Raw genomic sequence first — 56,872 nt, 5'->3', positions numbered from 1 at the left:
CGGGCAGGCCCCTGACCCACCGGGTACGTCCACCGTTTCCACCGGGCCCGGGCCGGTGCTCTCCCGTGCGGGAGGGCACCGGCCCGGCCCGGTGCCGTACGCCCGTTGGTGACTTCTTCTCAGCTTCGGCCGTTTGCTCTGCTAATCGAGGTTGGCGGGACAAGCTGTGTCCGGTTTGCGAGGCTTAGCCGGTGCGGAGGGATGATCCCGCGCCCCATCCGACGGCCGGGGGGCGGCGGCTGGTGGCCCGTGACCCCGGGGCCGTCGGCGATGTGAGCTGGGTCGAACTCTTCGTCGATCTGCTCTTCGTGTTCGCGTTCCTGGCCGTCACCACGCTGATGGGCGAGCATTTCAGCCCCCTCGGGCTGGTGCAGGGCGTGCTCGTGATCCTACTCATCTGGCACTGCTGGACGCCGTGTGTCTGGCTCGGCAACGTGGTGCACCTCGACCGGGGGGTCATGCCCCCGATCATGCTCGGCATCGCCGCCGCCCTGCTGGTGATCGGGGTCGCGATACCCGAGGCGTTCACCGACCGGCAGGGCGGGCTGCCCGGCCCGCTGGTACTGATCTGTGGGTATCTGCTGATCCGGGCGACCGCCATGGTCATCCTCACGTTCGTCCGTCATCGGGGCGAGGGTGGTCGGCGGTCGGCGGTCGCCGCATGGTTGATCTTCATCGCCGGCGGGCTGGTGCTGCTCGCCTCCGCCCTGGTGCCGCCCCTGCTGCCGGCGACCGTCGACGCCGCACTGGTGCAGGTGGCGCTGTTCGCGGTCGCTCTCCTGATCGACTCTCTCATCCTCGTGGTGGCCAGCAAGGGCGGCTGGCAGGTCGTCTCGCCGTGGCACCTGGCCGAGCGGCACGCCCTGATCGTGCTCATCGCGCTCGGCGAGACGATCATCTCGATCGGCGCCAGCGAAGGGCTCGGGGTGGACCGCCCGGTGACGCCCCAGTTGGCCGTCGGGGCCATGCTGGGCATCACCGTGGTCTTCACGCTGTGGTGGAGCTACTTCGACCTGGCCAAGGTGATCATCGAACGTGCGCTGAACGCCAGCGCCGGGACAGACCGCACCAGGGTCGGGCGCGACGTCTACAGCGGGCTGCACCTGCCCATGATCGGCGGGTTGATCTTCTTCGCGCTGGGGCTCAAGCACCTCAACACGCACGCCACCCAGGAGATCGCGCACCCGTGGCCCTCGGCCGGCACCACCATCCTGTACGGCGGCGTGCTGCTCTATCTGGGAGCGCTCGTCGCGGTGGAGTGGCGGGCGGTCCGGCTGCTGGGCCGGGGTCCGCTGACGGCGGTGGCGCTGCTGCTGGCGCTGCTGACGGTGGTCGGTCGGATCTCCGAGGTGCAGGCGCTGGTGGTGCTGGTCGTCGCCACCTGCACGATGGTGGCGCTGGACAACACCGTCTTCCGGCAGCGGCACCGCCAACTCCACGAGTCGGTCGAGGGAGAGGGCACCGACGTCGGGGCGGTCGACCCCCGGGGGCTCTTTGTCGACCTCGTGTTCGTGTACGCCTTCATCGAGGTCACCGCGCTGATGAACCGCTTCCCGACCCTGCTCGGGCTGGCCCAGGGCATGATCCTGCTGGCCCTGCTCTGGTGGGCCTGGACGTCGTACACCTGGCTCACCAACGCGGTCCGGCAGGACAGCACGGTGGTGCGGCTGAGCACGGCGGGCATCATGACGGCGGTGCTGCTGATCGGGCTGGCGATCCCGCAGGCCTTCGTGCCCCTGCCCGACAGCCTGCCCGGACCACTGCTGGTCATCGGGTGTTACATCTTCATCCAGCTGATGCAGGGATTGATCTTCCGGCAGATCGTCCGCGAGAACTCCGACCTGCGGGTAGCCGGCAGTCGTTTCGCCGGCACGGCGATCACCATCGTGATCCTGATGGTGATCGCCGGTGTCGAGGTGGTCGCCCCCGACAGGGTGGCCCGCCACCCTGCCATGACGCTGCTCTGGGTCGTCGCGCTGCTCGTGCAGTACGTCGCCGGTTACTGGGCCGGCAACCAGCTGTGGCGGATCAGGCTGGTCCGTCACTGGGCGGACCGCCACGCCCTGGTCATGTTGATCGCCTTCGGCGAAGCGGTCCTCTCCGTCGGCGTCGCCATCAACGACGAACCGATCTCAGCGCCCACCCTCGTCGTCGTCGTCGCCTCCGCGGTGACCCTCGGCACCATCTGGTGGAGCTACTTCACCGCCATCGACGCGGCCAGAATTGCGCTGGCGGCCTACGAGGGGGACCGCCGGGTGCGTGCCGCGCGGGACGCCTACACCTATCTGCACCTGCCGATGGTGGCGGGCATCGTCCTGGTCGCCTACGGCCTGCACCAGACCCTTGCCGCGTCCCAGGACCGCGACAGCGCCCTCCTGGGCCACTACACGCTGTTCCTCGGCGTGGCGTTGTACCTGTTCAGCAATCAGATGTTCTGGCTGCGGATCTTCCGGACCACCAGCCGTCACCGGCTCATCGGCGCGGGGGTGGTCACCGTACTGGCGCCGTTGACCGTCGCGCTGCCATCCGTCGTCTCACTGCTGCTCCTGAGCGTCATCGGCGTCGTCTTCGCCGCCGTCGAGGCGGTGCAGCAGGGCGACCCGCGTACCCGGCAGCCCACCCGGACGTGACCCCCGGGTCCGGGCCCGGATGCGGAGGGCGTCTCGACGGTGTGCTCTCACCCGAGGGTGCAGGGGACGCCGTTGAGCACGAAGCTGGTCGGCGGCGCGTTGCTGGCGTCCCATCTCCCCTGGATGCCGAAGCTCGCGGAGCCGTTCGCCGCGAGGACGCGGTTCCAGTCGACGTTGCGGGCCGTCACCGTGGCGCCGTTCTGGCTGGTCGTGGCGTTCCACGCGGAGGTGATCTGCTGGTCGCCCCGGAAGCTGAAGGTGAGCGTCCAGCCGTCGACCGGAGCGGTCGCGGTGTTCTGGACCGTCACGACGGTGACGAACCCGTCCTGCCACTCGGACTGGTTCTGGTAGGTCACCCGACAGGTGGACGGCGGCTGGGTGGTCGGCGGCGGCGTGGTCGGCGGGGTGGGCACCGTCGGCGCGGTGACCGTGTTGGAGGCGATCGACACGTTGCCCGCCGCGTCCCGGGCCCGCACGTAGAACAGGTTGCGCAGCGGCGTCGACGTCGGGAGCGCGATGGTGTACGTCGTCACCGGCACCCTGGCGACCAGGACCGAGGTGTACCAGCCGTCGAAGCGGTAGACGTTGTAGCCGCTCACCCCGACGTCGTCCGTCGACGGTGACCAGGAGAGCGTGGCGGTGGAGTCGGTCACGTCGCCCAGGGTCAGGTCCTGCGGAGCGCTCGGTGGGGTGGTGTCCGGGCCGGTGTCGGCCACCGGGGTCACCACGGTCACCGTGTTCGACGAGGCGGAGCGGTGGCCGACGACGTCCCGGGCGGAGACCCGGAACGAGTACTGCTGGCCCGCGCGGATGTAGTTGCTGATCGTGGTGGTGGTGACGTTGCCGACGCTGGCCGACACGACGACGTCGTCGAAGGCCATGTAGTAGATGATGTCGTAGCCGGCGATGGCGCAGCAGCCGGGCGTCGCGGCCGTCCAGGTGAGGGTGACCGACCCCGCCCGGACCTGGCTGGCGGTGACGTTCGTGGGCGCGCTCGGCGGGAAGGGCGAGGTGTCCGGCGTCGTGGGTGGCGCCGTGGGTGCCGGGGTCGGCGTGGACGGGGGTGTCGTGGCCGACCCCGGGAGGGATCCCGCCGCACCGGCGGGCATGGGGGCGACCTCGGGGTGGCTGCCGGCGACCGGCCCGGCGGGCGTCGCGGTGCCGGCACCGGCGGCCGGTACGGCGATCAGCCCGACGCCGAGCACCGCGATCGACGAGACGACGGCGGCCAGCAGGCCGGGCCGCACGCGGCGGCGCAGGGAGGACGAGCGCATGCCTGCCATGGGTCAACGGTGCGACATGACATCGATGGTTGTCAACGAATTGCACCAACCGGTGGGCGGCTCCACCCTCGCCCGGGACCGGTCCCACCGCGTTGGAGTCGAGCGGTGCGACGCCCCACGGCCGGCGTCAGCTGGCCGCGATGGCGGTCAGCGCGACGCAGCGGCACTGATGAGCGACCTCCCTGTCCGCCGGGACCACCCGCCGGCGCGGGCGAGGGCGACACCGAGCGCGACCCTCAGATAGACAGCCGGTGCTACGTTGGGCCTGTCCACTGGCGACGGTTGGGGGTGCGCATGGCGGAGACTGCCGGACGGGTGCTGCCGGTCTATCTGGTGGCGGACGAGTCCGTCTCCATGACACCGGTGGTGGACGAACTGAACGCGGGGCTGCAGTCGCTGCACGACGCCCTGCTGCGTGAACCCCTCGCCGCGGCCAAGGTCCGCTTTTCGATCATCGGGTTCTCCGAGGACGTGGTCGTTCACTCCGCCCTGTCCGACCTGCGCAACGAGACTGCGCTGCCGCAGCTTTCGGTGCGCTCCGGCACCGCCTACGGCGTCGCGTTCAGCCTGCTGATCGATCGGATTCCGGCCGATGTGCGGGCCCTCAAGCGGGAGGGCTTCGCGGTGCACCGGCCGGCGGTGTTCTTCCTCAGCGACGGGCAACCGACTGATCCCGGCGAGTGGGAGCCGGTCTATGCCGAATTGATCGACCGGGAGCGCACGCCGACCGCGCCGAACATCATCGCGTGTGGCATCGGTGACGCGCGGGCCGAGACGATCCTGCATGTGGCGACCCGGCCGGAGTTCGCGTTCGTGGCGACGCCAGGGGTCGAGGTGGGGTTCGCGATCGCCGAGTTCTGCACCGCCCTGACCCGCAGCGTCATCCGGTCGGGGCAGGCCGTCGGCGGGGACACGGCGGAACTGGTCGTGGAGCGGCCGGACAGCTTCCGGATGGCCGTGGACGTGGTGTGAGCTTCGACTGGGCGCCTCCGTTGATCGGGGCCACGGGCCCGCAGTTGTCGGCCCGCGCCCCACAGACGCAGCCGTACCGGTCGGACACGGTGATCGACGGCTGGGCGGCGGGCGGTTTCGAGGTGCGGGCGGCCTCGGTGCGCGGGCCCGGCCACCGGGCGTCCGGCGTACCCCGGCAGGATGATTTCGCCCTGGCCACGGTGGGCGGTTCGGTGATCGCGGTGGTGGCCGACGGGGTCTCCAACGCCCCCCTGTCCCACCTGGGCGCCACCATGGTGTGCCGGACGGTCGTCGACTACCTGCTGCGCGCCGACGGCACGGTCGACTGGCACGACCTGCTGCGCTGCGCGGGCTGGGCGCTGGTGGAGTACGCCGGGCGGCAGCTGGGTGACAGCGATCCGCAGCAGGCCGAGACCCTGCTGGCCAGCACCGTGGTCGTCGCCCTCGTCCGGCCCGACGGCCCCGGTCGGGCCGTCGCCCAGCTGGTCCGGGTCGGCGACTCGACCGCCTGGCGGTTGCGCGACGGCACCTGGGAGCCGCTGTTCGCCGCCCTGACCGACCCGCAGGACGAGCTGCTCCCGGACGGCGTCGCCGCCCTGCCCCGGGTGCCCGCCGAGGTCGAACCGGTGGAGGTGGCGATCGTGGAGGGCAACGTGTTGGTGCTGGCTACCGACGGCTTCGCCGAGCCGCTCGGCCACGGCACCGGGGACCTCGGGCGGCTGTTCGGCGACGGGCTGGCCACGCCTCCGGCGATGACCCGGCTCGCCTGGATGCTCGACTTCGCCGGCGGGTCGTGGGACGACGACCGCACGGTGCTGGCCGTCTGGCCGGTGTCGCCCGAGCTGTCATGACCGGCCCGCTGCCGCCCGAGGTGAGCCTGTCCGCCCTCGGTCCGCGTACCCGTATCGGGGCCGGCGGTCAGGGCACGGTGTACGCCCTCACCGAGGATCCCCGGTGGGTCTACAAGGAGTACGCGACCCGGTTCGTCGACGACGTCGACGTCACCACGTTGCACCGCTTCGTCCGGCTCGCCGCCGACGCCGGACCGGATGCGGACGCGCTGCTCGGTCTCGCCGCCTGGCCCACCGCGATCGTCCGCAAGGAGGGTGTGGTCCGTGGGTTCCTGATGCCACGGGTACCCGACCGGTTCCGCGTCCGGATCCAACTGCCGCGGGGGGCGGACACCGTCCTGGCACAGGTGCAGTACCTGCTGAACAGCGACGACTACCTGCGCGACCGTGGACTGCACATCGACAACCGGATGCGCCTCGAACTGCTGCGTGACACCGGCGAGGCGCTGACCCTGCTGCACCGGCTCGGCGTCTGCGTCGGCGACCTGTCGCCGAACAACCTGCTGTTCAGCCTCGACGCCCGGCCCCGGTGCTACTTCATCGACTGCGACGCGATGCGCCTCGACGGCGACTCGGTGCTGGCACAGGCCGAGACCCCGGAGTGGCACGTGCCGGATGCGGACGCCGAGGAACTGGCCACGCCGGCCACCGACGCGTTCAAGTTCGGGCTGCTCGCGGTGCGCCTGTTCGCGGGTGACCAGCAGACCCGCGATCCGGACGGGGCCCGGCGGCGGCTCGACCGGCAACTGCTCACCCTCGCCGGCCGGAGTCTCGACCCCGACCCGCAACGCCGGCCTGCTCCGGAGCAGTGGTTGCCCACCCTGGACCGGAGCATCCACCGCACACCTCCGACGCCGGTGGAACCGGTTGCTCCCCCGACGGAACAGGAGCCGCCCCACCGGAACGCCGCACGTCCAGACCCCGTACGCCGGATCATCCCGAAGCCCCGGGTGGTCAGCCCGCAACCGGCCGGCCGGGGGTGGGGTCTGCTCGTGGGGGCGATGGTCGCGATCGCGGTGCTGGCCGGCCTGATCAGCGCCAACAGCGACTCGTCGGGCACGACCTCCCGGACGACCCTGCCGACGGGGTTCCGCTGGACCGCCCCGCCGCCTTCCTACCCCGGATTGCCGATGAGGAATCCGGATCCGCTCCTGCCCGCCGGCAGCTCGGCAGGGGTGCCCCGATACCCCGGCCTGCCTCTGCCGACCCGTTTCGACCTCGAAAAGCTCCTCCCCCTGACCAGGGCCTGCATCCTCAGCGACGTCACGGTGGGACCCGGCCTGAACCGGTCGTCCGCCCGGACGAAAGCCGCAGTCGTCACCGTCGGCAGCTTCCTCTGCGGGCTCAACATCGACGCGCCGCGGCTGGTGGACCGCAGCAAGACCCAGATCGCCCGCGCCGGCACATTGACGGGGAAAGGCCCGTTCCGGGTCGCGACGATCATCGGAATCCGCACTGCGGCCAGCGGCAACCCGCAGGTCAACGTGGTGTTCGCGCCGAGTGGTGCCGGCTCGTCAGCCGGTTGCTGGCGCTCCCGGCTGTCGCTCGTCAAGGACGGTGACGGCTATGACGTCGGCTCGCTCTCCGCACCGGTCCGGGCCTCGTGCCCGTGACCGCTGGCACCCTTGTGCAGCAGATCGTTGACGGCGGCGGCGGTGGACGGCGGCACCGGACGGCCCTCTTCGACCGGGAAACCCAGCTCGGCGACCAGGTTGCGGTGACGCAGGTCGACGGACGCCTCCACGATGTCGGCGAACAGGCCCGCCGCAGACCGGGCCCGCCACCAGGAGACGGCACCGAGGGTCGCGCCGAGCAGCGCCGCCGGCCACCACCACGGGGTCAGCGCGAGGTGGAGCACCGCCCAGCCGGCCGAGGTGACGGCCCGGTCGAGCCGGTCGCGCGCCTGCATCACGTCGGTCCGGCCGTCGGCACCGAGCAGCAGCCACAGCCGCGGCCAGATCAGGCCCAGGCGGAGACCGTACTGCGCGGCCACCCGGTCGTCGGCGAGCCGGATCCGGTCACCGATCCACGTCGGGCGGGCCGGCAGGTAGACCGCCGGCACCACCCGGCGTTGCGCGGCGATCCGACGCACGGCGGCGGCACGCCGACGCGCGGTCACCGCCACCGCGACCCGGCCCGCCGGGCCCGGCCAGGAGCCCAGCCAGACGTGGCGGGCGACCCTGCCGGCCGCCTGGGCGCAGACCGCCGCCGCCGCAGCGGCCGCCACGACGAGCGACCCGACCACCACGGCCAGGCTGACCCGGTCCTTCAGATGATCGAGCGCGTCGGCCGCGGCGAGCGCCGCGCCGTGGACGTCGAAGACGGCCTTGCGACCCGGCAGTACGGCGAAGGCGGCCACCGCGCACCACAACAGTCCGGGGCCGAGCGCACGGGTCAGCCAGCGGTCGTTGATGCGCCGTCCGACCTCGCCCAGCAACACCTCGATCATGGCTCGGCCCGGTATGTCATCGGCGTCCCGGCGAGCGCGCAGTGCGGCACCCGACCCCGGTCGTCGCGGTGGGCCCGACGCGAGCAGCGGTGGCGCGGGCAGCGGTAGTCGCCGTTCAGCACCACCGGCGCGAGACCCTCCAGTTGGGCGCCCTCGGCATAGTCGGTGAACGACGGGCCGGTGCCGCTGCGCTCGGTCTCGGTCTCGGTCTCGACCCGCCAGCCGAGTTGCTGACAGACCTCCACCACGGGTCTACCGGCGGCCAGGTCGTCGAGGAGTTCGTCGAGCAGGTCGCTCCACAGCCCGGCCTCGGCACGTTCGCGCAGGGTCGGCACGGCGGCGCACAACGATGCCAGCAGACGACGCTGCTCCATACACGACACTCCCGTCGGTTGACGCCTCAGCTGCTGTCGAATCTACTGAACCGGTGCCATCCGCAGAGGGGTCCATCGACTCGGTGGACCCGCTGATCGTCGCGTACAACGACAGCGGTGACGAATCTCTGCTGGTCCGGGCCGAGGGCCTGGCACGGGGTCTCCTCGCCGCCGATCCGTCCCGGGTGGATGTGCTCGCCGCGCTGTCCACCGTCCTGATGTTGCGGGGCCGGACTTCGGACCCGAAGTACCTCGACGCCGCGGTGGCCACCGCCGAGAAGGCAGTGACGCTGACCGCGGCCGATGATCCGTGGTGGCCGTACGTCAATGCCCAACTCGCCCTGGTCGTCGGCTTTCGGTTCGAACAGCGGCGCGCGGTGTCGGACCTGTCCATGGCGAAACGGCACGCGGACGTCGCCGTGGCCGCCGCCGGCGAGAGCGACCCCACCCGGACGGATGTGCTGGTCCGCTGTGTGAACGTGTACCGGCTCAGTTTCGAGAGGTTCGGTCAGCTGGCGGACATCGACACCGCCGTCCGCCTCAGCCGGGAGGTCCAACGGTCCACCGACCCGGACCACGCGCTCACCGCCCGTCAACTGCTGGCGCTCTGCCTGGTCATGCGTTTCGTCCGCACCGGCGGCCAGGGTGACATCGACGAGGCGATCGCGCACTGTCGCGACGGCCTGGCCGCCATGTCCGGGCGGCACGTCGACCGGGCCCCCCTCAACGGCGTGCTGGTGATCGCGCTGGTGCAGCGCTGGGTGAGTCTCGACGGTGCCGACGACGCCGACCTGCGCGAGGCGGTCCAGGTCAGCCGGCAGGTCGTCGCCGACCTGCCGAACATCGACACGGTCCGCGCGCAACTGCTGTCCACCCACGGGGTCCTGCTGGTCATACACGGCCTCAGCAGCAACTCGTCGCTGCACCTGGACGAGGCGATCCGTAGCGCCCGGGAGGCCGTCGAATCGCCGACGGCCGGCACGCAACGGGCCGGCCACCTGGTCAGCCTGGCCCACTCGCTGCTCATCCGGGCCCGGATGAGCAGCGACCCGAAAGGGGTCAGCGACGCCGTCGAGACCGGCATGGCCGCCCTGGCCGGGTTCTCCCCCGGCCACCCGGACCGGGCGCGGGCCCTCAACGTGCTCGGCACGGCGTTGCGGATTCGCTACCTGATCGATCACGACCCGGCCGACCTCGACGCCGCAGTCGGCATGTGGCGGTCGTCGTCGGCTTCCCGGGCGGGTGCGATCGAGATCCGGATGACCGCGGCCCGCACCTGGGCGCAGACCGCCGCCGAAGCCGGCGACGCAGAGTTGGCCCTGGAGGCGTACGGCACCGCCGTGGGCCTGCTGCCGCTGCTGGCGTGGCGTGGCCTGGACCGCACGGTGCAGGAGAAGCGGCTGACGACGGTGTCCGGCCTGGCCGGCGACGCGGCTGCCTGGGCCATCGCCGCCGGGCAGCCGGAACGCGCGGTGGAACTCCTGGAGCAGGGCCGTCAGGTGCTGTGGTCCCAGGCCCTGCAGACCCGCAGCGACCTGTCCGAGCTGGCCGTGGTCGCGCCCGCACTCGCCCAGGAGCTCGACCGGACGCGCCGGGAACTGGACGGGGCGGAGGCGTCCCCGATCATCGAGCTGCCGGCCCGCCCTGGTGGGGAGATGGGCCATCACCTGCTGACCAGCGCGCTGCGTGGACCGCATCGCGCGGAGACCGAGGACGCCGGTCACCGCCGCCGGTTGGCGGAACGCTGGGAGAAGCTCGCGGCCGAGGCCCGCCGCCAGCCGGGCTTCGAGAACTTCCTGCACCCGCCGTCGTTCGCCGCCCTGCAGCCCGCGACCACCGGCGGTGCGGCGGTGCTGGTCAACACCTCGCGGTGGCGCAGCGACGCGATCATCGTCACCGCCGACGGGGTACGGGCAGTGCCGCTCCCGTGGCTGTCCCACGACACGGCGCACCAACGTGCCGCCGCGTTCCTTGAGGTGCAGCGGGCGGTGGAAGGGGGTGGCGGGCCGGCCGAGCGGGTCGCGCTGCACCAGACGCTGGTGTCGCTGCAACGATGGCTCTGGGACACCGTCGGAGAATCCGTCTGCGCGGCCCTCGACGACATCCTCGGTGGCGCGACGGATCGGCGGCACCGCGTCTGGTGGTGCCCGACCGGGCCACTGACGATGCTGCCGCTGCACGCCGCCGGTCGATTCGGCGCGAGCGCGCCGCTTGCCGCGAAGCGCCGGATCTCGGTCGCCGCCCGCTGCGTGTCGTCCTACATCCCGAGCCTGTCCGCGTTGCTGCGCGCCCGGGCCACCCCGGCACCACCCGGACCGCCGCGGGCTTTCGCCGTGGGTCTCGGCACCCTGCCCGGCCAGGCGTCGCTGCCGGCGGTCAGCGACGAGCTGCGCGCGGTCAGCTCGCACGTGCCCGGCCTACGGGTGCTCTCCGGCCGCAGTGCCACCGTCGAGGGCGTGCTGACCGCGCTCGAACAGCACAGCTGGGCGCACTTCGCCTGCCATGGCGACCAGGACTTCAAGCGGCCCAGTGCCGCCGCCCTCCGCCTGGTCGACGGCAGGCTCAGCGTCCTGGACCTGGCCGGCCGTCTCGCCGCCGGCAGCCGGTCGTCCGGCGGCGCCGACCTCGCCTACCTCTCCGCCTGCCGCACCGCAGCGGGCGGCCGTGACCTGCCCGACGAGGCCATCCATCTCACCGCGGCACTGCAGATGGCCGGCTTCCGGCACGTCATCGGCAGCCAGTGGGCGGTCTCCGACCGGGTCGCGGCCCAGGTCGCCGACGACGTCTACGCCGGTTTGAAGGCCGGAGAGCGTCTTGACGCGGACGATGCGGCCGTCGCGTTGGACAAGGCCATCGACCGGGTGAGGCGTGAGCACCCGGACCGTCCGGAGCTGTGGGCGGCGCTGATCCACACCGGTCCCTAGGGTGCTTCAGCGCTGCTGGATCGGTAACGCCGGCAGTTCGGTGCCCGGTGACACGGCGTCGTGGTGCTGCTGGGCGACGATGCGGGCAGTGATCTCGTGGGGCGGCACCGGACGGCCGAAGTGCCAGCCCTGCCCGTTGTCGCAACCGGTCGCGGTCAGCCGGCGGGCCTGCTGCGCGGTTTCGATGCCCTCGGCGGTCACCACGAGGCCGAGCTTGTGCCCGAGCGACACGACGGTGCTGAGGAAGTCGTCATCCGTGCCGGGGCGGCGGGCCCCCGGCCGCCTGGCCGGCTGCGCCGACGAACGGGTCAGGCTGGCGTCGAGTTTGAGGCCGTGCAGGGGAAGGGAGCGGAGATTGGCCAGATTCGCATAGCCGATGCCGAAGTCGTCGATGACGATCCGGACGCCGAGTTTCATCAGTGCCGCCAGCGTCTCCGTCACGATGCCGGTCAGATCGATCACCGCCTGCTCGGTGACTTCCAGCTGGAGCAGGTGCGGCGGCAGGCCTGTCCGGTCGAGGATCTGCGCCACCGCTCCGGCAAACCCGTTGCGACGAAGCTGGCGCACCGACACGTTGACGCTCACGTACAGGCCGGGTTGGACCCGCTGCCACCGGCTGGCCTGCCGGCACGCCTGCTCCAGCAGTTGGCGGCCGAGCGGCACCACGAGGCCGGTGCGTTCGGCGAGCTCGATGAACCGGGCGGCGCTCAGCAGGCCGAGCTGAGGATGCTGCCAGCGGGCCAGGGCTTCCACCCCGGTCAACTGCCCGGACCGGAGAGCGACGATGGGTTGGTAGGCGGCGGTGAACTCGCCCCGCCGCAGCGCCGCCGGCATGGCTGCCGACAGCCGGTAACGCTCGGCGTCGGCGTTGCTGCGGTCCTGGTCGAACTGGCGCAGGGTGGCCTTGCCGTCCGCCTTGGCCCAGTGCAGCGCGATCTCACTGGCGCGCATCAGGGTCGCGGCGCCACCGTCGGCCACGGTGCCCTCGGCCACTCCCGCGCTCACCGTCAGGGGCACCTCGGTGCCGTTGACGCGGAAGGGGGCGGCGAGCGCGGCGAGCGCCTGATCGGCGATCTTGACGGCGTCGCCGGCGCAGGTGGTGTCGCGGACCAGGATCGCGAACCGGTCGCTGTCCAGCCGCGCCACCAGGTCGATCCGCCGGTCGGTGAGCGCGCCGACCCGGTCGGCGATCTCGCGGAGCAGCAGGTCACCCACCTGATAGCCGAGTACGTCGTTGACCGCCGCGAAGTCGTCGACGTCGAGGCAGCAGACTCCGACCCGGTCGATCGGCAGCTGGGCGGCGGACAGCCGTCCCAACTGCTCGGTGAGCAACGTCAGGTTGGGCAGCCCGGTCAACTGGTCGTGGGTGGCGAAGCGGCGGAACCTGGCCTCGCTGACCCGTAACGCCTCCTCGGCCTGGGTGCGAGCGGCGAGCGCGGCCAGCCGGACCGTGTCCTGGGCTCGCAGGCTGAGATCGTGCGCGGCCGACGTGAAGCCCGCCGCGAGGTCCGCCAGCAGGCGGTTCAGCCGAGCGGCAATGGTGGGGTCGGCGGTGATGCCCAGCTCGCCGAGGAACCGCGAGCCGATGACGGCGATCGTGCCACCGAGCGCCTCCGGCGACCCGAAGCCGGCCGCCACCAGATCGGTGCCGATCCGCCGGCCGCCTCCGGGCTCGCCCGGCTCGGCGAGAACCGCGGTGACCAGGCGGTCCGCCAGTCCGGCCACGATGCGACGGCGCTGCTCGGCGCTGATCGGCACATAGTGGGCCCGGTGCAGGGCCGTGGCCCACGCCGTGACGAACTCCTCGACGCCCGGACGGCTCCGGTCGTCGAGCCCGTCGGCGGCGGGCCGATCGCTCACCTGCGGCGTCCGACTCCGACGTAGAAGCTCATCCGCTCCGGGTGCTCCCCGACATCGGCCGACGACTCGGGGCGCCACAGCGGTGACCACACCACGCCGGGTTCCACCAGGTCGAGGCCGGCGAAGAAGTCTTCCACCTGCGTGCGGGTGCGGGCGGTGACCGGGGTGTTCGTCCGGCCACTGAGCCGGGCGCCCTCGCCCATCTCGTCCGGCCGGCTGTCGGTGGTGACGTGGCTGATCGCCACGCAACTGCCCGGAGCCAGCGCCGTCCACAGCCGCCGGATCAGCCCGTACGGGTCGTCCTGGTCGGGGACCGCGTGCACGACCGAGACGAGCAGCAGACCGACCGGCCGGTCGAGATCCAGCAGCCGACGAACCTCCGGATGGTCCAGGACGGCCTCCGGATGGCGCAGGTCCTCCAGCAGCGCGACCGCGTTCGGCTGGCCGGCCAGGATGTGTGTGCTGTGCGTCACCGCCACCGGATCGATGTCCACATAGACCACGCGGGAGTCCGGATCCACCTGCTGGGCGATCTCATGCACGTTGCCCACCGTCGGAATGCCGGACCCGATGTCCAGGAACTGCCGAATCCCTTCGTCGAGCATGAATCGCACCGCGCGATGCAGGAACTCGCGGTTCGCCCGCGCGACCAGGCGAAGATCTGGCACCGCCGCCAGTGCCTGGCGGGCGAACTCCCGGTCGACCTCGAAGTTGTGCGAGCCGCCGAGCCAGTAGTCGTAGGCTCGCGCGACGCTCGGCCGGCTGAGATCAACATCTGCTGGCGCCCAATCCGGCCGTTCCATCGTCGCCCTTCCCACCACCACCGTGACGTGACTGTCGCCACTATAGGCCGACATTTCCTGCTGCCGCACCACACCGAGATCGTCCGCAGGCCGATGGCGGACACCGGTTCCGTCGATCGTCCGTCCACACCGTACAGACATCGACGCGCCTGCGCGCCGTACCGTACCGCTCGTCGGTCCCGGACGCCCCGCCTGAGCTGACGCGGGACCGTCGCCTCCGGCGGGCTCCACGGCCCGGCCCCGACGGGGTGGCAGCACGTCGAACGGAAACCGGTCGTCGACCCTACGGGGGGCCGGGGAGCCGGACCGTGACGAGGAGACCTCCGTACGGGTTGGGGGCCAGGTCGAGGGTCCCGCCGTGGGCCCGGACGATGCTGTGCACGATGGCGAGACCGAGGCCGACACCCACGTGTTCGTCGGTGCGTACGCGTTCCATTCCGCGCTGGAAGGGTTCGGTGAAGGTCGACACCAGTGCGGGTGGGAGCCGGCGGCCCGTGTTCCCGATCCGCAGCAGGCTCGTGTCGCCGTGCGCCTCGGTGTGGACCGTCACGGTGCCGCCGGCGGGAAGGTTGTGCACGATGGCGTTCTGCACGAGGTTCGTCACCATCCGGAGCAGGAGTTCGGCGGAGCCGCTGGTGCGGGCCGCCCCGCCGGAGACGTCCAGCGTGATCCGACGCCGTTCGGCGAGGGGAAGCAGCGTCTCGGCGGCCTCCTCGGCGACGAGGGAGAGGTCGACGACTTCGCGGGTGAAGGTGCCGCGGTCGCCGCGGCTGAGCAGCAGGAGGGCCTCGGTGAGGTCGATCGCCCGCTGGTTGACGGTGTGCAGTCGTTCGATGAGGTCGCCGCGCCCAGCAGCCGGCTCCCTGCGGGCGACGTCGAGGAGCGCCCGGGAGATCGCGAGCGGGGTACGCAGTTCGTGGGAGGCGTTGGCGGCGAACCTCTGCTGCTCCGCGACGTGGGATTCGAGCTGTTCGAGCATCGAGTCGAACGCGTCGGAGAGTTCCCGGAACTCGTCCCGGCGACCCTCCAGCCGAATCCGGTGGGACAGTGCTCCGCCCGCGGCCACGCGGGTGGCATCGGTGATGCGGGTCAGCGGCGCGAGCATCCGGCCGGCGAGGGCCCATCCGCCCAGCAGGCCGAAGAACAGCAGCAGGCCCAGCACCGCGACTGCTCTCGGAACGAAGGCATGGAGCAGGTCGAAGCGGTCCGGTACGAACATGACGGGGGCGGGGAGGCGGGAGCCGTCGGGTGCCGGGGCGGGCGACCCGGCGTCGATCACCTCGGGTACGTAGCGCAGCAGGAACACCCACACGGTGACCAGGAGCAGGCCACCCGCCAGCATGCCGAACCCGGCATAGCTGAGGGTCAGCTTGAGGCGGACGCTCAGACCCGGCTCCCTATCCACGGTCCACTCCCGCACGCCCGGTGCCGGGAGCGGTGTCGATGCGGTAGCCGACGCCGGGCACCGTGGCGATGATCCATGGTTCGCCGAGCCGTTTGCGCAGCGCGGAGACGGTGATCCGTACGGCGTTGGTAAAGGGGTTGGCGTTGAGGTCCCAGGCCCGTTCCAGCAGATCCTCGGCGCTGACGACCCCACCCTCGGCGGCGACGAGGACCTCCAGCACGGCGAACTGCTTGCGGGTGAGCGCGACATGGCGTCCGTCGCGGAAGACCTCCCGGCGGAACGGGTCGACCCGTAGGCCCGCGATCTCGCGGACCGGCGGCCGGGCGTACCCGCGCCTGCGGTCGAGTGCCCTGAGCCGGAGCACGAGTTCCCGGAGTTCGAACGGTTTGGTGAGGTAGTCGTCGGCGCCCAGCTGGAATCCGGACGCCTTGTCGTCGATCCGGTCGGCAGCGGTGAGCATGAGGATCGGCAGGCCGCTACCGGAGGCGACGACACGGCGGGCGACCTCGTCGCCGGACGGGCCGGGGATGTCACGGTCGAGGATCGCGAGGTCGTAGTGGTTTACGCCGAGCAACTCCAGGGCGGAGTCGCCGTCGGGAGCGATGTCGGCGGCGATCGCCTCCAGCCGCAGGCCGTCCCGGACGGCTTCAGCCAGGTAGGGCTCGTCCTCCACGATCAGTACGCGCATACGCGCAGCCTAGGAGCACCGAAAGGTGGTACCGACGTACACATTCCGGACGCGTGCCTCAGCCGGCCGCTACCGGCGCGGGACACGGCCGCTGCGACGGCACCTCCGCCGGGGTACGCCACCAGTGGCGGGACGCCAGCGCGGCCAGCACGGCACCGGTGGCGTTGACCAGTACGTCATCCACCGACGACACCCGGTCCAGCCACAGGACGTACTGGGCGGTTTCCACCAGGATCGAGCAGCCCGCGCCGAGCGCCAGGATCCGCGGCATCGAGGCGAGCGCCGCGAACCGCACCGGGGCGAAGAACCCCAGCGCCGCAAAGATCAGCAGGTTGCCGCCGATCCCGACCGGCCCCATCGTGACCAGGTCCCGCAGCGGGACCAGACTCACCCGGCCGGGGCCGAGGCCCGCCGCCGCCCCCGGCATCAGGGTCATCCACACCAACGGCACCGTCCCGTAGACCATGCCCACCTCGGCCAGCGACAGCCGCCACACCGGGGCGACGCCGGCAGCACGCCGGCAGCGCGCCAGCGCCCACACCGCCAGGGCCGCCAACGGCAGGCCCACCAACATCATCAGCACCACCCCGTTGAACGTGTCGTAGCAGCCGTGCCACCGCCCGGCCAGACACCTCGGAGCGGACATCATGAGCGGCCGCCGTACCGCGAACGCCGCGCCCGCCAGCCCGAGAAGAGCCAGGCTGGCGGGCAGGATCCGGCGGACGAGACGGGACGGTGGGGACGGGGATGCACTGTGGTCCATGCCCCCATCGAAGCCGGCGGTCCGTTGCGGTGGCGTATGCGATTCTCCATACGTCCGCGATACACCGATGCCGGCGACCAGCGCCTGCGGCCTGGTGCATGATCCGGTCGGAAAGCTCAGCCACCACCACCCCCGCCGCCGGGTGGGTCGACCGGGCCGCCGGTGACGGCCTCGGCCTCCCGCAGGCAGATGTCCAGCATGGGTACGCCGTCGCTGTTGCTGAGGATGACGCCGACCCAGCCGGTGTCCGGATAAATGCTCCAGTTGGCACCGATACCGCCGGCCCCGCCGCCGCGCCCGATCACCCACTGACCGTTGATGATGCTGACCGGCATCGTGTACGCCTCGTACGAGGTGGGTGCCGGGCCGGGGAGCCTGGCCCCGGCGAACAGGTCGGCGTGGGGCCGGTCGAGCACCGTGCCGTCACGCAGCGCCTCGGCGAACCGGACCAGGTCCGGGGCGGTGGCGAAGCCGTCGCCCGAGGCGTGGCCGATGAAGCCGCGGCCCGGATTCCTGCCCCGGATGTTCGCATCCAGACTGCCCTTGTCCAGGTTACGGACGGCGTCCACCAGGCTGCCGTCGGCCTGCTGCAGGTACGGGTGCGCGATGTGCCCGTCGGTGAGCCACTGCTCCCTCGTGTAGAACGCCGAGCTGCTCATACCGCAGCGCCCGAAGATGTGCGCGTGCACGTAGTCCCAGAACGTCATGCCGGACACGGCCTCCACGATCTGCGCGGCCATGGCCAGGCCGACGCCGCCGCCGGGAAGGTGACCGTTGGACCCGGCGCCGGGGACCCCCACCAGCGTCGCCTGCCGGGCCCACTGCTCGTGGTACGCGTGCACCTCGTCCCGGCTGTGGAAGACGCGTTGCCAGTCCGGCATCGGAGCGTCCAGCCCGGAGGTGTTGGTGAGCAGATGGTGGACGGTCACCCGCTCGGCGATCTCGCTGGCGAACCCCGCCAGATGGGTGCCCACCGTGTCGGACAGCGTCACCCTGCCCTGCTGCACCAACTGCAGGATGGCCACCGACAGGAAGGGCTGGCTGCCCGAGGAGAGGTGGAACGCGGTGCCCTCGTGATTGCGGATCCCCCGCTCCCGGTCGGCCATGCCGTAGCTGCGCGACAACACCGTCCGCCCCCGGTGGGACAGCAGCACCACGCCGGAGAACCTGCCCTCGGCGGCCAGCCGCGCCACGTACCGGTCGTAGGCCCCGCCAGGCCGGGTGTCCGGCAGGACCCGGTCACGCTCGGACGAGCCGGTGCGGGCCGGCCCAGCGTGGCCGATCCCGGCACCCGACAGCGGCGAGGCCGCCGCCACCATTCCGGCGGCGGCCATCGCACCCCGGGTGACCAACCGCCGCCGGTCGATCCCACGTGCGGCATCCGAATGCATGATCACGCTCCCTGCCCGGTCGATGAATCGTGCGCTGACGGTGCTGCGCTCTGGTCCATTCCCGTAGTCAAGACGCACGCACGTTGCGGTCGCGTATGCGTTTTCCGATACGCCCGCGATACGGCGACGCGTCTTCCCGGCAGGGTCTGTGGTCCGTCGACCAGGACGGGCAGGTCACCGACGTGCTCGTCGTACCGCGTCGGGAAGCCGTTGCGGCCCGACAGCTCCTCCATCGAGGTGCTGACCGACGCGAATCCGGGTTCGTCAGCACCCTTGCACGACGAGCACCACGGCGGACCTCTGTCATTCCCGAACCAGGGGAACGACGGGCGTCTGCCGCCCGGCCGAGGCCGATCGTGGCCCGGGCCGGCGGGGCATCACCAGGGCGACGGCCACGGCCGCCAGTACGAGCAGCGCCACAGCGGTCACCAGAGCGGCGTCGAACCCCGCGACGACGGCGTCCGTGGCCGCCCCGCCCGGGGCCGCGCGGAGTGCAGCGGCGGTGGCGGTGGCGGCGACGGTGTTGAGCAGCGCGGTGCCGATCGATCCGCCGAGCTGCGTCACGGCGTTCACGGCGGCCGACGCCGCACCGGTGTCGTCGCCGCTCACCCCGCTGGTCGCGGCGGAGACCGCGGGGGTGATCGCGCAGCCGAGGCCCAACCCGATCAGGATCTCCGCGGGCAGGAAGCGGGTGAGGTAGAGCCCCGGGACGCCCGGTTCGAGCCCGATCAGCAACGCCATCCCCGCAGCCATCACCAGGAGCGCGGGAACGATCAGGCTTCGCGCCGCGAGCCGGGGCGCGAGCAGGCCGGCGATCAGCGTCGACCCGACGGCGATCGCCAGCGCCAGGGGCAGGAACGCCAGAGCGGCGCCGATCGGCGGGTAGTCGAGGATCTGTTGGAACCAGTACGTCAGGACGAGGAAGAACCCGAACAGCGCCAGCTGCGGCAGACCGATCGCGAGCAGACCCCCTCCCCGGGTGCGGTCGAGGAGCACCCCGAGCGGCAGCAGGGGCTGCGCCACGGTTCGTTGGGCGACCGTGAACAGCAGCAGCATCAGCACCCCCACGGCCAGCAGCGTGATCACGACCGGGTCACTCCAGCCGCGGCCGGCGACCAGGGCGAACGCGAACACCAGGGAGGTCATGCCCGCCACGCTGGTGCCCACCCCCAGGAGATCGAGTCGTACCCGGCGGGCGGGCCGACCGTCGATCACGGTCCGGACCCCGATCAGGGCGAGCACGGCGATGGGCACGTTGATCAACAGGCACCAGCGCCAGGTCAGGTACTGGGTGAGCGCCCCACCCAGTAATAGTCCCAGCACCGCCCCCGCCCCGGTGAGCGCGCCGTAGACGCCGAAGGCGATACCCCGTTCCCGAGGCGTGGTGAACGTTCCCGTGATGATCGCCAGGGCGGCGGGCGCGAGCAGGGCGGCGAACACACCCTGCGCGACCCGACCGGCGAACAGCAGCTCTGCGGTGGGGGTCAGGCCAGCGAGCGCGGACGCCAGCGCGAAGCCGAGCAGACCGTACCCGAATGCGCGTTTCGGGCCCAGTGTGTCGCTGAGGCGACCGCCGAGCAGCAGCAGGCCCCCGAATGCCAGGGCGTAGGCCGACACCACCCCACTGCGGGACGAGTCGCTCATGCCGAGTTCCTGCTGGACCGAGGGCAACGCGATGGTCACCACCGTCGAATCCAGCACCACCATCAGTTGGGCCAGTCCCGCCGTGGCGAGGACCCACCAGTGTCGACCTGCTGCCACCACGCGCCTCCTGAACATTGGAAAGTCAACTTACCATCGTTAACTTGTCGGGGAACCGTACTAGGGTGGTGAGCGTGGCGACGATCGGACCAGACGAAACGCCGGCGCGGCCGGCCGACCGGCGGGGCGGCGGCGCCGGAGCGGTCTGGCTCAGGGAGGACCCGGAACGTACGCGCCGGGCGGCTCCCCTGACCCGGGAGCGCATCGTCGAGGCGGCGGTGGCCCTGCTCGACGCGCACGGCATCGGCGGCCTGACGATGCGACGCCTCGCTGAGCGCCTCGTGGTCACGCCGACCGCGCTCTACTGGCACGTCAAGACGAAGGACGACGTCCTCGACCTGGCCCTCGATCAGATCTTCGGCGAGGTGCCGCTCCCCACCTCCCGGGGCGAGTGGCGGGACGACATCCGGATGCTGACCTCCGCATGGCGTACGGAAATGCTCCGCCACCCCTGGGCCGCGAACCTCATCGGGCGACCGATGCTGGGGCCCAACGTGCTGTCCTGCACCGAATTTCTGCAGTCGACGCTCGTCCGTGGCGGGCTGACCGGCGTCCGGCTGGCAGTGGTCACCCGGCTGCTCGCCAACTTCGTGATCGGTGCGGCGCTGACCGATGCCACCTGGCGGCAGATCGACGACCCGGGGGCGCGGGCCGGGGCACGGCGGCACATCACGAGCAACCCGGCCAGATATCCCACGCTCGCCGCCTCGGGGCACCTCGACGAGAGCCAGTGGGTCGACGAGGACCTGTTCGTACGGGGCATCGACGTCATCCTGACCACCCCGGCGAGTGACCGGACCTGACCTTCAGGCGCAGCCCGTGACGTCCACCGGACCATTCCGCCCATACCTGCCGAACGCCTACGGGCCGACCAGGTCCGTCGCCAGCACCAGCAGGGGCCGGCAACAGCCGGCGCAGGACGTGCCGGGTCTGCGGAAGTCGAATCTCCGACCACGTGACACGACCCTCGGCGGGGGTGGTACCGCGGTACCACCGAAGGCGCGGAAGTGCCGACCGCGGTACCACGATCCTGGCGCTACGCGCTCCTAGCGTGGTGAGCATGATTCAGATACGCGAAGTAACCAAGCGGTACGGTGCGAAGACAGTCGTCGACCGGCTGTCGTTCAGCGCCAAGCCGGGCCAGGTCACCGGCTTCCTCGGGCCCAACGGCGCGGGCAAGTCGACCACCATGCGGATGATCATCGGCCTCGACGCCCCGACCTCCGGCGACGTGCTGATCAACGGCAAACCGTACGTTTCGTCGAAAGCCCCGCTCCACGAGCTTGGCGGGTTGCTCGATGCCAAGGCCGTGCACCCCGGGCGCACCGCGGTCAGCCATCTTCTCGCCCTGGCCCGCACGCACGGCATCCCGCGCTCGCGCGTCGACGAGGTCCTCGGCATGGCCGGCCTCTCGGCCGTCGCCAACAAGCGGGTCGGTGCCTTCTCCCTCGGCATGGGCCAGCGGCTCGGCATCGCCGCCGCGCTGCTCGGCGATCCGGCCGTGGTGATGCTCGACGAGCCGGTCAACGGCCTCGATCCGGAGGGTGTCCTCTGGGTGCGCAACCTGCTCGCCGGCCTCGCCGCCGAGGGCCGCACCGTGATGTTGTCCTCCCATCTGATGAGCGAGGTCTCGCTGATCGCCGACCACTTGATCATCATCGGGCGGGGCAAGCTGCTCGCCGACACCACCGTGGCCGAGCTGGTGACCGCGGAGGGCGTCCGGGTGGTCACCGCCGACCCCGATGCGCTACGCACGGTGATCAGCGGACCGGGCGTAACGGTCACCTCGACCGGTGCCGAGGAACTGCTCGTCTCCGGCACATCCGCCCGGCAGATCGGGCTGGCGGCGGCGAGGCGTGGAATCCCGCTGTTCGAACTGACCCCGCAGAACGCCTCGCTGGAAGAGGCGTTCATGGACCTGACCCGTGACGCCGTCGAATACGAGGCCGCCCGATGAAGATCACCCCTGGTGGCGTCGTCGCCGCCGAATGGACCAAGTTCTCCTCGCTGCGCTCCACCTGGATCACGACCGGCACCTCCGTCGTCGTCCTGATCGCGTTCGGCATGATCGCCTCGGCGTCCTCCTCAGGCGACGGCATGTCAGCGGTCGACCTGGCCCTGTCCGGCAGCACCCTGGCGGCCCTCGCCGTCGGAGTACTCGGCGTGCTGTTGGGGGCCAGCGAATACACCACCGGCATGATCCGGGCGACCCTGGCCGCGGTGCCACGCCGGTTGCCGGTGCTGTGGTCGAAGAGCCTCGTCGCCGGGCTGGCCGGGCTCGTCGCGATGACCGCCGGCGCGTTTGCCGCCTTCGCTCTGGGGTCGGCCGTTCTCAACGACGACGTCGGCGGCCTGAGCCTCGGCGACGACGGTGTGCTGCGCGCTCTGTTCGGGGCCGGTCTCTACCTGGGCCTGATCGCCGTGCTGGGCGTCGCGCTCGGCATGCTCGTCCGCGCCAGCGCCGGCGCGATCGCCATCCTCGCCGGCCTGCTGCTGATCGTGCCGGGTCTGGCCCTGCTGCTGCCGCGCTCGATCTCCGAGGCGGTCACCCCGTATCTGCCGAGCAATGCGGGCAGCGCGGTGATGGCGCTGACCCCGGGAGACAGCACTCTGGCGCCCTGGACGGGTCTCGCCGTCTTCGCCGGGTATGTCGTCATCGCCCTCGCCGCCGCGGCGTATCGGCTCAAGAAGACCGACGCGTAAGGGGACAATCGCCTGATGAGCACCCAGGAATGGCTGGTGGACTGGCAGGCCGGGGTACGGGCTTTCCATCGTCGCCGGCCGTGGGTCATGGACACCGTCGTGGCCGTCGCGATCGTGCTGTTCAGCATCTCGAGCCTGGTCGAGGCGCCCCTGCGGGCCACCATCGCGACGCTGACCCTGCTGCCGCCGCTGTACTGGCGGCGGCAGCAGCCGTTCCCGGCGTTCCTGGTGACCGCGGCCAGCGTACTGGCCCAGGGCTGGCTGGGCGTCGAGGTCGGCGCCGGGGTGGTCCTGCTGGTAATGCTGTTCGGCGTGGCCTCCCGCGGTTCCTGGCGGGCGCTGGCCTGGGCCTGCGGTGTCACGGTCACGTTGCTGGTCGCCGAGATCTACCTGTTCGAGGAAGTGCTCGAAAACCGCACCGTCACGTTGTTCCTGGTGCTCGGCACGTCGATGGCCGCGGTCGCGTCCGGCGTCGCGGTGCGTACCCGCCGGGCGTACCTCATCGCTCTCGAGGACCGCGCCGCGCGCCTGGAGGTCGAACAGCACCAGCGTGCCCGCCTCGCCGTCGCCCACGAGCGGGCCCGGGTGGCCCGCGAGATGCACGACCTCGTCGGCCACCACGTGTCGGTGATCGTGGGCCTGGCCGACGGCGGGGCCGCGCTCGCCAGATCGCGCGACGAGCAGACCGCCGAACCGCTGCGCCTGATCGGGGTGACCGGCCGGCAGGCGCTCGCCGAGCTGCGCCGGGTGCTGGGCGTGCTGCGCGGAGAGGACGCCGATCCACAGCTGAGCCCGCAGCCCGGCATCGAGGACCTCGACCGGCTGCTGCCCAGTGTGCGGGCCGCCGGACTGCCGGTCACCTACTCCACGACGGGCGAGCTGGACAAACTCAGCCGAGGCGTACAGCTCGCGGTCTATCGCATCGTGCAGGAAGCGCTCACCAACACCCTCAAACACGCCGGGCGCGGTGCGGCCGCGAACGTCACTCTCACCACCTCCGACGGGGAGGTACGCGTCCGCGTCCGCGACAGCGGTCACGGCAGACCCGCCGCCCCGAGTCACGGCCTGCTCGGCATGCGCGAACGCGCCACCATGTACGGCGGGGTGATGACCGCCGGCCCGGCCGACAGTGGCTGGCTGATCGACGTCGTCCTCAAGGAGCCCGCATGACGACCGTACTGATCGTCGACGACCAGCCGTTGCAACGGATGGGTTTCAAGATGCTGCTGGACGGCACCCCCGGCATGACAGTGGTCGGCGAGGCCTCCACCGGCACCGAGGCAGTGCGCTCGGTGGAGCAGATGAGACCCGACGTCGTGCTGATGGACGTACGCATGCCCGGCATGGACGGCATCGAGGCCACCCGCCGCATCACCGCCGCCGGCTCGCGCACCCAGGTACTGATCCTGACCACCTTCGACCTGGACGAATACGTCTACGCCGGACTGCGGGCCGGCGCGAGCGGCTTTCTCCTCAAGGACGCCCGTCCCGAGGAACTCATCGCCGGCATCCGGGCCGTCGCGAGCGGAGAATCGGTGGTGGCGCCCAGCCTGACCCGTAAACTCATGACCGCCTACCTTCAGCACGCGGCACCCGACGCCAAGCAGGACCACCGGCTGGCCGCACTCAGCGAGCGAGAACGCGAAGTCCTTGAGGCGATCGGCCAGGGCGCCACGAACACCGAGATCGCCGAACGCTTCACCCTGACCGAGTCAACCGTGAAGAAGCACGTCGGGCGGGTACTGGCCAAGATCGGGGCACGGGATCGGATCCAAGCAGTGATCTTCGCGTACGACAACGGCCTCGTCCAGCCAAGCGCCTGAGCTGGGCCTGTTGCGTCGAGCGGAAGCATGGTCGACTCCAGCTGGGCCGGGTGGTCCGCTGAGCCGGTGAGGTTGCTGTCTCGAATCCGGTCCTGGTCCCCACCGCCGTCGGCATTCGTCGGGTTCCGGTTCCCACCCGAAGTGATCGTCCTGGCGGTCCGCTGACACCTGCGGTTCAACCTCTCCCACCGAGACGTGGAGGGGCTGAGTAGCGTGCCGGGTGGTCACCGAGGGAGTTCGAAGAGCTCCAACTGGATGCCGTCCGGGTCACGCAGGTACAGGATCTTGGTGCCGGCGAGTTCGCCAGCGTGGATTCCGTCCCCGCTGGCCAATATCACCGGGTCAGCGTTGAGGTGGACGCCGCGCTCCCTCAGGTGGCGTACCGCCGTGTCCATGTCGTCGACCTCGAAGCAGAGATGCATCACCCCGACGTCGCAGTTGCGGCCCTCGAACGGCTTCGGCACCGGCCGGTCGTACTGGATCAGTTCCAGCAGGACGTTGTCTCCGGCGAGCGAGAACACCGCTCGCATCGCGGGGTTCTCCACTTCCACCACGGCGCCGAGCGCGGCGTTGTCGGCCGAGATGGTCACGCCGTTCGCGGCGACCCCGAGAACATCTTCGTACCACCGCACCGACCGGTCGAGGTCGCTGACGGGCACGCCGATGTGGTGCATTCGCGTCACTTTGAGCATCCATCGATGCTCCTACAGCGATACGTTCCGAGGGAGTCAGAGATCTTCCTCGTACTGCTGGTACCAGGACACGGGCAACCGGATGCGGGATCATGAAGAGGATGAACCACCTTGGTGCCGCGCTCCGCGCCTGGCGAGATCGACTGGAGCCGGCCACCGTCGGGCTGGTCTACCACGCACCGCGGCGGGTCGTCGGACTGCGCCGCGGTGAGCTGGCGATGCTGGCGGGTGTCTCGGCCGAGTACGTCGCGCAGCTCGAGCAGGGCCGAGCGAAGACCCCGTCGGCTCAGGTGTGCTCGGCGTTGGCTCGCGCGTTGCAGTTGAACGACGAGGAGCAGGCCCACCTGCTGCGTCTGGCTGGGCATACCGCCAACCCGGATCGCATTCCCAGGTTGATCCCGATCAGTGTGCGCCGGGTTGCCGACCAGCTCAGCGCCAGCCCTCTGGCCGTGTACGACGCCGCCTGGCAGTTGCTGCACTGGAACCCGTTGTTCGCGGCGACCTGGGGTGACCCGTGCCGAGCCAGCGTTGAGGACCGGAACGCCATGATCACCCAGTTCGAACGGCGGAACGCCCGGGTCCGACAGACCGCGGCAGAACGGGTGTGGTTCGAGCAGTCCCTCGTCGCGGACCTGCGGACCACCACCGGCCGATACCCGAACGATCCCGATGTCGCATCGTTGATCGATCGGCTGAACCGCACTGCGCGGTTCCGCGAACTGTGGGCGAGTCCGACCGTCGCGGCTCACGAAAGCGCGCACAAGACTGCTGTCCATCCGGAGATTGGTGAGATCGCCTTGGACGCCAACATTCTTCCGACCCAGGACAGCGATCTGCGGGTCGTGGTGCTGACGGCGCGACCGGGCACTGACGCCCGAAGCAAACTGGACCTGTTGGCCACTATCGGTGTCCAGGAAATGGCTCTTCGCTCCGATTAACCTGGCACGCCGGGGCATGCTCCGGCCGCGAGTTCGTCCGCTGTCGCGGCTGCGGCGAAAGCTGGCCACCACGCCGGGTGGAGAGGGGCCACAAGGAGTAGGTAATCCTCGCCGATGCGGGCGAGGCGGGTGCCTTGGCAGGATCGTCTCCGTTGTGCGGGGTCAGCCCCGCGAAACGGTGGCCGCCAGCGGGCCGCCGCTCACCGTAGAGAGGTAGCACGATGGGGAACGGGCAGGCCACCGGCGCGGCGAACGAAGGTTTGAGGATCGACGAGACGGCACCGGTGATCAGTCGACACAGCGTCACGGTGCAGGCGTCGGCGGAGATCGTGTGGCGCGTTCTCACCGACATTGACGCGTGGACGACGTGGCTGCCGGAGCTTCCGTACGCGCGGGTGGAAACCCCGGGGCCGCTCGGGTCGGGATCGGTGTTCCGGTGGTCCGCGTCTGGGCTGGACATCATCTCGACCATCGCCGAGGTACGGCCGTACGAGCGACTGGTCTGGTCCGGACACGCCAACGGACCGGACGGCATCCTGGGCGTCCACGTCTGGAACCTAGCTCCCGGCGACGACGGGCTGATCGTGTCCACCGAGGAGTCCTTCGCGGGTCCGCCGGTCGACGCCGATCCTGGATCCATCCAGGCAGCTCTGGACGAGAGTCTGGTCACCTGGCTGCAACGGCTCAAGGACACCGCCGAAACGGACGCCGCCGGATAGCGACAACCCTTCACGCGCGACGAACCTCGTGAGAGGAACAACTGTGACCGTCATCCCTACATCTTGGCCGGGCATCAAGCGCATGCTGGCGGCCTCGCTCGCCATGACCACCACTCTGGGGGTCCTGGCCACGTCGGCGCACGCCTCCGCTCGGAGCAGCGACGCCGACTCCGGAGCACCGCGTTGCGCGGGGGAGAGCGTCGACCCGAACGCCAAGATCCGCTACCGCACCGAAGCCGTCATCGACGCACCGCTCCGGACGATCTGGAAGCTGCAGACCGATGTCGCGCGTTGGCCGTCCTGGCAACAGCCGGTCCTGACCAGCAGGCGTCTCGACTCCGGTCCGCTTCGTGCCGGATCGTCGTTCCAGTGGACGACTCCGGTGCAGGAGACGCACCTCAACCCCGCCACCACTCTCGTGGTCACCTCCACCGTCCACCAGCTTCAGCGGCAGACGTGCGTGCGGTGGAGCGGTCCAGCGGTCGGCGAAGGACTGCGTATCGACGAGGGAGTCCACGTCTGGACCTTCACCGAGGTCGGAGGCCGGGTTCTCGTGCGTACCGAGGAAACCTGGCGCGGTCGCCAGGTCGAAGCGGACGTCGGATTCGCCACCGCCGCGCTCGGGGCAGGTCTCGAGGTGTGGCTACGAGACCTGAAGGCCACGGCTGAACGAGACTGCGACCGGCACCGCCGCTGACAACGCTGAAAGCCCCCGATGCCCCGCCACCGACCCCCGGTCGCGGGGCCAGCCGTCTCCGCTACAGCTGAAGCTCCCGGAGCTGGCGTCGCGACGTTATCCCCAGCTTTCGATAGATGTTGCGCAGGTGGGCATCGACCGTGCGAGGACTGACGAACAGCAGCGCGGCCACCTCCTTGGTGCCCGCCCCGGACGCGACCCTGCGAGCGACAAGCAGCTCCCGCTCCGTCAGTGCGTTGAGCGGGTCGGTCTCGCCCACACCCGGATGCTCGCCGATGGCCGCCAGCTCCCGCACGGCCCGGTCGGCGAAGGCCCGCGCGCCGACCGTCTTCAGCAACTCGTGCGCGGCACGCAGCTCCACCCGCGCCTCGGCACGACGGCCCACACTGCGTAGCCACTCCCCGTGCAGCAGGCGAGCCCGCGCGTAGTGCCCACGCACCCGGGTGTGGGCGAACCGGCCGATCGCGCCAACGTACAGCTCGTGAGCGCCCAGGCCCGGTTCGAGCAGCGCCCGCGCGAGCAGGTGCGCGCCGACCGCCCACGAGGTGGGGCTGGCGCGCGCGAGATCCTCAAGCCACGCGGCGGAGAGCTTGCCCTCCTCCGGCCGACGGGCACGCACGGCGGCCTCGACCAGTTCACTGTGAAACGCGGAGACGACGTACGAACCCTGCTGCTGCCGGTCTCGCGCGACCAGCAACGCGTCGAGCGCGTCCTCGTAGCCGCCGAGCCCGTTGTGCAGCACGCCGGTCGCGTAGAAGACGGCGGTGAACTCCACACCGGCCCAGTCGCGCAGCGCCTCCCGAACCTCGCGGAACCGTCCAGTGTCACCACGCCAGGCGGCGAGTGTCAGGTCCGAGCCGAGGAGATTGGTCGTGCCCGCCGCCTCGTCGACCGCGCGTGCCTCGATGATGCTGGCGGCCGCATCATCGATCCGGCCGACCATGACCCTGGCGGCCGCCTGAAAACGCAGCGCATGCGGCAGAATCGCATAGGCTCCCTGTGCCCGGGCAAGTTCGACCTGACGGTCGGTCAACTGCTCCATCGCGACCTCGTCGCAGAGGTCGGCGCTCAGCACGCAGGCGCGCTCCATCCACCACGGATTCGCATCGGCCCCCCGGGTCTGATCCAGAAACGCCTCGACCGCGCGGCGCATCGCGGGCGCCGCCTCGTCGACGGGCAGCAGGTTCTGGGCAAGCAGGGCGTCAAGTAGAAGATCAACGGCGCGGGGCGGACGCCGTCGCGGTACCCGCTCCTGGATGCGTAGGGCGAGACGGCGCAGCCGGCCAGGCTCATCGATGCTGAACATCAGGGAGGCGAACGCCTCCAGGTAGATTTCGCGGGCTCGATCGGGATCGAGACCCTCGGCCGCGTCGGCAAGTGCGAGCGTCGCCGGGATACTGCGGGACACGTGGTAGTCGATCATCGCATCCAGGAGGCACAGCTCAGCGCGGTCAGCCGTTCCTGGCCGGCCGAGTCGCGCCTGATTCACCAGTTCCCGTGCGGCTTCGGGCGCCCCGGACTGCAACCGCGCTCGAGCGGCCGACAACAACCGACCTGCCCGCCGCGAAGCGTCCGGCGTCAGCTGAGCGGAGCGTTCCAAGAACGCCGAGGCCGCGGCAAAGCCCCCACGGGCGTGCGCCCGCACAGCCGACCGCTCCAACTCCGCCGCAATCGACTCGTCAGGAACGGCGACCGCGTTGGCGCGGTGCCACGTGCGGCGGTCCGCATCCGTATCGGCACTGGTCGCCGCGGCCAGCGCCGCGTGTACCTGCCGGCGGGTCCGGGCATCCGCCGACCGGTACACCGCGGAACGAGCCAATGGATGCCGGAAGTACAAGCGGGGACCGGCGACCACCAGGCCCTCCTCCACAACCGGAGTGAGATCGGCAGCGTCCAGCCCGAGAACCGTCATGGCGCGGCGTAGCAGCATGATGTCGCCCAAGGGCTCCGCCGCGGCGAGCACCAAGGCCAACCGGGTCCGCGCCGGCAACCGCAGGACCCGACGTGTGAACTGCGCCTCCAACGCGCCTTGCACGCCACCGGTCACCACGTTCGGCAGACCCAACGGATCCGCGTCCCGAGCGAACTCCACCAGCGCGAGCGGATTGCTTCCCGCCTCGGCGACAATCCGTTCCAGTACCGGGCCGTCAAGATTGGATAGCGCTGACAATCGCAGCAGGTCAAGGGCTTCGCTGGCCGCAAGCCCGGCAACGGCGAGCCGAGGAAGACGATCGAGCTCCGGGACAGAAGCGACGTCCCGCGCGGCGAACACCATCACGATCCGATCGGCACCGACACGGCGCGCGACGAACGCCAGCGCCTGCCGCGACGCTTCATCACTCCACTGCGCGTCATCGAGCACGCACCACACCGCAACGTCCTGCGCCGCAGCGCCCAGAAGGCTCAGTACAGCCAGGCCGACCAGCATGGGATTCGGTGCGGCACCTGCGCCGAGCCCGAACACCGTCTCCAGTGCGAGCCGTTGAGGCGCCGGGAGCTCGCGGCGGTATTCCAGTACCGGAGCACAGAGGTGGTGCAGCGCCGCGTAGGGCAGCTCACTTTCGAACTCGACGCCGCTCGCGCGCAGCACCCGCCAGCCGTCGAGCGACTCGACCGCGGCCTGGACAAGAGTCGACTTGCCGATGCCCGCCTCGCCGACGATAAGCGTCGCACCTCCGCGCCCGCCCGCCGCGGCCGCCGCGAGCGCGCCGAGCTCGCGCAACTCCGACTGCCGGGCGACGAATCGCATCCACACCCCATCCCGATGTCGTCCTCGTCGCAACCTTATGCCGGCCACGCCGATCAATATTGGCGCGGGCGGCATGACCGCCTTGATCGAGACCAATCGACGCAGAGCGAAGTCACCGTAACCGACATCAACGCGGCGGACGAGCATCGACCAAGCCAAGAATCCACCGTCCCCACATCCGGCCGCTGCGGCCACCGCAAGCACTACCGCCAGAACGCCCTCGCACCCACCGGGATACCACCGGACAGGCCCGGACGTGAGGGACGCTCGTCGCACGAGCACCCACCGGGCACCAGGGACGGAAAAGTGGCCACGGCTACCGCCTTCGATCTTCGTGTTCTGCCAGGAGCCGGAAGATCATCAAGCGGTGGCCGTCCCACGTCGAGCACGGCACGCCGAAATCCACACAGGACTGCACCGACGGATAGCGGCCGAGGTTGAAGATCAAGATTAGATCAGCCGGCGGTCCGTGCTGATGTGTTCAGTCGTGATCCTCGCAGGATGTAGCCGGCTGCGCCGAGGACGAGTAGTACGGCTGCGGTAGTGCCGGCTGTGGTGGATTCGGCTGGCTGCAGGGGCCAGCTGAGAATCTGGCCGAGGACGCCGTCGCCGGTGGTGCGGCTGATCGGCACGAACGGCGGAATGGTGATGAAGGGGACCAGATAGAACCATGAGCGTGCGCTACCGAGGGTGGCGGCGCCGAGACTGATCAGACCGAGCGCGCCGGCGCAGTTGCGCGCGAGGGCGGCCGGCTCGCCGTATCCGTGCGTCGTGCCAGCTACCGACAGCAGCAGACCGAGGACGACCAGAGCGGCGAGGGTCAGGTGCAGTGCCCGCCGAGTCGGCCAGGGCAGTGCGGCGGTGCGGTCCAGGTCGGGGTCGGGACCGGTGAGAGTGGTGCCGGCGGCGATGGCGGCGAAGCCGGTGGCGGCCATGGACAGGGGAGCCGGCAGGATGTCGGGTGGCGAGATTGCGGTCCAGATCGCCCAGAGGCCCCAGACCACCGCCGCGGCGCCGATCATGGCAGCGGGTATCCGGCGCGCTCGGAGGTGGTGAGCAAGCCCCTTCATCGGGGGCCATCCATCAGGATGTCCCACTGGGCGTCGGCGTTGCAGGCGAGGCCAGCGTCGCGGAGCGCGGCGATGCGTGCCAGTTGTTCGGCTGCGGGCAGTGAGGTCAGCCGTTGCCACGCCTCGACTGCTTTCTGTTTGGTGTCCGGTGGCGGTGTTTCGAGCAGCCAGTACGCGGCGACGAGCCGGGCGGCGCCGTACGTCTCCCAGTTGCTGGTGTCTCCACAGCTGATGACCCCCGCACCGGTCAGTAGTTGCAGCGTGACCTGTTCGGCGTCGATGTCCGTGGCCCGTCCGCTGTCGAGGTAGAAGGTGACGGTCTGCCCTGACGGGGTGTCCTGTTCGTCGGGGTTACCGCTGATGTCTCGGATCCCTTCTTCGACGGCGGTGGGGGGATTCGGTAGGCGGCTGAGGCGGTGCAGAGCGTCGCGGGCCGGTGCGACGGTGTCGGGGAGGACGGCGGCGTGTACCCGGCGGACGCAGACGCGGGGTGTTCCGTCGGCGCAGACCAGTTCTCGGGCACCGGCGTCGACGGCGTCCATGCTGTTGGCCGGGCCGGCCGACGCCAGCAGAAGCAGCGCGGTGACGGCACCGAAGACGGCTGGTAGAGCGGCAGCCGTGCGGGCGCGGACGTGGGTGGCCGACAGCAGCAGGAATCCGGTGGTGGCCAGGGCGAGCGCCCAGATGGACTGGGCCAGACTCAGCCGGGCCGGCACGATGAGGAAGTCGCCGCTCTGGCCGAGCACCGGCGACAGCAGAGCAACGCTCTGCTGGATACGGCCAGCGACGTAGTAGGCGGACAGCAGGCCGGGGGCGCTGGACAGGATCAGTCCGGCCATGGCCAGAGTTGGCGCGGTGAACCGCGACGGTACGACGGCGCCCAGGCCCATGCCGAGCAGCCCGGCGGCGAGTAGCAGCGGCAGCCCGGTGGCGATGACGGCGATCGCGGCGGGGTTGAAGTAGGTTGCCGAGCCGGCTACCAGCGGCAGGCATGCAGCCACGGTCAGCAGGTAGGCGACGGTGACGGTCAGACTCAGCGCGAGGGCCGGCGACGCGGCGCGTTGCCAGGCGGGCCGGGCAGTGCTGGTGAACAACTCGCCGACGCGTCCGCGGCGGTCGCGGTCGGTCAGCCACGCCCCGGCGGCCAGGGTGAGCGGCCAGGTGAAGGCCAGCGCTGTGCGTAGCGTAGTTGCCAGCGGGGACCATCGGCTGCTCCACGCATCGGGCCCGAAGAGCAGATACATCGCGGCGAGGCCGAGTAGGAGCACGATCAGGCCGGCGCCGACCGCAGCGCTACGGCGCAGGTCGATGGCGAGCGCGCGGATCATGCGCCGGCCTCCCGCCGGGCCTGGCGGATCACCGCGGCGTAGCCGCGTTCAGCGGCACTGTCACCAGGGTCACCGGTGCCGCCGCGTTCGGCCAGTTCCGCAGGCGTGCCCTGCCACACCACCCGGCCGGCATGCACGATGACCACATCGGTGCACGAGGCCACCACGTCCTCGACCAGGTGGGTAGAGACCAGCACGCACGTGTCGGCGCCGAGGTCACGGAGCAGCTCGCGGAAGGTCAACCGCTGCTCCGGGTCGAGACCCACGGTGGGCTCGTCAAGCAGTAGCAACGCCGGGTCGTTGACGATGGCCTGGGCCACACCGGCACGACGCAGCATCCCACCGGACAACTGTTTCAACTTGCTGCCGGCCCGCTCGGTGAGCCCGACCCGGGCGATCGCCCGTTCGGCGGCCACGGTGATGTCGGCCGTGGGGACCTCTTTGAGCCAGGCCGTGTACTCGACGAACTCGTGGACGGTGAACTTCGGGTAGTAGCCGAACTCCTGCGGCAGGTAGCCCATCATGCGCCGGATCGGCCGCAGATCGGCTCGACGCTCGTGCGCCGGCCGACCCAGAAGGTTCAGGCTGCCGGCGGCCGGCCTGAGCACGGTGGCCAGCGCGCGCATCAGCGTGGTCTTCCCGGCGCCGTTGGGACCCAGCAGGCCGTGGACGCCTACACCGATGCGCAGGTCGAGGCCGGTCACCGCCAGATGCCGGCCCGCCCGGACCTGCAAGCCGTGCGCCTGCACCGCGTGTTCCCACGTGGTCGGCCTCAACTCGGACTCGGACAAACTTCGTACCATCATCGCTCCTTGGACAGGGATCATCAGCCGCTGGCAGGCAGCGGGAAACAGTGGGTGGGTCGTTGATCAGTTACGACTGGCGAGCCGTTGGAATGCCTCAGCGCGGGTCCAGGCCAGAGCGGCCAGTACCAGCCCGGTCATTGCCCAGACCGGGGCCTTGTCGGCGTCCAGCACGTCGGGCAGCTGATGGGTCAGCATCGCCGGTGCCGTCACCACGGCGACCCAGGCAGCGGCGACGACACCGGCAGCCCTTCGTACGCCGAGCAGACTGCCCAGCGCGATCGTGGCCGAGGTAACGGTCAGGCAGGGCAGCAGCCACAACGCCACCGACGTCCCGACGGCCCAGCCGACCACCGCGAGAACCGGCAGAAGCGCCGCAAGCACCGTGACGGTGCGGCGCAGCACCATCAGAGCACCTCCCCGAGGGGAGGCGGCGACCAACTCCCACGCCGGATCGTCGCGGCGTGAGCACGCCGCCGCGACACCGAACAACGGCACGACCGGGGCAATCAGCAGCACCGGCGACGGATAGTGCGGATTGACCACCTCCAGCAGCAGCGCCGCCACCAGCGCGCCGACGCTGACCATCAACCGCGGAAGCAACGACCACGTCGACCACCGGCGCACCACCCCGAACCGCCGGTACGGCACCATCGCGGGCAACGACCCGGTGAGCTCTCCACCGACGCGGGCGACCATCGCCGCCGTGCCGGGGTGAACGACCTCGCCGAGCCGACTACGGCAGCCGGAACAGGAGTCCAGGTGCACCTCCACGCCCCACACCGCGGCATCCGGCAGGCTCTCACTGATCCCGGCATAGCGCGCCAGCAGGTCGTCGTCGATGTGCGAATTCATGACAGCGCCTCCCGAAGGCGGATGCGGGCCATTCTGGCGCGCAACTTCACTGTGCTCTCCGGCACTCCGAGCAGAGCCGAGGTGTCGCGTACCGAGAGCCCGTCCAGAACCATCGCCTGCAGCACACGCCGGACCTCCGGAGCCAAGGTGTGCAAGGCCCGCAGCAGATCCGCATCGACCCGGCCAGCCAGCACCTCGTCCTCGGCGGCGGGCGCCGGCGCCGCGGCTATCGCAAGCGGAAGTTCCGCCGCGCGGGCACGGTGCCGGAAGGCGTCCACCAGCCGGCGTGCCGCAATCGTCCAGATCCAGCCCGTCGCACCACTCTGCGCCGAACCGGTGAACGACCCCGCCGACCGCCACACCGCCATGAAGGTCTCCTGCAGAACCTCGGCCACGATCTCGTCGTCGGAACACCGGCGCCGCAACCGGGTCGCCAGCCACGGCGCCGTACGCCGGTACAACTCGTCGAAAGCGGCATGCTCACCGCGTGCGCAGCGGCGAACCAGCTGCACCTCGGTCACCGCTTCCTGATCACCCACGCTCAGTAGGACGGCACCGACCGCCCGGCGGATAGCCCAAGCGGTGTGACCCGAGACACATACGCAAGCCTCCATGAATGCCCGCGCATCGACTGTCCAACGGATTGCGAGGCGCCGAGCTGAGATCACCACACCTTGCCGGCTACCGACAGGCGACTGGTCCGTCGCTGGCGAGAGAAACCGCAGCATTGAACGTACCGCCGAGGCCGCACGATCTTCGTGAGGTCGGGCCGTTTGAGCTGCCCTGATCCAGGCCGAACAACCCCGTCGAGCATCCGGCCCACTGTGACGAACGAAGGGCTGCCAGTCGCCGATACCTACTCGCCGAGGCCTCGGGCAATCCAGCCGGGGGCATGGGAGCGCACGGGCAGTGCGCCCACCAGTGCGGTCAGGTGCATCTCGAAGGTCGCAACCTCGCTGGCACCGACCTGTGCGGTGCCAGGAACCCGATCGCGCAGCACCAGATCGGGGTCTGGCCGCTCGAAGACTGGTTCCTCAGCCGGATCGCGAAGAACTCACCGGAACGTCCCGTTCGTCGTGAAGTCGTTCACCGACCGCCAGGGCAGGCCGCTGACGATGGTCAACGGTCAGGCATGGGTGATCCCCAAGGGCGCCAAGAACCCGGACGTGGCCTGCACGTTCGCCAAGACGATGACCGCCACCGACACCTGGGTGACCACCGCGCAGGCCCGGCTGCCGGCCGGCAAGGCACAGAACCTGCCATTGACCGGCGTCTCGAACCCGTTGCCTCCGGACGAACGTCGTCGCACCCGCGTGGCGCTTCGTCAACACCTCCCCCGCATGGACCGTCGTGGCAGGGGGAGCAACCCGCGACGGAGTCCCGGACCTGCCGTGTCCTCGAGGTCCGCTCGGATACCGGCACGAGTGTTTCCGGCCCGCTTTGCCTGACCTGACCGGTTGCTCGACCTTTACGAAGGTGTAGACGCGAGCGGAGCAGACACCCGACATAAGGCCGCTCAGCCGCCGCGTTGCCTGATCAGGATGTCGAGGCCGTCGAGGATCCGGTCCAGACCGAACTCGAACACCTGATCTTGGCGGCCGTCAACGGCTGCTGCGGCCATCGTCGCCGCCAGTGCGGGGAAGCGGTCGCCATGACGGCGGATCTGCTCACCGATCAGCGCCGTGATGTCCGCCTCGGGTTGCCGACCTACCATGGCCTGCTGGGCGATCGAGCGGACATGTCCGGCGAGCACCGCGATCAGATCAAGGCGTTCGCTGCCGGTCAGCCCGGGGTACTCAGCGCGCACTCCATCCAACCCAGTTCGTTGGGACCGAGTGGCCGGGGGCCGACGGTAACCGCCAACGCCCACGCGTGTCGCAGGTACGCCGCGAGCAGTTGGTGGGACCACTGCTTCAGCCCGGCTCGCCAGTCGATGGCGTCGATGGCGGGCGACTCACCGATGGCGCGTTCGACCATGAGAGCCACGAGTTCGGCTCTGCACGCGACATATCGACAGAGGGCCATCTTGGTGAAGCCAAGATCGGCGGCGACCCGCTGCATGGTGACCGACCCGAGCCCTTCAGCGTCGGCGATCGTGATCGCGCTGTCGGCGATGCGATCGAGGCTCAGGGTCGGCTTGGGGCCGCGGGTCGGTTTCGGGCGACCGCCCCAGAGCAATTCAGTCGTCACATGATCTCCGCTGGATCTGGTGGCGTAGTAGGCCAGGTCCGTGGGGTCGGTCATGCTGCGGCGGATCAGCAGCCGATGGCCGTATCCGTCGACCGTGCCGGGCAGGGAGGCCACGGCCCAGTCGTAGAATCGCGGCCCTTTGGCGCCGTCGCCGCACGTGCGCCGCTTCCACCTACCCCACCTCGCGACGTCGATGTGGGGTAGGTAGGCGTGGGCCTGTGTGAACACCGATCAGATCTGTCAGGGGCGCTGGCCGCGGTTCAAGAGGCGATCGACCCTTGCGCGAGGCTGACTGAGGGTGCTCCCGCCATGGTTGCCGGCCGTTCGGTCACTTGTGGAGTGCCGCCCTACTCAGCGGGCCTGTGGTCCGGCCAGCAACCGCCCCGCCGCCATGAGCAACCGGCGGTACTTGGCCGGCTCGGCGAGCACCCCCAGGTGCTCCAGCGGATTGCCGTCCGTCGCGATCAGGTCGGCGTATGCACCCGGGGCGATCACCCCCAGGGTGCCCTCCGCGCCGAGCATCGCGGCGGCGGTGGAGGTGGCCGAGCGGATGATGTCGAGCGGCGTCAACACCTCCCGCCGCAACTGGAACTCGTCGAGCTGGTGGCGCTGCATCCCACCCAGCAGGTCGGTGCCGAAGACGATGTTGACGCCACCCCGGTGCGCGGTCTCCAACGCCCCCAGGCCCGCGTCGAGCACGTCGTACACCTTGCGGTGGACGTGCTCCGGTATGCCGGCGGCCCGGCCGTCCCGGGCGATGGCCTGGTAGGTGACCAGGGTGGGGACCAGATAGGCGCCGGTAGCACGGAACAGCACGACGCTGCTGTCGTCGAGCAGGTTGCCGTGTTCGATGCTCCGTACCCCGCACTCCAGCCCTCGGTTGATCGCCTCCGCCGTGTACGCGTGGCCGGCGACGTACCGCCCCGCCGCGCTGGCCTCGGCCACAATGGCGGTGATCTCGTCCAGTGCGAACTGGGTGGCCTCGATCCGGTCGGTCGGCGAGGTGACCCCGCCACCCAGCATGATCTTGATGTGGTGCGCCCCCTTGCGGAGTTCGTCGCGGGCCGCGCGGCGGCACTCCGCGACGCCGTCGCACACCCGACCGAAGTCGGGGCAGCAGTACGGGACGGTCCCGACGTTGCGGCCGGGGCGTCGTACGTCGCCGTGGCCCCCGGTCTGGGAGAGCGCCTTACCGGCGAAGAACAGCCGGGGCCCGGTGACGAGGCCGTCGGCGATGGCGTCAGCGAGGCCATGGTCCGCGCCGCCGCAGTCACGGACCGTCGTGAAGCCGCGCATCAGCATGTCGTGCAGCGCCCGGGACGCGTGGGCCCCCACGTAGTAGTGCGACAGGTCCGGCAGCGCGGACAGGTCGGCCGTGGCCGCCGTGACGTGCACGTGGCCGTCGATGAGTCCGGGCATCAGGGTGGCCCCCTCCAGGTCCACCACCGGCGCCTTCCCGTGCCGCACCTCGGCGCCGCCCACCTCGGTGATCAGTCCGTCGACGACCAGGACGCGACGGTCCGGTGTCAGGGTGCCGGCGACCGGGTCCAGCACGGTCGCGTTGACCAACAGCCAGGTCTTGCGGTCATCTCGGGCCGACACGTGGACTCCTTCCTTCTTTGCCGACAGCGACAGGGACGGGGCCGGGTGCACCGGTCACGGTCTGGGGGCCGGGGACCACCGGTGCCGGCCCGTCCGGCGCGGGTACGGTCGCCGACCGGCCGTCGCTGATCTCCTCCAGCGCCCGCCCGCTGGTGGACACACCGAAGACCAGGACCACCACCACACCGACGGCGAGCGCTCCCGTGGTGATCAGGAAGACACCGTCGAAGCCGATGACCGGATAGGTCGTCCCGATCAGGATCGGCGCGGAGATCCCGCCGATGCGGCCGACCGCCGACGCGGTGCCCATGCCCCGCGCCCGGACTTCGGTCGGGTACAGCTCGGGGGTGTACGCGTAGATCGCGGCGTAGACCCCGTTCATGAAGAAGGAGAGCAGTCCGCCGAAGATCATCACCTGCGCGGAGATGTCCGACCCGGACAGCAGGTACGCGGCCACCGAACCGCCGCCGAGGTACAGCGCGATCGTCCACTTGCGGTCCAGCAGGTCATTGAGCGCGGCGGCAGAGTAGTAGCCGGGGATCTGGGCCAGGTAGATCACGATCGAGTAAGTGAAGCTCTTCGCGATGGTGAGCCCGTTCGCGTGCAGCAGGGTCGGCATGAAGGTGAAGAAGCCGTAGAACGAGAACGTGATCACCACCCAGAGGACCCACAGGACGGCGGTACGGCCGGCCAGGTCCCGCCGCCACAGCCCGCTGATGCCGAGCCGCCGGGACGGCGCGGTATCCGGTGGAGGGTCGGCCGGGGCGACGGTGGGTGTCGGGGCGGCCGGGGAGGGCGGCCGGATGGCGGCCGACCGCGCTGCCTGCCGTTCGATCGCCTCGACCACGGCGCGGGCCTCGTCGGTCCGCCCCTGGGCGAGCAGGAAACGGGGTGACTCCGGCACGGACCGACGCCACCACAGCAACAGGATGATGGGCACAGCCGCGACCACGTGGAGCACCCGCCATCCCTCCGGCCCCATCGGGACGATCCACCGGGCCAGCAGGGCGGCACCGACGTACCCGAAGGAGAAGAAGCCGGCGAGCGCACCGATGAACCGGCCACGGAGTCGTCCGGGGACGAACTCGGAGAGGAAAGCCGGGATGATCGCCGACTCGGCCCCGGTGCCGATGCCGGCGACCAACCGGGCCAGGAAGAAGAACTCCCAGTTGGGAGAGACCGCCGCGACCAGGGTGGCCAGGCAGAACACGGCCAGCGCCCACATCATCACCCGACGCCGGCCGATCCGGTCGGCGATGATGCCGGCGCCGAGGGCACCGAAGAAGAAGCCGATGAGCGTGGAACTTCCCACCAGACCGGTCTGGCCGCTGCTGAGCTGCCACTCCTCGGTGATCGAGGGCAGGACGAAGGCGACGGTGGCGACGTCGAGGCCGTCGAAGGTGAGCCCGAGGCCCCCCATGGCGAGCAGGGTCAGGTGTGGTCGGGAGAACGGCAGCCGTTCCAGACGGGCCAGCAGGTCGGACACCGGTCCCCCGCTCAGGCCGGCTCGAACGGGAGATCGATGCCCTCCAGCGTCGCACCGCAGCGGCAGGCGGGCGTCCGGGGCAGCGCGTCGACCACCCGGAGCAGGAGGGCCCGCAACCGTTCGACGTTCTCGGCGAAGACCTGGAAGACGTTCTGCTGCTGGACCTCGTCACCGGGGGCGAGGCCGGCGTCCAGGTCGGTCACCAGGGCGATGGAGGTGTAGCACAGGGCGAGTTCCCGGGCCAGGGTCGCCTCGGGCTGGCCGGTCATGTTGACCAGCGACCACCCCTGCCGGGCGTACCACCGCGATTCGGCCCGGCTGGAGAAGCGCGGTCCGTCGATCACCACGGTGGTCCCTCCGTCGGTCACCGGGCTGCCGTACTCACGGGCGGTCTTCAGCACGGTCTCCCGACCGACGGGGCAGTACGGATCGGCGAACGAGACGTGTACCGCCCCCGAGTCGTAGTAGGTCCGGTGCCGCCCGGAGGTACGGTCCACGATCTGGTCCGGCACCACCAGGCTGCCCGGCCCCAGTTCGGGCAGGAGCGAGCCGACGGCACAGGGCGCGAGGACCTGACGTACCCCGGCGGCGCGCAGCGCCCAGATGTTGGCACGATAGTTGATCGTGTGTGGGGGGAAGCGGTGGTCGGCGCCGTGCCGGGCGAGGAAGGCGACCGTCCTGCCGCCCACCTCGCCCACCGTCACCGGACCGCTCGGTGGGCCGAACGGGGTGTCGACCGTGATCTGTTCGCTCTCCGCGAGCAGCGCGTAGAACCCGGTGCCGCCGATGATCCCGACGTCGGGTCGTGCCTGCGTGGTCATACTGCCTCCTGGTGGTACGGGGTCGTGAGGCCGGCCAGTCTGCGCGCCGCCTCGTCCAATACCTCCGGCTTCTTGCAGAACACGAAGCGGACGATCGGCAACCCGTCGGCGGGGTCGTCGTAGAACACGGCGCTGGGGATCGCGGCGACCCCGGCCCGGTGCGGCAACTCCCGGCAGAAGCGGATGCCGTCCGCCGTGCCGAGGGCTCGGATGTCGGCCTGTAGGAAGTACGTTCCCTGGCATACGTACGGGGTCAGACCGGTGGCCACCAGACTGGCCCGCAACCGGTCCCGGTTGGTCTGCAACCGCGCAGCCTGCGCCCGCACCCAGGGCTGCTGGGTTCCGAGTGCCTGCGCCACCGCGACCTGGAAGGCGGTGCCCGAGGCGAAGGTCAGGTACTGCTTGACCCGCCGCACCGGCTCGACCAGATGGGCTGGACCACACACCCAGCCGACCTTCCAGCCGGTGGCGCTGAACGTCTTCCCCGCCGACGAGATGGACAGCGTCCGTTCCCGCATCCCCGGCAGGGTGGCGAGCGGGGTGTGCACGGCACCGTCGTAGGTCAGATACTCGTAGACCTCGTCGGTGACGGCGACTAGGTCGTTGCGCCGGCAGCAGTCGGCGATGGCGGCCAGTTCCTCGGCGTCGAACACGGTGCCGGTGGGGTTGTGTGGACTGTTCAGCAGCAGTACCCGGGAGCGGTGTGAGACCGCGGCCGACAGGTCGTCGGGGTCGAACCCGAACCGGCCGGTGGCGTCGGGACGCATCGGTACGACCCGTCGCCGACCCCCCGCTAGGGCGATGCTGGCGGCGTACGAGTCGTAGTACGGCTCGAAGACAATGACCTCGTCGTCCGGCGCGCAGTGTGCCAGCAAGGCCGCCGCCAGGGCCTCGGTTGCTCCCGTCGTCACCAGGACCTCGGTGTCCACGTCGTAGTGGGTGCCGTAGCGCAGGGCCCGCTGGGTGACGATCGCCTCACGCAGTTCGGGGAGCCCGGCCAGCGGCGGGTACTGGTTCGCGCCCGCCGCGATGGCGGTCCGGGCCGCCTCCAGCATGGCCGGCGGGCCGTCGGTGTCCGGGAAGCCCTGCCCGAGGTTGACCGCCCCGGTCCGCTGCGCCAGCGCGGTCACCTCGGTGAAGATCGTCGTGCCCGAGCCGGTGCCGGTCGGGCAGGCGGGTACCCGGATCATCGCGGCCCCCCGGCAGCGGACCGCGCGGCCGGCAGGCCGTGGCCCACCGGTAGCGGCCCGCCGGTCAGGTCGCCCCGCAGGTCGACCTGGTCGAAGGTGGTGACGACCGGATGGTCGCCGCCCACCGGCGGCGTGTCGTCCCGCTGGACCGCGACGCTGCGCCAGCCCGCCACCCGGGCCGCGTCCAGCTCGGCGGCCACGTCAGACAGGAACACGATCGAGGCCGGGTCGGTGCCGATCGACCGGGCGATCGAACGGTACGAGTCCGGTTCCCGCTTGGCGCCGCCGTTCTCCAGGTCGAAGAACCCGGTGAGGTACGGCAGCAGGTCGCCGTGCGGGCTGTGCCGGAACCACGCCCGCTGCGCGGCCACCGACCCGGACGAGAAGATGTGCACGGTCCACCCCTGCGCCGTCCAGGCCCGGAGGGCCCGTGGCACGTCGTCGTACACGTGTGACACGAGCGCGCCACTGGCGAGGGCGTCCTGCCAGATCAGCCCCTGGATGGTCTTCAGGGGCGCGACCTTGGCGTCCCGCCGGATCCAGTCCCGCAGGATGTCGACGATCTCGTCCCGGCCGACGTCCGGCCGGTCGGCGATCCTGGCCGCGGACCGCAGCGCGTCGGCGACCGCCGGCTCGCCGCCGTGGGTCGCCACCCAGGACCCCAACACCCGGGACGCGTACGGGAACAACTGGTCGTGCACGTAGCTGATCGAGCTGGTGGTGCCCTCCACGTCGAGGACGACTGCGCGGCTCACGGCAGCCGGGCCGTGCGCAGCTGGTCCAGGCTGGGGAACCCGCTGGCGATGCTGTCCGGCAGGAAGTTGCCGATCCAGCCGTCCTCCTCCTCGAAGAACCGGATGGCGGTGAACTCCGGCTGGCCACCCATGTCGAACCAGTGCGACGTGCCCTGCGGCACCCAGAGCAGGTCGCCCGCCTCGCACACCACCGCGTACACCTTCGCGCCCACGTGCAGGTAGAAACAGCCGGACCCTTCGACGAAGAACCGCACCTCGTCTTCGTCGTGGGAGTGTTCCGAGAGGAACTTCGTCCGCGCCGCGTGGGCCTTGTCCGGCCACTGCGGGTCGGTCTCGTCGGGCTTCATCCGTACGACGTCGACGAGCCGGAACCCGCCCTGGGCGCAGATCCGGTCCACCTCCGGCCGGTAGGCGGCGAGAACGTGGTCGGACGAGGCGTCCGGGGCCAGCTGCCGACCGAGTTCCCACTGCTCGAACTGCACGTTGAGTGGGCTGAGGGCCTCGCGGATCTCGTCGGGCCGATCGGTGCGCTCCAGCACCGTCCGGGCGTCGTCGTCGGGCATGATCTGCAGCAGTGTCACGGTGTTCTCCCTCACTGAGTCGCTGCCGTCCGATGGTGTCTGTCAGTCACCGATGAGGAGGGCGAGCTGGCAGAGCGCTTCGAGGCACTCGAGGCGGTCGCTCGCCTCGGCCAGGTCGGCTCCCCAGGTGGTCGCGCCGTGGTGGGCGATGAGCAGCGCGGGTGCGGGGTCGGTCGCCGGGCGGGCGAAGTGGTCGTCGACCTCCGCCGCGATCCGGGGCACCTCGCGCCAGTTGGCGAACAGGGGAATCTCGATGCTGTCCAGGTACGACCGACCCATGCCCTTGATCAACTCCAGGTCGGTGAAGCGCACCGCCCCGCCTCCGGCACGGGACCTGCGGCTCGCCAGCGCGGTCGCGTACGGCGGATGGGCGTGCACCACCGCCCCGACCGTCGGGAAGGCCCGGTAGACGGCCAGGTGGATGCAGGTCTCGGCGGAAGGCTTGGGCGAGCCGGGTCGCACCGGCGCTCCCGTGTCGGCCCGGACGAGCACCGTGTCGGTGGAGGTGAGCCGCCCCTTGCCCAGCCCGCTGGCGGTGATCAGGACCGCGTCGGCTCCGGACCGGACCGAGACGTTGCCCGAGGTGCCCGGCATCCAGCCCTGGTCGTAGAGGGCCCGCGCCGTCGCGCTCAGCCCGACGGCGGCGTCGTACGGGGCGGTGGAGACGACGTCCACGGGGTGCGCCGTCATGACCGGTCGGTCTGGAGCGCGACCACCCGGTGGGGGTGCAGTCGACGGACTCCGCCCAGCCCGGCCAGCTCCAGCAGCACGCCGAACCCGGCCACCGCGGCGCCGCTCTCGGTGACCAGCTTCGCCACCGCGGCCAGGGTGCCGCCGGTGGCCAGCACGTCGTCCACGATCAGCGCCCGCCCGTCCGGTGGCACCGCGGACTCCTGCATCTCCAGCACGTCCTCGCCGTACTCCAGGTCGTACTTCACCGACCGCAACGGGCCGGGTAGCTTGCCGGCTTTCCTCACCAGGACCAGCGGCTTCCCCGTCGCCAGCGCGACCGCGGTGCCCACCATGAAGCCGCGTGCCTCGACCGCGACGATGTGGCTGAACGCGTCCCGGTACGCGGTGGCCAGGGCGTGGGCCGCCGCCCCGAGCGTCGCCGGCTGCGCGTAGACACCGGCCAGGTCACGGAACCGCACCCCGGGCCGGGGAAAGTCCTCGACCACCGTGGCGAGCCGGTCGATCCGGTCCGCCAGGTCACCGGTGCCCGGGTCGGCGGGGTACCAGAGGCGGTCCTCGGTCACGATCGCGGTGACCAGATCCCTCGGCGTGACGTCGAAGGCCGGATTGAACACCTCTGTGCCGGCGCAGGTGGTGTCGACACCGGCGATGGAGGTCACCTCGTCGCCCGGCCGCTGCTCGATCGAGATCGCGGCCCCGTGGGGCGTTGCCTCGTCGATGGTCGACTCCGGCGCGACGACCACGAACGGCACCCGGTGGCGGGCCGCCACGACGGCCAACGGGTACGTTCCGATCTTGTTGGCGACGTCGCCGTTGGCGGCGATCCGGTCGGCACCGACCACGACGCAGTCCACCAGGCCGGCGGCCAGCGCGCTCGCCGCCGCCGAGTCCACCAGGAGCCGATGGGGTATGGCGGCGTCGCGCAGCTCCCACACGGTCAGCCGGGCCCCCTGGAGCAGCGGTCGGGTCTCGGTGGCGAAGACCATCTCGACCTGGCCCTGCCCAGCGAGGTGGTGTACGGCACCCAGCGCCGTACCCACCCCGCCGGTGGCCAGCCGCCCGGTGTGGCAGTGGGTCAGGATCCGCAGCCGTGGCCGGGGGCAGAGTTCCCGGAGGAGATCCGCCGCCCGGGACGACGCGGCCCGGTTGACCCGCTCGTCCTCCTCGGCGAGTGCGGTGGCTTCGGCGAGTACCGCGTCGGCGCCCTCGGCCAGCCGGCTCAGGGCACGGTCGACCCCCCAGGCCAGGTTGACCGCCGTCGGCCGGGCCGCGACCAGGCGCGCGGCGTCCCTCCGTACCGGCTCGTCCGCCCCGTGCCGGTACGCGGACAACGCGACGCCCAGGGCGCCCGCGATCCCCAGCGCCGGGGCTCCCCGGATCGCGAGTCGTGCGATCGCGTCGATCAGTTCGTCGACCGTGGTGATGCGCAGAACGTTCCGGCGGTGCGGCAGAGCGGTCTGATCCACCGTGACGATGGCTCCGTCGTCCCACGCCAGGGTCGGATCGGCGGTCATTGCCCGGTCCCCGCGGCGTCCTTGGCCCCCGCGACGAGATACATCTGGCCGGGGGGCGAGATGTTGTTGTTCAGCATGTATGCCTGGATACGGTCGGGCGAGTCCTCGTGCGACCCGATCCAGTGGTCGATCTGCACGTCGGTGAACGGGCAGAAGTGCTGCACGTCGACCGTGCCGAAACCGGCGGCGGTCAGCATCGCCGCGGTCTCCTCGGGCGCCGGCGTGGCCCGCAGCAGCCATTCGCGGTCGGCGGAACCGTAGAGCGACAGCATCCGTCCGTCCGGCCACGAGGTGTTCCAGTTCGAGATCACCACACACCCGCCGGGGGCGAGGAGACCGTGGACGGTGGCCAGCGCGTCGATCCGGTCGGCGTCCGGTATGTGCGCGAACGTGCCCATCATGAAGGTCGCGAGATCGAAGCTCTGCTCCGGAAACGTGACGGTACGGATGTCCCCGCAGACCAGCTCCACCCGGTCGGTGATGTCGGACCGGCGCAGTTCCTCCCGGGCCATGGCGACCGCCGCGTCCGCGACGTCCAGGCCGACGCTGCGCCATCCGGCGCGGGCGAACAGCATCGGGTACCGGCCAGTGGCGGTACCCACGTCGAGCATTCGACCGGTGAGCTGTCCGCGCTCGGCGAGGGCGTGGAACAGGGCGTCGCGCTCCAGACGCTTCTTGACCTCGTCGACTCCGCGAAGATGGCGGTACTCGCGGTACCAGTCCGAGCGATATGTGATCGTGTCGGCGAACTGGTCGGTAGATGACATGGATCTCCCCTAACCAAAACGGATGTCCGAGCAGAACCAACCGACTGAGCAAAACCAGCAACCGGATCGCCGCGCTGCGAGGTACCCGCTGCCTGGATTGGCGGAATCGAACTGCCGCCGATGCCCCCACTCCCCGCTTTCCTGGGCACACTGACCGCCAGGTGACCCCAGTATTTCTATCTGCATCGATGGCGCAAATCAATTAAGAATTTCTACATCGAGCTTGTAGCGATTCTGCACAGAATTACAGGTCGATCAATGAGGCAAGTCCCCCTACAATTGTCGGACGACGGATGATGATCGCGCCGAATCACCCAGAATACGCAGGAGGTTGGGCCGTGCCTGGCAATGAGACGCCGATCGGCGGGACGGTCGACACGCTGCTGCGGAGAAGCGTCGAGGCCCATCCCGACCGCTGTGCCATGCGCAGCCAGGGACAGAGCTGGACCTACACCGAGTTGGACCGACGGGTCGGGCGGCTGGCCGGCGCACTGCGCGAACGCGGGGTGGGCCCCGGCACCCGGGTCGGACTGCTGCTGCCCCGGTCGGCCGAGTGCGTGGCACTCATCCTTGCGGTCCTGCGCCGGGGTGCGGCCTACGTCCCGCTGGACCCCGGCCACCCGGCCAGGCGGCTGGCGTACGTCCGCCGGCACAGCGGCGTCCACCTCCTGGTCACCGCCGGCGGGCACACCGCACCACCCGGCCCCGGGGAGGACGTCGCCCTCGCCGACCTGCTCCGGGAGGCCGAGGCGTCCACGACGGACGCCCCATCGTCGAGCGACGCCACCCCCGACGACACCGCACACATCCTCTACACCTCGGGCTCGACCGGGACCCCGAAGGGCGTGCGGCTCAGCCAGCGTGCGGTCGCGAACAACGTCCGCGCCTGCGTGCGCACCTTCGGCCTGCGGCCCGACGACATCCTCGTGCTCAAGACGCCGCTGACCTTCGACGTGAGCGCGTACGAGATGTTCTCCACCCTGGCCGCCGGGGCCTGTCTGGTCGTCGCGCCCCCCAGTGCCGAGGGTGATCCCGACCTGCTCGCGGCGACCGTCGACAACTACCGGGTCACTGTCCTGCACACCGTCCCGGCGCAACTCCGGGCGTTGACGGAGACCGGGGCGTTCGTCCGGAACACGTCCCTGCGGGCGGTGATGAGCACCGGCGAGAAGCTGCCGGTCGCGCTGCAACGGGCCTTCCACAGCGTCCGCCGGGAACCGCTCTACAACTTCTACGGCCCGACCGAGACCGCGTACGCGACCGCCTACCGGGCGGTGCCCGAAAACGCCGCCGCCTTCACGGACCAGGCCACCGTCCCGATCGGACGGCCGCTGGACAACGTCCGGTGCTACGTCCTGGACGACGCCGGACGGCCGGTGCCCGACGGTCAGACCGGTGAGCTGCACATCGGCGGGGAGAGCCTGGCGGACGGCTACCTGGACGACGACGAACGCACCCGGGAACGGTTCCACCCCGTCGACCTCGGTGGAGGGCGGACCGACCGGGTCTACCGCACCGGTGACCTGGTCCGCCGCCTGCCCGGCGGAGACCTCCTCTACCTGGGCCGGGCCGACGACCAGATCAAGATCGCAGGACAGCGGATCGAACTCGGCGAGGTGGAATCCGCCATCCTCGGTGTGCCGGGTGTCCGCGCGGCGGCGGTCACCGTACGGGAACGTGACCCGGACGGGGCGCCCGAACTGTCGGCCTTCGTGGAGTTCGACCCGACGGGTCACCGCAGCACCACGGACCTGCGTTCCGCGCTCGCGGCGTGGTTACCCGGACGCATGGTCCCCGCCCATCTCGTGCCGGTGGCGAGGATCCCCCTGCTGTCCAACGGGAAGACCGACCGGCTGGCCCTGGCCCGGCTGCACCCGTCGGCCCCCGCGCCCCGGTCGCCCGGGGGCCGACCGGTCACTCCGCTGCGGCAGGACACCCCGACAGCGGAACTGGTCCGCCGGTGCTTCACTGAGGCGCTGGGCTGTCCGCCACCGGCGGACGACAGCCACTTCCTGCACGAGGGGGGCGACTCCCTCCTCGCCATGCGGGTGGTGGCCCGGCTGCGTCGGGCCGGCGTACCGGTCTCCGTGGCCGAGTTTCTGTCCCACCCGGTGCTGGCGGACCTGATCGCGTACCTGGGCAGGCCCCCGGCCCGGCCAGTGCTGCCGGAGACCGGCGGCACCCGCCCGGCCACGGCCCCGACGGCTGCGGCGCCGGTACACGAGTGGTTCACCGAACGGGTCCGCACGGACCGGACGTACTGGAACATGTTCGTGCGGCTCCGCGTGCTCCGGCCGCTGGCCCCGGCGCACCTGGAGGCCGCGCTTCGGGCCCTCGTGGCGGCACACCCCGCCCTGCGCGCCCGGTTCGTCGACGACGGGACCGGCCTGCGGATGGTGCCCGCCGACGGGATCACCTCCCACCGGCTGGTACGCACCCTCGACGTGACCGACACCCCCGAGCGCGACGCCGCCGTCGACCAACTGCACCGGTCCCTCGATCCGTGCACCGGTGACCACCTGCGGGCGCTGCTGGTGCACGACCGAAAGAACGACGCCACACATCTCGTCGTCGCGATCCACCACCTCGTCGTCGACATCGTCTCCTGGCACGTGCTCCTCGACGACATGGTGGTCGCGCTGGACGCCCTGGAACGCGACGAGGAACCCTCGCTGCCGGCGCAGGCGGAGACCTTCCAAAGCTGGGTCGAAGCCCTGCCGGCACTCGGCACGGACCTCCACGAGGCGGCCTACTGGCTCTCCGTTCTGCGTCTGCGGCGGGCGGCACCGAGCCTGGCGGCGCGCGGCGCGGCACAGCCCGAGCAGGCCGGAGGACTCCTGACGTTCCGGGTCCCGACCGCGACGACCCGGCAGTTGCTCGGTCCGGCTCCGGTCCGGCTCGGCATGTGCGTCCACGACGTGATGGCGGCGGCTGTCGGGCTTGCGCTCGCCCGCTGGCGTCCGGACGAGGCCGTGACGTTCGACCTGGAGACCCACGGCCGGCACCGGTGGCCGCAACTGGACGGGGTGATCGGGTGGTTCACCGCCGTCTTCCCGGTCGCCTGGACCAGCGCGCCGGCGACCGACCTGGCCACCGAGTTGGCCCTCGCGCGGGCCGCGTTGGCGGCGGTGCCGCACGGCGGTACCGGTTACGGCGTCCTCCACCGTCACGCCGGCGACCCGGGGACGGCGGCGGCACTCCGGGCGACCCCGCCAGCTCTGGTCTGCTTCAACTACCTGGGCCGGGGTGACCTCGGCCCGCCCGGCGACCGGTTCCGGACCGACGGCACGCCCGTGCCGTGGGAGGCGCGCTCTCCGCGTGCCGAGCGGCCCTACCCGGTGGAGGTGTCGGCCGTGGTCCTCGACGACCAGTTCGCCGTGTGGCTGAGCTGGGCCCCCTCGCCCGCCGACGGGCTGGACGAGTCGTCGGTGCGTCGCCTCCGTACGCACCTACGGACCGTACTGGACGAGTTGGCGCTCGGCTGCGCCGCCGAGGCGGTCAGTGGTGCAGCGCCGTCACCCGTCCACCGTCAGCCGGGCCCGCACCGGTAAGTGCCGAGCCTGAACGTGTCGTCCAGATTGGCGGTGACCGCAGTGAACGCGTTGATCAGCCGCCGCAGGGTGGGCCGGCTGCGGGCGGCGCTGCGCACCGCCACCGAGATCCGTCGGCGCAACGGGCGCTCGGCCAGCATCAGGCACCGCACGTCGTACCGGGTCTGGGCGATGGTGATCGCCGGCACGAACCCGATGCCCAGGCCGGCCTCGATCATGGCCAGCAGGACGGTGAAGTCGTTGCTCATGTACGCGATCTCAGGCGTGAACCCGGCGTCGGCGCAGGCGCTGACCATGCCCGCGTGGCACAGGGTGCCCACCTGGCAGGTCAGCCACGGCTCGGCCGCGTACGCGGTCAGGGGCAGCGCCCGCTGGGCGAGTGGGTGTTTCGTCGGGAGGACGAGATACATCTGTTCACTGAACAAGGGGGTGAACTCGGTCCCGGGCTCGACCAGCGCCGGCAACGGGTCGTACTCGTCGACCAGGGCGAGGTCGATCTCTCCACGACGCAACGCCGGCAGGCTCTCGTGGGCCTCCATCTCGTGCAGGCCGATCTCGACCGGGCGTCCCTCGTTCACGCAGAACGCGAGGGCCTGCGGGACCGCCAGTCGGGAGACGCTCGGAAAGGACGCCAACTGCACGGCACCTTCGACGCCGTCCCGCAGGTGCGCGAGCTCGGTCTTGGCCTGCTCCACCTCGGCGAAGATGCGCTCGGCGCTGCTGACCAGCACCCGCCCGGCCTCAGTCAGGGTCAGTTGACGGCCCTTGCGCTCCAGCAACGGCATGCCAATTTCCTTCTCCAGGGTCGCAAGCTGCTGGGACACCGCAGAGGGAGTCAGCTGCGCCGATTTTCCGACCGCACTGACCGTGCCCAGAGAGGCGAAATGAGAAAGCAGGCGGAGTCGCCGAAGATCGAACATCGGTTCCAAACTTATCGGTCGCTCACAGGTGCATCACCGAGGATTACTTTTCGCATTCATCGCCTACACCCAGAGTGAGGTGAGTTGAAAGTACTACAGGTCAAAGATCCGTTCAATGGCTCCGGTACAAGAGACAGCAGGCACACGCTATGGATCATCAAACCGCATCCTCCTACGCCGGTCCGGACCGGCAGATCACCCCGGTTCCCGACGCCAGCCGGCAGGCGGCCTTCCTGGTACTGGTCGCCGCCGTGTTGTGGGGCACCACCGGTGCCACCCAGGTACTCGCGCCGCCCGAGGCGTCCGCGCTCGGCATAGGCACCGCCCGGCTCTGCACGGGCGGACTGATCCTGCTGGCGTGGGCCCTCGCCCACGGCGGGACCGCCGGGATGGCCGCCTGCTGGACCCGCTCCACCTGGGCGCTCACCGTGGTCGGGACCGGTTCGGTCGCCGCCTACCAGGCGCTGTTCTTCTCCGCCGTGCGCAGTACGGGCGTCGCCACCGGGACCCTGATCGCGATCGGCTGCGCGCCGTTGATCACGGGCCTGCTCGGCCTGGCGATCAAGGAAAGGCTCACCCGCCTCTGGGCGGTCGGGACCGCGATGACCGTCGCCGGACTGACGCTACTCTCCGTTCCCGGCGGTGCGGCGCTGGTCCGGCTCTCCGGGGTGCTGTATGCGCTGGCCGCCGCCGCCGCGTACTCGACGTACACGGTGGCCGGACGGATGCTGCTCTCCCGTGGGGTCGACGGGCGGGTCGTGGTCGGCACCTTCTTCGGTTTCGCCTGTCTGCCGATCGTCGCGCTGTCCGCCGGTGACGACTTCACGTGGCTGACCGCGTGGAACGGGATCGGCGTCACCCTGTGGCTGGGCATCGGCGCGACAGCGGTGCCGTACCTGCTGTGGATCCGTGGCCTCCGGACCACAGCGGTGTCGTCGGCCACCGCCATCGGCCTCGCCGAACCGTTGATGGCGAGCGCACTCGGCATCTTCGTCCTCGGCGAGGCGGCCACCCTCTGGACCCTCACCGGGATGGCGGCCATCGTCGCCGGGCTGGCGGTGGTCGGCCGCGACGGCACGGACGCCAGGGAGCCGGCGACGCGTCAGTAGATGGCGTCCCCGGGAACGGCGTCACCGGCGACCACGATCGGGATCGCCTGGGCCTGCCCCTCGGGGCTCGCCGGATGCGGGGCCCCCAGCACCAGCGCCTGCGACACGTACGGGCCCATCTCGCGCTCGCCGAGATTGACGCACGTCACCACGTTCGCACCGACCAGTTCGTCCTCGCCGATCAGCGCGTACTGGCCGACCGAGACGCGTTTGCCCAACGGACCGAGATCCAACTCGATCACCCGGCACGGGAAGCGCGTGTTCTCGGCCATGGGCGCCGACAGGACCCGTGCCACCCGGAGATCGACATTCTGAAACTTGCCAAAAGTGATCTGCGGCTTTACCGCCGCAGCAGCTCCGGCCATCGTCCGTCCTTTCCCAATGCCGGGGCCGAACCACCCTGCGGCGGATACGGCGGCCCCAAGTTCGGTAGCGAACCGGCCCCACTCTATCGGGTCGGGCGGGTGCGAGCCGAAACCGGAATGGCACAGGCCACCACGGGCCGAGCCCACGGTAGGACCACGCCCGGATTCCTCCTTTGCCGGCACGCCGGCCCACCACCCGACTCCCCACACCATTGAGGAACGCGAGCTCCAGCATCAGATCAGCGCAGTGCTCCATACCCACGCTGTGGATGCCGAAAATCCCATCCACCCTGGCCACAGCCACGTGACCACCAAGCATTGGAGCGGCCGGCCCTGGCGCGGAGCAGGCCGGGCTGAAGCGCGGCAGTGGTCGACGTCGTGTGCCGCATGACGATAGGGGTGTGCTGTTTCGACTGGCGTACCTCGGTGTGACCAACGCTCTGGCCCTGCTGCGGCTGCTGCCAATGAGCGACCGCGACAAGAACGCCGACATCCTGACGGGCGCATCGCGGTGAATACGGGCGGGCCTGAGCTGCGAAACTCCGGTGCAAAGTCGGTGTCACGAAGGCTCCGTCACGGTGATCGTCTGGTCGGCTTTGCGGGCGCAGTGCGGACATCGTCGTGGGCAGGGCGTCTGCGGTACGGCGGTGGTGAGGCCGCTGGCGTGCAGGATCGTGGTAACCGTCTGCCCGAAGGTGCTGGTCTCGCCGATGACGGTCTCCCCGGGGATGTCGAGCAGGTCGCGGTGGGTGTACCAGGTGCGCATCTCGTCGGGGGTGACGGGAATCGGCTCGTCGCGGCTGAGGTGACGGCGGACGGTCTCGTCGAAGGACACGTCCAGGTAGAACACGGCCACCGGCCCGTGATGGTCGTCGATGAGCTGGTGCAGCACGACCGCGTAGCGTTCGGTGTGCAGAATGCCTTCGAGGACGACGTGGTAGCCCAGGTCGAGGGCGGTGCGGACGGTCGTGGTGATGAACGTCGGGGCGACCGGGTCGATGTGGGCGCTGTCGTGTTCCCGGAGCACGGTTCTGCGCAGGTAGTCCTGTTCCAGCAGAGCCGCACCGCGTCCGAAGCGGCGGCGTACCTCGCGTGCGGTCGTGGTCTTCCCGCTGCCGGAGTTCCCTCGAATGATCACCAACGTGGGCGGCGAAGGCTTCGTCAGGTTCGGCATCGACATGGTGAACTCCGTCAGGCGGTGGCGGTCAGCCGGGGCACCATCGCGGCGGGCCCGGTGGTGTCGTAGTCGGCGGCTTGCAGGGTGAACAGCTCCGCGTACCGGCCGCCGGCGTCCATGAGCTGGTCGTAGATGCCAGACTCGACGAGACGGCCGGGTGCAGGACGCACCGGGCAGGAAAAGGTCGTCGTCGGTCACCAGGTCGACGGCGATCATGGCGGGCACCGACTTGTCGGCCCCACCTCCAGGGCGATTGCATAGTCGATCAGCGGGTCGTTGCCCAGGAGTTTCGACACGAGTTCGGCCTTTTTGGGCACCCTTCCGTTTGCACGGCCGACACTCTACGCCCGGTACCCTGCCCATTCGTAGGTCCAGCATGCGAGGTCACGCACCCAACGCTCGGTGTTCTGCCGTGATTTGTTAGCCCACTTTGAGGCGTTCCTCGCCGCGAAGTCGTCCAGGACCTCGGGGTCGGTCCCGGCCCAGGCGGGGAACTGGCTCAGCCAGTCTTCCGCCTGGGCCGGGGTGTGGCCGTTGCCGATCAGCCACTGAGTGAGCAACGCCAGCTCGACCCACGGTGCCGCCTTGGTCGCGTACGCCCAATCGACAATCCGAAGTCCGTCGGTTGTCAGGATCAGATTCGCCGGGTTGAGGTCGGAGTGCACGAGCGAATCGCCGTCCATCGCCGGATGGGCGAAGCTGATCCGCCCCGCCGGGGTGAACAGCCGCACGTCCGGCGCGGCAGTCTCTTGCAGCCCGGTGAGGGTCACCGCGAGCGTGTCGAGATCAGGACTACCGGGCGACAGGTCGGGGTGGGGGCCGTCCAGGTGCTCGGCCCCCACCACCAACCAGCCGTCGGACTCGAAGTCCCACAGGACCGTAGGCGGATACCTGCCAATGGCTTTGGTGACCGCCAGTTCGTATCGCAGTGACCGGACGCCCGGGCCCGAAGAGGCGGCCTTGACGAAGACGGTGTCGGTGGAGCCGATGACGGTCGACGCGATCTCCGCGTGGTCACCACTGGGAGCCGGGTACACGCCGATGATGCCGCCGACTCGTTCGGCGACCGCCGCCTCCACGGGCTCGGGTAGGGCGGCCCAGTCGCTGCGCATGGTCACCTCTCGTTGTTACCTGCCGGTGAAGTCCGGTTCTCCGGGTGGGCAGCACCACTCGGCTTCACCGTGCCAGAACTCCATGTCGACCCGGTACCCGGTGGCGTGCAGCGCCGCGAGGGTGAACGTGACGGCGGTGCCGTCCATCATCCCCTCGGTCAGGATGGGGATGTGGTGCACGAAGCTCCCGGCGATCTGCTCGCAGGCGGCGGCGTAGGGCACGGTGTGCTGCAACACGGAATGCCACACGGCGTCGACCGGGAGGGTCGGCACGACACGACCGATCGACCCGTCGGGCAGCAGCATCCCGAAATCCTCGCTCGTCACGGTGTCGACGTGCGCCCTGAGGAAGACCAGGAACTGCTCCACAGCCCGCTCGGCGTACACACGGGTGACGTGCCGGTCGGCGGCGAAGTAATCGACCAACTTCCCGAGCACCTCGGCCGTGACGAGGGTCTGAGGGTCGAGGGCGGTCATGCACACGCGCTCTTGGAAGAACTCTCCGAGAGCGCGGACAACGACAACCCGCCGCAACGACGACATGATCACCACCACCATGGGGACCGCCCGCGCGGAGGAGTTGATCGCCGCTCTGCCCGCTCGGGCGTGGTGCCGGCTCTCGGCCGGCGCTGGCGCGCACGGGCCACGGGAGTACTGGTGGGCGCGGGTGCCGGTGCGGATCTGCTGGCAGCCGGGCCGCGGACACTGGCTCCTGGCCCGGCGCAGCATCACCACCGGGCAGATCGCCTACTACGTCTGCTACGGGCCACGCCGGACCCGCCTGGTCGACCTCGCCCGCATCGCCGGCACCCGATGGGCGATCGAGGAGTGCTTCCAGCAGGCCAAGAACGAAGCCGGCCTCGACGAGTATCAGGTCCGCGACTGGCGGGCCTGGTACGCCCACATCACCCTCGCGGTGGCCGCCCACGCCTGGCTGTCCGTGGCCAGATCCCTTGCGACAAAAGGGGATCCCACACCGACGACGGCATGATGATCGGTCCGCTCGGCTGTAGGACAGGTCCTGGTCGCAGCCGCCTCCCGGGCCGCTCTGCCGGTCGGCGCGGCCGTACGCCGGGTCACCGGCCGCGAGCCCAGCTCGATGACGCGCCAGTTGGGCAATGCCGACCTGCTGCTGCGGCGGGAACTGCCGCTCATCGGCCTCGATTACCAACCGGACCTGCCCGCGCTGCGCGAGGTCGCCGTGCCCTGGCGGCTGGCCACCGGCCGGGAAAGCGTCGGCAAGCCGTACTACCGGCCGGCGCACATGCTCGCCGAGCGGCTCGGCGTGCCGTGCGAGGAGTTCCCGGGCGGACACACCGTCTACATCGAACAGCCAGACAAGTTCAGCGAAGCCCTCGAGAGGATCCTCGAAGGATTCCCCAGGTGAGCACACCCGCCGTGCCGCCGCCCCCGACGCGTCCGACGCTCAACCGCGAGTACCTTGCCACAGCCGCTCTCACGCTGATCGACGCCGAAGGGCTGCGCAAGTTCTCCATGCGTCGCCTCGGTGCGGTCCTTGGCGTTGACCCGATGGCCGCTTACCGCCACTTCGCGGATCAGGAGGCGTTGTTCGACGGCATCGCCGAGGTGCTGTTCGTCGAGATGGACACCGACTCACTGCCATGGCAGGCGCCGTGGCCGGAACTGGCCGCGCAGTACTGCCGCCGCCTGCGCGACGTGCTACTACAGCACCCGAACGCCGTTTCGGTGTTCGCCACCCGACCCGTGCGGTCATCGGCATCCATCGATATGGGTATCCGCGCGGTGGCAAAGCTGCAGAACGCCGGCCTGCCGCCCGCCACCGCCTTGCGGATCCTCCGATGCCTGCGGGAATTCACCATCGGGCACGCGCTCAGCGTGTCCATCCTTCAAGCGGGCGCACAGTCACGAAGCAGGAAACCTGACAAAGGCAGCCCGCAATACAACCTGTTGGCTCAGGCAGCCGACGAGACCACACCGGACGACCATTTCGAACCAGGCCTGCAAGCTATGCTCTGCGGCTTTCAACATTCCTGACCTCACCACCTGGACCGAAGTAGGTGTTCCTGACAATGCCGCCCGGTGCACTACTCTCGGCAGATCCGCGTGCCGCCGGGTCGCCCCTACCGTCACATTGCGGAGTCGGTGAGCTTCAGGCGCGAGCCCTCGCCTCCACTGCCGACCGCCAAACCGCACTTGCCGGTGCCGTTGGCTGCTATGTACATAGCTGGCGTACGCGGCTATGTACTGGGACTCGTACCCCGACACCCCGTCAGGGCCACTCTCGGGGATCGCGCTCAGCAACAAAGTTGGGTAGCACGTGCCACTCCGGCGGCTCTCCCATCACGATGCTCTTGAACTCGCGCAGCTGCGGCTTACCTGGTGGGAGAACCGGCGCGAACAGCTCGAAAAGCCGGTCGGCGTGCTCCGGCCCGTACTCGTCCCACGTCTTTGTCGCCAGCAGCCAGCAACTGCCCTGCGCCAAGCGCTCAGCCTCGACGAATGCGCCGCTGTCGCGAAGCCGGGCGA

53 protein-coding genes and 1 pseudogene are annotated in these 56,872 nt (G+C 70.4%); 19 read left to right on the top strand and 35 right to left on the bottom strand.

The features are described from left to right. Positions 1-242 precede the first annotated feature (242 nt). Positions 243-2,630 carry a low temperature requirement protein A gene (locus GA0070216_RS28170; protein ID WP_176739177.1) on the top strand — a complete coding sequence of 796 codons (2,388 nt, stop codon included), beginning with the start codon at positions 243-245 and terminating at the stop codon, positions 2,628-2,630. 47 nt (positions 2,631-2,677) lie between these two features. On the opposite strand, the gene GA0070216_RS28165 is transcribed toward GA0070216_RS28170, so the two are convergent. Further along, positions 2,678-3,913: a cellulose binding domain-containing protein gene (locus GA0070216_RS28165; RefSeq protein ID WP_091252366.1), complete on the bottom strand. Its 1,236-nt coding sequence runs from the start codon at positions 3,911-3,913 to the stop codon at positions 2,678-2,680. Positions 3,914-4,207: 294 nt separating this feature from the next. On the opposite strand from GA0070216_RS28165, the gene GA0070216_RS28160 reads away from it, so the two are divergent. From GA0070216_RS28160 to GA0070216_RS28150, 3 genes are read left to right on the top strand one after another with little or no spacing between them, the layout of a single operon-like run. Further along, entirely contained in the window at positions 4,208-4,885 is a 678-nt protein-coding gene (locus GA0070216_RS28160) for a vWA domain-containing protein (RefSeq protein ID WP_091252364.1), read from the top strand. Next, entirely contained in the window at positions 4,882-5,736 is an 855-nt protein-coding gene (locus GA0070216_RS28155) for a protein phosphatase 2C domain-containing protein (protein WP_176739176.1), read from the top strand. Before GA0070216_RS28160 ends, GA0070216_RS28155 begins: the two co-directional genes overlap by 4 nt. Then, positions 5,733-7,349: a serine/threonine-protein kinase gene (locus GA0070216_RS28150; protein WP_091252359.1), complete on the top strand. Its 1,617-nt coding sequence runs from the start codon at positions 5,733-5,735 to the stop codon at positions 7,347-7,349. The genes GA0070216_RS28155 and GA0070216_RS28150 overlap by 4 nt, the downstream gene beginning before the upstream one ends. On the opposite strand, the gene GA0070216_RS28145 is transcribed toward GA0070216_RS28150, so the two are convergent. Together GA0070216_RS28145 and GA0070216_RS28140 are read right to left on the bottom strand one after the other, a co-directional pair. After that, positions 7,301-8,185 (bottom strand): hypothetical protein, encoded by an 885-nt coding sequence (locus tag GA0070216_RS28145; protein WP_091252358.1) that lies wholly within the window; start codon positions 8,183-8,185, stop codon positions 7,301-7,303. The genes GA0070216_RS28150 and GA0070216_RS28145 overlap by 49 nt on opposite strands. After that, entirely contained in the window at positions 8,182-8,559 is a 378-nt protein-coding gene (locus GA0070216_RS28140; protein WP_091252356.1) for a hypothetical protein, read from the bottom strand. Before GA0070216_RS28140 ends, GA0070216_RS28145 begins: the two co-directional genes overlap by 4 nt. A 53-nt stretch (positions 8,560-8,612) precedes the next feature. Between GA0070216_RS28140 and GA0070216_RS28135 the strand changes: the two genes are divergently transcribed. Next, complete coding sequence (locus GA0070216_RS28135; RefSeq protein WP_141723220.1) at positions 8,613-11,483, top strand: CHAT domain-containing protein; 2,871 nt, start codon at positions 8,613-8,615, stop codon at positions 11,481-11,483. 6 nt (positions 11,484-11,489) lie between these two features. Here the strand turns inward: GA0070216_RS28135 and GA0070216_RS28130 are convergent, their stop codons facing one another. From GA0070216_RS28130 to GA0070216_RS28100, 7 genes are all read right to left on the bottom strand, one after another. After that, positions 11,490-13,343 carry a putative bifunctional diguanylate cyclase/phosphodiesterase gene (locus GA0070216_RS28130; RefSeq protein ID WP_091252350.1) on the bottom strand — a complete coding sequence of 618 codons (1,854 nt, stop codon included), beginning with the start codon at positions 13,341-13,343 and terminating at the stop codon, positions 11,490-11,492. After that, a complete protein-coding gene (locus GA0070216_RS28125) occupies positions 13,340-14,146 on the bottom strand; it encodes an SAM-dependent methyltransferase (RefSeq protein ID WP_091252348.1) in 807 nt (268 codons plus the stop codon). Before GA0070216_RS28125 ends, GA0070216_RS28130 begins: the two co-directional genes overlap by 4 nt. Positions 14,147-14,429: 283 nt before the next feature. Next, the gene (locus tag GA0070216_RS28120) at positions 14,430-15,551 is read right to left on the bottom strand and encodes a sensor histidine kinase (protein WP_091252439.1); all 1,122 of its coding nucleotides are present in this window, start codon (positions 15,549-15,551) and stop codon (positions 14,430-14,432) included. Beyond that, complete coding sequence (locus GA0070216_RS28115) at positions 15,544-16,239, bottom strand: response regulator transcription factor (RefSeq protein ID WP_091252346.1); 696 nt, start codon at positions 16,237-16,239, stop codon at positions 15,544-15,546. The genes GA0070216_RS28120 and GA0070216_RS28115 overlap by 8 nt, the downstream gene beginning before the upstream one ends. Positions 16,240-16,297: 58 nt before the next feature. Beyond that, entirely contained in the window at positions 16,298-17,002 is a 705-nt protein-coding gene (locus GA0070216_RS28110; protein ID WP_091252344.1) for a VanZ family protein, read from the bottom strand. Between the two features lie 116 nt (positions 17,003-17,118). Further along, entirely contained in the window at positions 17,119-18,393 is a 1,275-nt protein-coding gene (locus GA0070216_RS28105) for a serine hydrolase domain-containing protein (protein WP_091252437.1), read from the bottom strand. A 303-nt stretch (positions 18,394-18,696) separates the two neighbouring features. Beyond that, entirely contained in the window at positions 18,697-20,154 is a 1,458-nt protein-coding gene (locus GA0070216_RS28100) for an MFS transporter (protein WP_218108296.1), read from the bottom strand. A 74-nt stretch (positions 20,155-20,228) separates the two neighbouring features. On the opposite strand from GA0070216_RS28100, the gene GA0070216_RS28095 reads away from it, so the two are divergent. From GA0070216_RS28095 to GA0070216_RS28075, 5 genes are all read left to right on the top strand, one after another. Then, positions 20,229-20,957 carry a TetR/AcrR family transcriptional regulator gene (locus tag GA0070216_RS28095; RefSeq protein WP_245722774.1) on the top strand — a complete coding sequence of 243 codons (729 nt, stop codon included), beginning with the start codon at positions 20,229-20,231 and terminating at the stop codon, positions 20,955-20,957. Positions 20,958-21,214: 257 nt separating this feature from the next. Next, the gene (locus GA0070216_RS28090) at positions 21,215-22,111 is read left to right on the top strand and encodes an ABC transporter ATP-binding protein (protein ID WP_091252340.1); all 897 of its coding nucleotides are present in this window, start codon (positions 21,215-21,217) and stop codon (positions 22,109-22,111) included. Beyond that, the gene (locus tag GA0070216_RS28085; RefSeq protein WP_091252338.1) at positions 22,108-22,857 is read left to right on the top strand and encodes a hypothetical protein; all 750 of its coding nucleotides are present in this window, start codon (positions 22,108-22,110) and stop codon (positions 22,855-22,857) included. The genes GA0070216_RS28090 and GA0070216_RS28085 overlap by 4 nt, the downstream gene beginning before the upstream one ends. A gap of 15 nt (positions 22,858-22,872) precedes the next feature. Further along, positions 22,873-24,027, top strand: a complete 1,155-nt coding sequence (locus GA0070216_RS28080; protein WP_091252336.1) for a sensor histidine kinase — start codon at positions 22,873-22,875, stop codon at positions 24,025-24,027. After that, on the top strand, positions 24,024-24,680 hold the full coding sequence (locus GA0070216_RS28075; protein WP_091252334.1) for a response regulator: 657 nt from the start codon (positions 24,024-24,026) through the stop codon (positions 24,678-24,680). The genes GA0070216_RS28080 and GA0070216_RS28075 overlap by 4 nt, the downstream gene beginning before the upstream one ends. A gap of 224 nt (positions 24,681-24,904) precedes the next feature. Here GA0070216_RS28075 and GA0070216_RS28070 read toward each other — a convergent pair whose 3' ends face one another. Beyond that, entirely contained in the window at positions 24,905-25,372 is a 468-nt protein-coding gene (locus tag GA0070216_RS28070; protein ID WP_091252332.1) for a VOC family protein, read from the bottom strand. Between the two features lie 101 nt (positions 25,373-25,473). Here GA0070216_RS28070 and GA0070216_RS28065 point away from each other — a divergent pair, with 101 nt between their 5' ends. The 3 genes from GA0070216_RS28065 to GA0070216_RS28055 all read left to right on the top strand — a co-directional run bounded on the left by GA0070216_RS28065 (position 25,474) and on the right by GA0070216_RS28055 (position 27,726). Continuing rightward, entirely contained in the window at positions 25,474-26,310 is an 837-nt protein-coding gene (locus GA0070216_RS28065) for a helix-turn-helix domain-containing protein (RefSeq protein ID WP_091252432.1), read from the top strand. A gap of 221 nt (positions 26,311-26,531) precedes the next feature. After that, complete coding sequence (locus GA0070216_RS28060) at positions 26,532-27,029, top strand: SRPBCC family protein (protein ID WP_091252330.1); 498 nt, start codon at positions 26,532-26,534, stop codon at positions 27,027-27,029. 43 nt (positions 27,030-27,072) lie between these two features. Next, positions 27,073-27,726 (top strand): SRPBCC family protein, encoded by a 654-nt coding sequence (locus tag GA0070216_RS28055; RefSeq protein ID WP_218108294.1) that lies wholly within the window; start codon positions 27,073-27,075, stop codon positions 27,724-27,726. Positions 27,727-27,787: 61 nt separating this feature from the next. On the opposite strand, the gene GA0070216_RS28050 is transcribed toward GA0070216_RS28055, so the two are convergent. From GA0070216_RS28050 to GA0070216_RS28025, 6 genes are all read right to left on the bottom strand, one after another. Then, a complete protein-coding gene (locus tag GA0070216_RS28050) occupies positions 27,788-30,622 on the bottom strand; it encodes an ATP-binding protein (RefSeq protein WP_091252328.1) in 2,835 nt (944 codons plus the stop codon). Positions 30,623-30,930: 308 nt separating this feature from the next. Next, on the bottom strand, positions 30,931-31,497 hold the full coding sequence (locus GA0070216_RS28045; RefSeq protein ID WP_091252326.1) for a hypothetical protein: 567 nt from the start codon (positions 31,495-31,497) through the stop codon (positions 30,931-30,933). Positions 31,498-31,541: 44 nt separating this feature from the next. Further along, on the bottom strand, positions 31,542-32,873 hold the full coding sequence (locus GA0070216_RS28040; RefSeq protein WP_091252324.1) for a hypothetical protein: 1,332 nt from the start codon (positions 32,871-32,873) through the stop codon (positions 31,542-31,544). Continuing rightward, positions 32,870-33,676: an ABC transporter ATP-binding protein gene (locus GA0070216_RS28035; protein WP_091252429.1), complete on the bottom strand. Its 807-nt coding sequence runs from the start codon at positions 33,674-33,676 to the stop codon at positions 32,870-32,872. The genes GA0070216_RS28040 and GA0070216_RS28035 overlap by 4 nt, the downstream gene beginning before the upstream one ends. 66 nt (positions 33,677-33,742) lie before the next feature. Further along, positions 33,743-34,531, bottom strand: a complete 789-nt coding sequence (locus GA0070216_RS28030; RefSeq protein ID WP_091252322.1) for a cupin domain-containing protein — start codon at positions 34,529-34,531, stop codon at positions 33,743-33,745. Further along, positions 34,528-35,070, bottom strand: coding sequence for an RNA polymerase sigma factor (locus GA0070216_RS28025; RefSeq protein ID WP_245722773.1), 543 nt, complete (start codon positions 35,068-35,070; stop codon positions 34,528-34,530). Before GA0070216_RS28025 ends, GA0070216_RS28030 begins: the two co-directional genes overlap by 4 nt. 537 nt (positions 35,071-35,607) lie before the next feature. On the opposite strand from GA0070216_RS28025, the gene GA0070216_RS34075 reads away from it, so the two are divergent. Beyond that, positions 35,608-35,979: a hypothetical protein gene (locus GA0070216_RS34075; RefSeq protein WP_141723219.1), complete on the top strand. Its 372-nt coding sequence runs from the start codon at positions 35,608-35,610 to the stop codon at positions 35,977-35,979. 68 nt (positions 35,980-36,047) lie between these two features. On the opposite strand, the gene GA0070216_RS36255 is transcribed toward GA0070216_RS34075, so the two are convergent. From GA0070216_RS36255 to GA0070216_RS27970, 11 genes are all read right to left on the bottom strand, one after another. Then, entirely contained in the window at positions 36,048-36,338 is a 291-nt protein-coding gene (locus tag GA0070216_RS36255) for a TetR/AcrR family transcriptional regulator C-terminal domain-containing protein (RefSeq protein ID WP_281190472.1), read from the bottom strand. Further along, complete coding sequence (locus GA0070216_RS36700; RefSeq protein WP_425413204.1) at positions 36,314-36,835, bottom strand: TetR/AcrR family transcriptional regulator; 522 nt, start codon at positions 36,833-36,835, stop codon at positions 36,314-36,316. The genes GA0070216_RS36255 and GA0070216_RS36700 overlap by 25 nt, the downstream gene beginning before the upstream one ends. 237 nt (positions 36,836-37,072) lie before the next feature. Next, on the bottom strand, positions 37,073-38,323 hold the full coding sequence (locus GA0070216_RS28010) for a metal-dependent hydrolase family protein (RefSeq protein WP_091252315.1): 1,251 nt from the start codon (positions 38,321-38,323) through the stop codon (positions 37,073-37,075). Then, on the bottom strand, positions 38,307-39,809 hold the full coding sequence (locus GA0070216_RS28005; RefSeq protein ID WP_218108293.1) for an MFS transporter: 1,503 nt from the start codon (positions 39,807-39,809) through the stop codon (positions 38,307-38,309). The genes GA0070216_RS28010 and GA0070216_RS28005 overlap by 17 nt, the downstream gene beginning before the upstream one ends. An 11-nt stretch (positions 39,810-39,820) precedes the next feature. Next, entirely contained in the window at positions 39,821-40,630 is an 810-nt protein-coding gene (locus GA0070216_RS28000; protein ID WP_091252313.1) for an S-methyl-5'-thioadenosine phosphorylase, read from the bottom strand. Beyond that, on the bottom strand, positions 40,627-41,820 hold the full coding sequence (locus GA0070216_RS27995) for a pyridoxal phosphate-dependent aminotransferase (RefSeq protein WP_091252311.1): 1,194 nt from the start codon (positions 41,818-41,820) through the stop codon (positions 40,627-40,629). Before GA0070216_RS27995 ends, GA0070216_RS28000 begins: the two co-directional genes overlap by 4 nt. After that, positions 41,817-42,575 carry an acireductone synthase gene (mtnC, locus tag GA0070216_RS27990; RefSeq protein ID WP_091252309.1) on the bottom strand — a complete coding sequence of 253 codons (759 nt, stop codon included), beginning with the start codon at positions 42,573-42,575 and terminating at the stop codon, positions 41,817-41,819. The genes GA0070216_RS27995 and mtnC overlap by 4 nt, the downstream gene beginning before the upstream one ends. Further along, complete coding sequence (locus tag GA0070216_RS27985; RefSeq protein ID WP_218108292.1) at positions 42,572-43,156, bottom strand: 1,2-dihydroxy-3-keto-5-methylthiopentene dioxygenase; 585 nt, start codon at positions 43,154-43,156, stop codon at positions 42,572-42,574. Before GA0070216_RS27985 ends, mtnC begins: the two co-directional genes overlap by 4 nt. A 42-nt stretch (positions 43,157-43,198) precedes the next feature. Beyond that, complete coding sequence (gene mtnB, locus GA0070216_RS27980; protein ID WP_091252307.1) at positions 43,199-43,846, bottom strand: methylthioribulose 1-phosphate dehydratase; 648 nt, start codon at positions 43,844-43,846, stop codon at positions 43,199-43,201. Further along, on the bottom strand, positions 43,843-45,363 hold the full coding sequence (mtnA, locus tag GA0070216_RS35805) for an S-methyl-5-thioribose-1-phosphate isomerase (protein ID WP_176739175.1): 1,521 nt from the start codon (positions 45,361-45,363) through the stop codon (positions 43,843-43,845). Before mtnA ends, mtnB begins: the two co-directional genes overlap by 4 nt. After that, complete coding sequence (locus tag GA0070216_RS27970) at positions 45,360-46,130, bottom strand: class I SAM-dependent methyltransferase (RefSeq protein WP_091252305.1); 771 nt, start codon at positions 46,128-46,130, stop codon at positions 45,360-45,362. The genes mtnA and GA0070216_RS27970 overlap by 4 nt, the downstream gene beginning before the upstream one ends. A gap of 338 nt (positions 46,131-46,468) precedes the next feature. On the opposite strand from GA0070216_RS27970, the gene GA0070216_RS27965 reads away from it, so the two are divergent. Further along, the gene (locus GA0070216_RS27965) at positions 46,469-49,681 is read left to right on the top strand and encodes a non-ribosomal peptide synthetase (RefSeq protein ID WP_176739174.1); all 3,213 of its coding nucleotides are present in this window, start codon (positions 46,469-46,471) and stop codon (positions 49,679-49,681) included. Here the strand turns inward: GA0070216_RS27965 and GA0070216_RS27960 are convergent. After that, the gene (locus tag GA0070216_RS27960; RefSeq protein WP_091252302.1) at positions 49,660-50,601 is read right to left on the bottom strand and encodes a LysR family transcriptional regulator; all 942 of its coding nucleotides are present in this window, start codon (positions 50,599-50,601) and stop codon (positions 49,660-49,662) included. The two genes, GA0070216_RS27965 and GA0070216_RS27960, sit on opposite strands and share 22 nt — an antisense overlap. Before the next feature lie 149 nt (positions 50,602-50,750). Between GA0070216_RS27960 and GA0070216_RS27955 the strand changes: the two genes are divergently transcribed. Further along, positions 50,751-51,710, top strand: a complete 960-nt coding sequence (locus GA0070216_RS27955) for a DMT family transporter (protein ID WP_091252300.1) — start codon at positions 50,751-50,753, stop codon at positions 51,708-51,710. Here the strand turns inward: GA0070216_RS27955 and GA0070216_RS27950 are convergent. The 5 genes from GA0070216_RS27950 to GA0070216_RS27935 all read right to left on the bottom strand — a co-directional run bounded on the left by GA0070216_RS27950 (position 51,704) and on the right by GA0070216_RS27935 (position 54,841). Further along, positions 51,704-52,075 (bottom strand): hypothetical protein, encoded by a 372-nt coding sequence (locus tag GA0070216_RS27950; protein WP_141723218.1) that lies wholly within the window; start codon positions 52,073-52,075, stop codon positions 51,704-51,706. The genes GA0070216_RS27955 and GA0070216_RS27950 overlap by 7 nt on opposite strands. A 559-nt stretch (positions 52,076-52,634) precedes the next feature. After that, complete coding sequence (locus tag GA0070216_RS27945) at positions 52,635-53,249, bottom strand: AAA family ATPase (RefSeq protein WP_091252423.1); 615 nt, start codon at positions 53,247-53,249, stop codon at positions 52,635-52,637. A 17-nt stretch (positions 53,250-53,266) separates the two neighbouring features. Beyond that, on the bottom strand, positions 53,267-53,422 hold the full coding sequence (locus GA0070216_RS34780) for a hypothetical protein (RefSeq protein ID WP_176739171.1): 156 nt from the start codon (positions 53,420-53,422) through the stop codon (positions 53,267-53,269). Positions 53,423-53,593: 171 nt separating this feature from the next. Beyond that, positions 53,594-54,364, bottom strand: coding sequence for a phosphotransferase (locus GA0070216_RS27940; RefSeq protein WP_091252421.1), 771 nt, complete (start codon positions 54,362-54,364; stop codon positions 53,594-53,596). Positions 54,365-54,379: 15 nt separating this feature from the next. Further along, on the bottom strand, positions 54,380-54,841 hold the full coding sequence (locus tag GA0070216_RS27935) for a glycine-rich domain-containing protein (protein WP_091252420.1): 462 nt from the start codon (positions 54,839-54,841) through the stop codon (positions 54,380-54,382). Positions 54,842-54,887: 46 nt separating this feature from the next. Between GA0070216_RS27935 and GA0070216_RS27930 the strand changes: the two are divergent. From GA0070216_RS27930 to GA0070216_RS34770, 3 genes and pseudogenes are all read left to right on the top strand, one after another. Continuing rightward, positions 54,888-55,355: pseudogene (locus GA0070216_RS27930) on the top strand (IS701 family transposase); the annotation flags it as partial. 108 nt (positions 55,356-55,463) lie between these two features. After that, complete coding sequence (locus GA0070216_RS34775) at positions 55,464-55,751, top strand: hypothetical protein (RefSeq protein ID WP_176739173.1); 288 nt, start codon at positions 55,464-55,466, stop codon at positions 55,749-55,751. Further along, entirely contained in the window at positions 55,748-56,380 is a 633-nt protein-coding gene (locus GA0070216_RS34770) for a TetR/AcrR family transcriptional regulator C-terminal domain-containing protein (RefSeq protein ID WP_176739172.1), read from the top strand. The genes GA0070216_RS34775 and GA0070216_RS34770 overlap by 4 nt, the downstream gene beginning before the upstream one ends. Before the next feature lie 235 nt (positions 56,381-56,615). On the opposite strand, the gene GA0070216_RS34765 is transcribed toward GA0070216_RS34770, so the two are convergent. Beyond that, the coding region (locus GA0070216_RS34765; protein ID WP_218108291.1) for a hypothetical protein at positions 56,616-56,872 on the bottom strand (257 nt) is incomplete at its 5' end.

Origin of the sequence: Micromonospora matsumotoense (genome assembly GCF_900091525.1) — a bacterium.
GTDB classification, from domain to species: Bacteria; Actinomycetota; Actinomycetes; order Mycobacteriales; family Micromonosporaceae; genus Micromonospora; species Micromonospora matsumotoensis.
This window is presented reverse-complemented; position numbering and strand designations above follow the sequence as displayed.

Coding starts and splice junctions, on each gene's coding strand:
- GA0070216_RS28140 (WP_091252356.1), bottom strand. CDS start 8,559: ATGGAGCAGCGTCGTCTGCTGGCATCGTTGTGCGCCGCCGTGCCGACC.
- GA0070216_RS27940 (WP_091252421.1), bottom strand. CDS start 54,364: ATGCGCAGCGACTGGGCCGCCCTACCCGAGCCCGTGGAGGCGGCGGTC.
- mtnA (WP_176739175.1), bottom strand. CDS start 45,363: ATGACCGCCGATCCGACCCTGGCGTGGGACGACGGAGCCATCGTCACG.
- GA0070216_RS28075 (WP_091252334.1), top strand. CDS start 24,024: ATGACGACCGTACTGATCGTCGACGACCAGCCGTTGCAACGGATGGGT.
- GA0070216_RS28065 (WP_091252432.1), top strand. CDS start 25,474: ATGAACCACCTTGGTGCCGCGCTCCGCGCCTGGCGAGATCGACTGGAG.
- GA0070216_RS27955 (WP_091252300.1), top strand. CDS start 50,751: ATGGATCATCAAACCGCATCCTCCTACGCCGGTCCGGACCGGCAGATC.
- GA0070216_RS27960 (WP_091252302.1), bottom strand. CDS start 50,601: ATGTTCGATCTTCGGCGACTCCGCCTGCTTTCTCATTTCGCCTCTCTG.
- GA0070216_RS28115 (WP_091252346.1), bottom strand. CDS start 16,239: ATGCGCGTACTGATCGTGGAGGACGAGCCCTACCTGGCTGAAGCCGTC.
- GA0070216_RS27970 (WP_091252305.1), bottom strand. CDS start 46,130: ATGTCATCTACCGACCAGTTCGCCGACACGATCACATATCGCTCGGAC.
- GA0070216_RS34775 (WP_176739173.1), top strand. CDS start 55,464: ATGACGCGCCAGTTGGGCAATGCCGACCTGCTGCTGCGGCGGGAACTG.
- GA0070216_RS27995 (WP_091252311.1), bottom strand. CDS start 41,820: ATGATCCGGGTACCCGCCTGCCCGACCGGCACCGGCTCGGGCACGACG.
- GA0070216_RS28145 (WP_091252358.1), bottom strand. CDS start 8,185: ATGATCGAGGTGTTGCTGGGCGAGGTCGGACGGCGCATCAACGACCGC.
- GA0070216_RS28050 (WP_091252328.1), bottom strand. CDS start 30,622: ATGCTCGTCCGCCGCGTTGATGTCGGTTACGGTGACTTCGCTCTGCGT.
- GA0070216_RS28090 (WP_091252340.1), top strand. CDS start 21,215: ATGATTCAGATACGCGAAGTAACCAAGCGGTACGGTGCGAAGACAGTC.
- GA0070216_RS28105 (WP_091252437.1), bottom strand. CDS start 18,393: ATGCATTCGGATGCCGCACGTGGGATCGACCGGCGGCGGTTGGTCACC.
- GA0070216_RS28165 (WP_091252366.1), bottom strand. CDS start 3,913: ATGGCAGGCATGCGCTCGTCCTCCCTGCGCCGCCGCGTGCGGCCCGGC.
- GA0070216_RS28150 (WP_091252359.1), top strand. CDS start 5,733: ATGACCGGCCCGCTGCCGCCCGAGGTGAGCCTGTCCGCCCTCGGTCCG.
- GA0070216_RS28030 (WP_091252322.1), bottom strand. CDS start 34,531: ATGAATTCGCACATCGACGACGACCTGCTGGCGCGCTATGCCGGGATC.
- GA0070216_RS28000 (WP_091252313.1), bottom strand. CDS start 40,630: ATGACCACGCAGGCACGACCCGACGTCGGGATCATCGGCGGCACCGGG.
- GA0070216_RS28160 (WP_091252364.1), top strand. CDS start 4,208: ATGGCGGAGACTGCCGGACGGGTGCTGCCGGTCTATCTGGTGGCGGAC.
- GA0070216_RS27950 (WP_141723218.1), bottom strand. CDS start 52,075: ATGGCCGGAGCTGCTGCGGCGGTAAAGCCGCAGATCACTTTTGGCAAG.
- GA0070216_RS28125 (WP_091252348.1), bottom strand. CDS start 14,146: ATGGAACGGCCGGATTGGGCGCCAGCAGATGTTGATCTCAGCCGGCCG.
- GA0070216_RS27945 (WP_091252423.1), bottom strand. CDS start 53,249: ATGCCGAACCTGACGAAGCCTTCGCCGCCCACGTTGGTGATCATTCGA.
- GA0070216_RS28085 (WP_091252338.1), top strand. CDS start 22,108: ATGAAGATCACCCCTGGTGGCGTCGTCGCCGCCGAATGGACCAAGTTC.
- GA0070216_RS28040 (WP_091252324.1), bottom strand. CDS start 32,873: ATGATCCGCGCGCTCGCCATCGACCTGCGCCGTAGCGCTGCGGTCGGC.
- GA0070216_RS28110 (WP_091252344.1), bottom strand. CDS start 17,002: ATGGACCACAGTGCATCCCCGTCCCCACCGTCCCGTCTCGTCCGCCGG.
- GA0070216_RS28060 (WP_091252330.1), top strand. CDS start 26,532: ATGGGGAACGGGCAGGCCACCGGCGCGGCGAACGAAGGTTTGAGGATC.
- GA0070216_RS28080 (WP_091252336.1), top strand. CDS start 22,873: ATGAGCACCCAGGAATGGCTGGTGGACTGGCAGGCCGGGGTACGGGCT.
- GA0070216_RS28045 (WP_091252326.1), bottom strand. CDS start 31,497: ATGATCGGCGCCGCGGCGGTGGTCTGGGGCCTCTGGGCGATCTGGACC.
- GA0070216_RS28070 (WP_091252332.1), bottom strand. CDS start 25,372: ATGCTCAAAGTGACGCGAATGCACCACATCGGCGTGCCCGTCAGCGAC.
- GA0070216_RS27935 (WP_091252420.1), bottom strand. CDS start 54,841: ATGACCGCCCTCGACCCTCAGACCCTCGTCACGGCCGAGGTGCTCGGG.
- mtnB (WP_091252307.1), bottom strand. CDS start 43,846: ATGACGGCGCACCCCGTGGACGTCGTCTCCACCGCCCCGTACGACGCC.
- GA0070216_RS28035 (WP_091252429.1), bottom strand. CDS start 33,676: ATGGTACGAAGTTTGTCCGAGTCCGAGTTGAGGCCGACCACGTGGGAA.